The following is a 56512-nucleotide window of genomic DNA, read 5'->3' as shown; positions in this document are numbered from 1 at the left end:
CGGTCCGGACGGCCAGGTGTTCTTCACCAAGAACGTTCCGCCGGGCACTCCCGACTGGGTCACCACGGCCGAGGTCCCCCGCGTCGAGGGGCCGGCCCGCATGGTGTTCGTGCAGGACCTCGCCAGTCTGATGTGGGCGGCCAACCTCGTCACCGAGTTCCATACGCCCCAGTGGGTGATCGACGCTCCCGGCGAGGCCGACCGGCTGGTCTTCGACCTCGACCCCGGTTCGCCCGCCGGGGTGGTGGAGTGCTGCGAGGTGGCCCTCTGGCTGCGGGAACGGCTGGCGGCGGACGGTATCGAGGCGTACCCCAAGACGTCCGGCTCGAAGGGGCTGCATCTCGCCGCGGCCATCCGTCCCGCCTCGTCCGAGCGGGCCACCGAGTACGCCAAGGAGCTTGCCGTGGAGGCCGAGAAGGCCATGCCCCGGCTGGCGGTCCACCGGATGACGAAGAGTCTGCGGGCCGGCAAGGTGTTCGTGGACTGGAGCCAGAACGCCGCCCGCAAGACGACGGCGACGCCGTACACGCTGCGCGCTCGGCGTGAGCCTGCCGTGTCCGCGCCGGTGACGTGGGACGAGGTGGAGGGCTGCCGCTCGCCGGACGCGTTGACCGTGCTGGCACCGGATCTGGCTGTGCGGCTGGAGGGGTACGGCGACCTGTTCGCTCCGCTGCTCGACGGGGACGCGGCGGGTTTGCTGCCGTGATGTTCCTCGCCCCCGCCGCCCCTACCCTTCCCGACCGGAGGGGCTGAATTTCCAGGCCCAGGCATTCCAGCCCGTCTGGGGGCACCCCCTCTGGGGGAGTTTGAGGACGAGGCCGTTCAGGCCGACAGCGAGGGTCTGGGGGCGGCAGCCCCCAGCAAGGCCCGCAGCAGCCGACACCACAACTCAGCCGGCCGCACGCCACACCCCCCGGTCCCGAGCCATCGCGTGCAGCGCCTCCACGTCCGCCGGTTTCAGAACCCCGCCCTCCCGGGCCAGCCCCGTCACTTCCGTGTCCTTGACGACGCGGACCTCCCGGAGCGGCCCGGTGACGGTCACGTCGGACGGGGCGACCAGGGCGAGGACGGGCCGGACCTCGGCGGTGAGGGCGTAGGAGGCGCGGTCGGCGTCGGCGCGGACGCGGCGGAGCAGGGGGTGGGAGTCCCGGCGGCCGAGGGTGACCATCGGGTCGGCGACGGTCACCTTCTGCTTACGGGCGTACAGGCTGTGCAGCGCGAACAGCCCGCCGGGGCCGATCACGAGGTGATGGATGCGGTCGCCGCCGGGCAGCGGCACGGAGTGCAGTGTGTGCCAGCCCGCGCCGTCGAGCCGGTCCAGCTCCGCTCCGACCGTCTGCTGCGCCGTCAGCGCCCGCTGCCGCGGGTCGGGACGGCGGAGTCGGCCGACGGGTCCCGGGTCGCGGTCGAGGGAGACCAGGAGCGCCTCGCCAGGACGGTTGGGGGCCAGGTCGTCGTCGGGATGCAGGGTCAGCCGGGCCAGCTCGGCGGGCGTGGGGACGGGGGGCGGCCCCACCGTCACCGGGCCGGTGACGAAGGGCCCGAGCGCCTCCAGCACATCCTCTCTGCGGTCGTCGCTGAGCAGGTTGATCCGGGCCGCCTCACGGTCGTACCAGGCGATGTTCCGCCCGTCCGTGAGGCAGACGTAGAGCCGCTCCTGGCCGTGCCGCCAGGTCGGTATGACGCGCAGTTGGCTCATGCACCATCACCCCACTGACCATGGGAACAGGCGGGGTGCTGCGCGGGCAAGAACCCGGTTACCTTTGAGAGGAGTTGGGCAGACCACCCCCAGGGCCTGTGCTGGGGTGGGGGAGGCGCCGTTGCGTACCCGCAGGAAGCAACCCGACGTACCGGCTCCGGACAGCCCGTGGAGCGAGATCGTGCCCGGCCTGTGGATGGGCGGTCACGAGTTCCGGGGGCAGTCGGGCAAAGTGGAGTTCGCCGTCGTACGGGACGAGTTCGATCTCGTACAGACTCTGCTGCGCCTGCCCGGCCACGGGCCCGATCCCGGCGTGGCGCACCATGTGTGGCCGATCCCCGACGGACCGCTGGACGGCACCCAGCTCGCGGGGGTGATACGGCTGGCCGAGGCCGCCTGCGAGGCGCTGGACGGGGGCCGCAGGGTCCTCGTGCGCTGCCACCACGGCTACAACCGCTCGGGGCTCGTCATCGCCCACGCCCTGGTCCGCCGGAACCACTCCGCCGAGCAGGCGATCCGGCTGATACGCTCCCGCCGCTCTCCGTGGGCCCTGCACAACGAGCTGTTCGTCGACTACCTCCGCGCCGGACTGTCGACCGCCCGGCTCCTTGAGGAGCTCGCCGAGTAATCGTTTCGCCCGTCCGCCCACCGGGTGCGCAAAAAGGACTTCCGTCCGAATAGTGTGTACGGGCCGACACCACCCGATCCCCAGGAGAACCGTGCCCCGCAGCCGCCCCGCGCGCCTCGTCGTGCTCGTCGCCCTGCTGCTGGCGGCCACGACCGCCTGTGGTGACGCCGGGGAGCTCCAGGGCGCGGGCCCGACCGAGGTCGCGGTGAGCCCGGACAAGCTGTGGCCGAAACTGACGCCGGCGTCCAGCCCCGCCTATGTCGTGGGCGAGGTGAACAGGGAGGTCGTGAAGGGCGTCGACCTGCCCAAGGGCGACATCCGCGATGTGCAGCCGGTGTCGGTCGTACGCAAGGAGATCGCCGGCCACCGGGACGAGTACAGCGGCAAGGACGCGATGTACCGCGAGACCGGCAGTCTGATGGCCGATTGCGACGAGGGCGCCGGGCGCGGCAAGTGCCCGGTGCTGCGGCCGTACTACCGGGATCTGACCGGCGACGGACGGCCCGAGCTGACGCTCGGCTTCCGGCTGATGCCGGGCAAGACCACCGCGGTGCGCGTCTACACCGTCGAGAAGCACCGGCTCGTGCAGGTGATGGCCTGGGACGACGCCGTCAGCGGCGTCGAGCTGGCCGGACGGTCGGTGATCATACGCTCGCCGTCCGAGGTCGCCGGGTACGAGTACCGGCTGCAGTGGACCTGGGACGCGGACCAGAAGGCGATGCTGCTCACGCACGACGAGATGCTGCGCACCGGGCCGCACAAGAAGACGCCCCGCCCCTCGCCCTCACGCTCCGCGTCGCCCTCCCTCTCCCCGTCCGCCACCCCGTCGGCGAGCACCCCATGAGACTCGGGCTCCCCCGGTGGGCCGGCCCGCTCGCCGTGAAGGCCGCCCTCTTCATCACGGTGATGTGCTGCGCGCTCGCCGCGCTGCTCGGCATCCTCGTGCACGTCTCGGTGACGAACCAGACCGTCGGCCAGGCCCGCGAGCTCGCGCTGTCCCGGCTGGAGGACGCGACGACCGCGTTCGAGGCCGGGGACACCCTCCCGTCCGGCGTCGGCCTGGATCCGCCGGAGCTGCCCGAGTCGCTGCGGGAGCTGGCGGTGGCCGGGGAGCGCGGCACGATGGTCGCCGACCACCGGGGGCGCCCCACGATGTGGGCGGCCGGCCCCGCCGACGGCGAGCGGGCCCTCGCGGTCGAGGTCGACTACTCGCAGCAGGCGCGCACCATCGAAGGGCTGGACCGCGCGATCGTCTGGTCGTCGGCGCTGGCGATCGGCGCGACGGTGCTGGTGGGCGCGTTCGCGGTGACACGCGTGACGCGCCGGCTGCACGCCACGGCCCGGGTGGCCCGGCGGATCAGCGGGGGCGATCTGGACGCGCGGGTCGACGATCCCCGTACGAAGGATCCGACCCGGCCGCAGGACGAGGTGGCCTCCGTTGCTGCCGCCCTCGACTCCATGGCGTCCTCGCTGCAGAGCAAGCTGCTCGCCGAGCAGCGGTTCACGGCGGACGTGGCGCACGAGCTGCGGACGCCGTTGACCGGGCTGCACGCGGCGGCCGAGCTGCTCCCGACGGGGCGGCCGACCGAGTTGGTGCAGGACCGGGTGGCGGCGCTGCGCACCCTGACCGAGGATCTGCTGGAGATCTCACGTCTGGACAGCGGACGTGAGCGGTCGGAGCTGGACACCGAGCCGCTCGGGGCGTTGGCCGAGCGGGTGGTGCGGGCGTCCGGGACGGAAACCGAGGTCGTCGTCGCGCGGGACGCCGTGGTGGAGACCGACCGGCGGCGGCTGGAGCGGGTGTTGGGGAACCTGGTGGCGAACGCGCACAAACACGGGCGTCGGCCGGTCGTTCTGACGGTGGACGGGCCCGTGGTGACCGTGCGGGATCACGGCGTGGGCTATCCGGAGTACCTCGTCGCGCACGGGCCGCAGCGGTTCCGTACGGAGGGTGGGTCCAAGGGGCACGGGCTGGGGCTGACCATCGCGTTGGGGCAGGCGGAGGTGCTCGGGGCGCGGCTGACGTTCACCAATTCGGCGGACGGCGGAGCCGTTGCGACGCTGACGCTCCGCTAGACGCGATCGCCGTCAGGGCGCCCCTCCTCGCTCCATCGGCCCCAAGCCACGCTGGCGCTGAGCCGTAAGGCACACAAGACGGACTAATTGGGTAAGTTCCGGACATGACCAAGGCCGGATCCACCCTGGTGGCAGCGGACGCGCCCGCTCCCGCCGCACGTCTCCCCCGGCGCCGTGGCATCGAACTGGCCCTCATCGTCGTGGCCGTCCTGCTCTCCGTGTACGGCTACTGCGCGGTCGGCCTCGCCAAGAACAACGCCGTCCCACCCGGCGCCGCCGGCTACGGCGCCGGGCTCGGCGTACTCGCGCTGGTCGCGCATCTGGCGGTGCGCCTGCGCGCCCCCTGCGCCGACCCGCTGCTGCTGCCGATCGGCGTGCTGCTCAACGGCCTCGGCCTGGTCCTGATCTACCGGCTCGACCTGGAGACACCGGACGACCGGGCGGCGCCCGCCCAACTCGTGTGGTCCACGCTGGGGGTGGCCCTGTTCATCGTGGTCGTCCTCCTGCTGCGCGACCACCGCGTGCTGCAGCGCTACTCCTACGTGTGTGTCGTGGCCGCGCTCGTTCTCCTCACCCTGCCGATCTTCTTCCCGGCCGTGAACGGCGCCCGCATCTGGATCCGGATCGCAGGATTCTCCATCCAGCCCGGTGAGTTCGCGAAGGTGCTGCTCGCGGTGTTCTTCGCGGCGTACCTGGCCGCCAACCGCAGCGCGCTGGCGTACACCGGCCACCGCGTCTTCGGCGTCAACCGGCTGCAACTGCCCACCGGGCGCGTCCTCGGCCCGATCGTCGCCATCTGGCTGCTGAGCGTGGGCGTACTGATCCTCGAACGCGACCTGGGCACCTCGCTGTTGTTCTTCGGCCTGTTCGTGGTCCTTCTCTACGTCGCCACCGGCCGCACCGGATGGATCGCGCTCGGCCTGCTGCTCGCGGCGCTCGGCGCGGTGGCCGTGGGGCAGTTGGAGCCGCATGTGCACGGCAGGGTCGAGGACTGGCAGCATCCGTTCGCGTCGATCGAGGCGGGCGAGGGCCCGAACCAGCTGTCCCAGTCGCTGTTCGCCTTCGCGGCGGGCGGCATGCTCGGCACCGGACTGGGCCTCGGCCACTCGATCCTGATCGGCTTCGCCGCCAAGTCCGACTTCATCCTGGCGACGGCCGGGGAGGAGCTGGGCCTGGCGGGCCTGTCCGCAATCTTCCTGCTCTACGGCCTGCTGGTGGAGCGCGGCTACCGGGCGGGCCTCGCCCTGCGCGACCCCTTCGGCCGCCTCCTCGCGGTGGGGCTCGCCTCGATCGTGGCGCTGCAGGTGTTCGTGATCGCCGGCGGGGTGACGGGCCTCATCCCGCTGACCGGCATGGCGATGCCGTTCCTGGCACAGGGCGGCTCCTCGGTGGTCACCAACTGGGCGATCGTGGCGCTGCTGATCCGGGTGAGCGACCGGGCGCGCAGTCGCCTCGGCGTCCCCAAGAGCGAGGAGGCCGCCGTGCCGACGGAACCCGACGCCACCGCGGAGGCCGCCCGATGACCCGGCACATCCGGCACGCCGCCTTCTTCTGCGCGCTGCTGCTGAGCGCGCTGCTCGTGAACGCCGCCCGCATCCAGGTCTTCGAGGCGCCGTCCTACGACGACAACATCGCCAACCGCCGCACCACGATCGCCCGTTACGGGCAGCCGCGCGGCGACATCCTGGTCGACGGCACACCGGTCACCGGCTCCCGGGACACCGGTGAGCACCTCCGCTACGAACGGACGTACACGAACGGCCCGATGTACGCCCCCGTCACCGGCTTCGCCTCGCAGGTGTACGGCACGACCCTGCTGGAGCACACCGAGGACGGCGTCCTGTCGGGCACGAACCCGCTGCTGACGCCGTTCCCGCTGTGGAACGGCGTCGCCGTCCGCGACCGCAACCCCGGGGGCAACGTGGTGACCACGCTTCGCAAGGCTGCGCAGGAGGCGGCGTACGAGGGCCTCGCCGGCCGCAAGGGCGCGGTGGCGGCCATCGAGCCGTCGACGGGCCGGATCCTGGCCCTGGTGTCCGCCCCGTCGTACGACCCGTCCGTCCTGTCCGGGAACCGCTCGGCGGTGGCCAGGTCCTGGTCGACCCTGAACCGCGACGCCGACAAGCCGATGCTCAACCGGGCGGTGCGCAAGACGTATCCGCCGGGTTCGACCTTCAAGGTGATGACGGCGGCGGCGGCCCTGGACTCGGGCGTCGTCGAGGACCTGGACGACCGCACCGACTCCCCGGAGCCGTACACCCTCCCGGGCACCAGGACCTCGCTCACGAACGAGTCCAAGGGCTGCCGGAACGCACCGCTGCGCAAGGCCTTCGAGTGGTCGTGCAACACGGTGTTCGCCAAGCTGGGCGTCAAGGTCGGGGTGGACCGGATGGCGGCGACCGCGGCCGCCTTCGGCTTCAACGACCCGAACCTCAAGATCCCCTACTCGGTCGCCGAGAGCACCTTCGACACCGAGGTGGACAAGGCCCAGCTCGCCCTGTCGTCGATCGGCCAGTACAACACCCGCGCCACCCCCCTGCAGATGGCGATGGTCGCGGCGGCCGTGGCGAACGGCGGCCAGGTACGGTCGCCGTACCTGGTGGAGCGCACGACCAGGGCGGGCGGCTCCACGGTCTCGACGGCCGGATCCCGCCCGATGCGGCAGGCCATGCGCCCGTCGACCGCCGTCCTCCTCAAGGAACTCATGGTGGACGTGGTCCGCGAGGGCACCGGCACGAACGCCTGGATCCCCGGCACGACGGTGGGCGGCAAGACCGGCACGGCCCAGCACGGGCTCGGCAACTCCGGTACGCCCTACGCCTGGTTCGTCTCCTGGGCGCAGGGCGACACCGACCTGGAGCCCAAGGTCGCCGTCGCCGTGGTGGTGGAGGACGCGGACGCCGACCGGGGCGAGATCAGCGGCGGCGGGGACGCGGCGCCGATCGCGCGGGCGGTGATGGAGGCGGTACTGAAGTCCCCCTCACCCGAGGACGGTTGACGCAGGCGACCATGCCCACGTACTGAGACACCCCCTGCAACCCCGCAGCCGCCCGACCTATCGTTCGGTCCATGACGACATCAGCCACGCAGGAAGCCGCCTACGAACTCGCCCAGGTCAACATCGCCCGCCTCAAGGCCCCGCTGGACTCCCCGCAGTTGAAGGACTTCGTCGACAGCCTCGACCCGGTGAACGCCGATGCCGACGCCGCCGACGGCTTCGTGTGGCGGCTGGAGGGCGAGACGGGCGACGCGACGGACGTGAGTGTCTTCGGCGACGACTGGCTGATCATCAACATGTCGGTGTGGCGGGACACGAACGCCCTGACCGCGTACATGTACCAGGGCCGCCACCGCGAGATGCTGGCCCGCCGCCGCGAGTGGTTCGACAAGGTGCAGGAGGCGATGGTGGCCCTGTGGTGGGTCCCCGCGGGCCACCGCCCGACGGTCGCGGAGGCCGAGTCCCGGCTCCTGCACCTGCGCACGAACGGCCCGACCCCCTACGCCTTCACGCTGCGCACGCCGTTCCCGCCACAGGGGGCGAAGCCGCTGCTCGGCGAGGTGCCGGAGGGCCTGGGCTGCTCGGTCTAGGACGGATCGGCCTAGGCCGGCTCGGCCTCGGCCCCCGCCTCGATCGCGCCCTCGACCTCCGCGACCCGCTCCCGCTCCTCCGCCGCGAAGCGCTCGGCGTCGAGCTTCTCGGCGATCTCCTCGTCCTGAGCCATCAGCAGGTCCAGATTCGAGTCCCCCATCTCGAACACCCCCATGTCCACATAGGCCTGCTGGAGGCGCTCGCCCCACAGCCCGATGTCCTTGACGCAGGGGACGATGCGCGAGAAGAGCAGCCGCCGGAACAACTGCAGAAACTCGGACCGCTCACTGATCTGCTCGGCCTCGCCCTTCGGAATGCCGAAGTTCTCGAGGACCTCGACACCCCGCAGCCGGTCCCGCATCAGATAGCAGCCCTCGATGACGAACTCCTCACGCTCCCGGAGCTCGGCCTCGCTCAACTGCTTGTAGTAGTCGCGAAGCGCCATGCGTCCGAAGGCCACGTACCGCGCCTCGTCCTGCATCACATAGGCCAGGATCTGCTTGGGCAGGGGCTTGTCGGTGGTGTCCCGGATCATCCCGAAGGCGGCCAGCGCGAGCCCCTCGATCAGCACCTGCATGCCGAGATAGGGCATGTCCCAGCGACTGTCCCGCAGCGTGTCACCCAACAGCGACTGCAGATTGTCGTTGATCGGATAGAGCATGCCGATCTTCTCGTGCAGAAAGCGCCCGTAGATCTCGGCGTGCCGCGCCTCGTCCATGGTCTGCGTGGCCGAGTAGAACTTCGCGTCCATGTCCGGCACCGACTCCACGATCCGCGCGGCGCAGATCATCGCGCCCTGCTCACCGTGGAGAAACTGGCTGAACTGCCAGGAGGCGTAGTGCTTGCGCAGCTCGCCCTTCTCCCGCTCGCTCATCCTGGCCCAGTACGGCGTCCCGTACAGCGCCATCGACTCGTCCGGCGTGCCGAGCGCGTCGTACGGATCGACCTCCAACTCCCAGTCGATCCGCAGCTGCCCGTCCCACTGCTTGTCCTTGCCCTTCTGGTACAGGGCCAGAAGCCGGTCACGCCCGCCGTCGTACTCCCAGCTGAAACGGGCCGCGCCGGACGCCGGCACCTGCCAGATCGATTGCCCCGGATCCTTGGCGTACAGGTCGTATGTCGGCATGCCTCGCAGGCTCACACGCGATAGACGAGCGGTCAACAAGTCCTGCGCAAGGGATTGACGAGCTTGCTGACAAGCAGTCTCATAACAGTCGGACGACGTACCCCCGGGTAACAGAGGTGAGAGACCGATGACGACCCTGACGGAAGCCGACGCGATCGACGGGCTGCGCGACGCACTCGGCCTGCTCAAGGACCGCGAGCAGGTGGCCGAGCGGCTGCTCGCCTCTTCCGCCAAGCACTCCTTCGACCCCGACAAGGAACTCGACTGGGACGCGCCCTACGAGGAGGGCAAGTGGTTCTGGCCCCCCGAGCTGGTCTCGCTCTACGACACCCCGCTGTGGAAGCGCATGAGCGAGGAACAGCGCGTCCTCCTCTCCCAGCACGAGGCCGCGGCCCTCGCCTCCCTGGGCATCTGGTTCGAGATCATCCTCATGCAGCTCCTGGTCCGCCACATCTACGACAAGGCGGCGACGAGCGCACACGTCCGCTACGCACTCACCGAGATCGAGGACGAGTGCCGCCACTCCAAGATGTTCGCCCGCCTGATCTCCCACGGCGACACACCCTGGTACCCCGTCAGCCGCGCACACCAGAACCTGGGCCGCCTCTTCAAGACGATCTCCACCACCCCCGGCTCCTTCACGGCCACCCTCCTCGGCGAGGAGGTCCTCGACTGGATGCAGCGCCTGACCTTCCCGGACGAGCGCGTCCAGCCCCTGGTCCGGGGCGTCACCCGCATCCACGTGGTCGAGGAGGCCCGCCACGTCCGCTACGCCCGTGAGGAACTGCGCCGCCAGATGGTGACGGCCCCGAGGTGGTCCCAGGAGTTCACCCGCATCACCTCCGGCGAGTTCGCCCGCGTCTTCTCCGTGGCCTTCGTCAACCCCGAGGTCTACACGAACGTAGGCCTGGACAGGCGCGAGGCCATGGCCCAGGTCAAGGCCAGCGCCCACCGCCGCGAGGTCATGCAGACAGGCGCGAAACGCCTGACGGACTTCCTGGACGACATCGGCGTACTGCGCGGAGCGGGCCGCCGCCTGTGGAAGTCATCGGGCCTACTGGCCTAGTAGCACCCACGCGGCGCAGCACCCGCGTAGGGACGCAAGGGGACGTGCCGGGGGGTGTCCGCCCGCAGTGGCCGGCGTCAAGAAACGGGGACCACCCTGCCCGACCCCAACCGCCGGTCCGAGGACGGACACCCCCCGGCACGGCCCCGACCCACCACCCACCGTCAGGCGCTACGCGAACCCCCACCGAACCGCCACAGGCCGCCGCAGGCATCAAAACGGGCACCCACACCCACCAGCCACAGGCCCCCGCAAGCACCCCCGCCCAACCGCCGGAGGCCGCCGCAGGCACCCCCGCCCAACCCCGGCGACTACCCTGCTGGTCATGACGCCCTCGGCCCCCACCCCCGCCTACCGTCGCCTGAGCGTCGAGGAACGCCGCACCCAACTCCTCAACGCCGCCCTCACGCTCTTCGCACACCGAGCCCCCGAGGACGTCTCCCTGGACGACGTGGCAGAGGCAGCCGGTGTCTCCCGCCCCCTGGTGTACCGCTACTTCCCCGGCGGGAAGCAACAGCTCTACGAGGCCGCCCTGCGCTCGGCCGCCGAGGAACTCCAGCACTGCTTCGACGAACCCCTCGCGGGCCCCCTCGTCCCCCGGCTGTCCCGCGCCCTCGACCGCTACCTGACCTTCGTCGACCAGCACGACGCCGGGTTCAGCGCCCTACTCCAGGGCGGCAGCGTCGTGGAGACGTCCCGCACGACGGCCATCGTCGACGGCGTACGCCGCGCCGCGGCGGAGCACATCCTCCGGCACCTGGACGTCACCGGCCCCGGCCGCCTGCTGCGCATGACCGTACGGATGTGGATCACCGCGGTCGAGGCGGCCTCCCTGATCTGGCTGGACGAGGGCAAGCAGCCTCCCGTGGAGGAACTGCGGGACTGGCTGGTGGAGCAGTTCGTGGCCGCACTCTCCGTCACCGCGGGCCGGGACCCCCAGACCGCCGCCCTGACCGAGAAGCTGGCGGAGCAGCCGGCCGAGCAGCCGACCGCGGATGGCTGAGACTGGTGCCGTGAAGAGCGAAGACACCCCCTTCGAGGGCGGCCCCATGGACGGCCGGGTCCTGCCCGTACTGCTGGGCATGACGGGCCACCCGCCCAAGACGTACCGCATCCCCGTCCCCGACCCGCACGGCGGCGAGCCCACGGTCCTCGTCTACCGCCGCGTAGCCCGCACACCGGGCGCCCGCATGAGCCTCTCCCAGCGCTGGAAGTACGAGTACGACCCCGAGGGCAAGCATGGCCGCCGCCTGAACTGGCCCTGGTCCAAGCCAGACACCACGCCGCAGAGCAAGCCACACGACTCGAACGAGTGAAGTCACTGAGCCGAGCCGCGCACACCTACCGCGCGAACCGGTCTCCCCCGCCTGATCCTCACGGTACGGAGCAGAAAGCCTCTCCGCACCGGAGGTGATGACGTGTCAGGAAGGCGAAGGCTGCTGCGTCGGGCCCGCACAACGGCGGTGTCGGCGGCGACGGCCACGGCGACCGCGACGATCCTCGCGTCGGCAGCCGCATCCTCACCCGCGACCGCGGCGCCCGAGCCCGCCCCCGACCCGCAGGAGCACTCCACCGCACGGCTCCTGACAGGCCTTCAGCGTCTCTACCGCGAGACCGAGAAGGCGACGGAGACCTACAACGCCACCGAGGAAGAGCTCAAGAAGCAGCGCGCCGAGGTCACCCGCCTGGACACCGCCCTGTCCCGCGCCCGCCTCTCCCTGCACGACAGCCGGGACGCGGCCGGCCGCCTGGCCCGCCAGCAGTACCAGAACAGCACCGACATCTCCCCGTACGTGCGCCTGCTCCTGGCCCGCGACCCCCAGCACGCGCTGGACCAGGGCCACGTGATCGGCCTGCTGGCACGCGAGCGTGCAGAAACGGTAGGCCGCCTGACCGGCACGGAACGCAAGGCCGACGAACTGGCCCACCGGGCCCGCAAGGCCTTGGACGACCAACTCGTCCTGGCCGAACGCCAGAAGAAGAACAGGGACGCCGTGCACAAGCGTCTCAAGAAGGTCGAGGAGCTCCTGGCGTCCCTGACCGCCGGCCAGCTCACCGCCCTGGCGGCGTTCGAGAAGAAGAGCATCACCAAAGCCCAGCAGGACCTCATGGCATCCGGCGAGCTGGCCAAGGAGGACCACAAGCCGTCCTCCGAGGCCAACCGTGCGATCCGCTACGCCAGGAAGCAGCTCGGAAAGCCCTACAAGTGGGGCGCGGAGGGCCCGAAGTCATACGACTGCTCGGGCCTGACGTCGGAGGCCTGGGCGCACGCCGGCACCCGCATCCCCCGCACGAGCCAGGAGCAGTGGGCACGGCTCGACCGCATCCCCCTGACCGAACTGCGACCGGGCGACCTGGTGATCTACTTCCCGGACGCCACGCACGTGGCCATGTACGTCGGCAAGGGCAAGGTGATCCAGGCCCCCCGCCCCGGCGAGAAGATCAAGGTCTCCCCGATCGCGTCGAACCCGCTCCTGGGGGCGGTACGTCCCGAGGTCAGGCCCCCGAAACCTCCGCGAGATAAGCCCCGGTCTTCTCCGGCTCGTAAAAGAAGTTCTCAAAGTCGGCCGGATCATTGAACCCGTTGGCGAACCGGTCGGCGACCGGCGGCAACTGCTCGGCCGCGCCGATGAGGTTGAGGATGTGCTCGGGCGGCGGCGCCAGCATCGCGTTCGTCCACTTGGTGACGTGCTGCGCGGTGTCCCAGTAGCGGTCGAAGGTGGCGCGCATCCACGCCTCGTCGAACTCCTTGTCGCCGTGCTCGAGGATCGAGGCGAGGTACGCGGCCGCGCACTTGGACGCGGAGTTGGAGCCCTGCCCGGTGATCGGGTCGTTGGCGACCACGACATCGGCCACGCCCAGCACGAGCCCGCCGCCGGGAAGCTGCCCGACGGGGGTGCGCACGGTCGGCGCGTACCGCCCGCTCAGCGTGCCGCCCGCGTCCGTGAGCTCGACCTTGGTCGCCCGCGCGTACTCCCAGGGCACGTACTTCTCCATGAGTTCCAGGGTCAGGGAGAGGTGCTCCGCCGGGTCCTTCACGCCGTCGAAGGCATCGAGCGGCCCGCCGGGTATGCCCTCCCAGAACAGGATGTCCGCGCGCCCGGAGGTCGTCAGGGTGGGCATGACGAAGAGCTCGCCGACGCCGGGTACGAGGTTGCAGCGGACGCCTTCGGTGTCCGGGTGCTCCGGACGCGGGCCCAGGCCGTGGACGTACGCCACGGCAAGCGCGCGCTGCGGCTCGCTGTACGGGGACCGCTCGGCGTCCCGCCCGAACATCTGGACGAGCTCGCCCTTGCCGGCCGACACCAGCACCAGGTCGTACGTACGGGAGAAGTAGTCGAGGTCGCCGACCGCGGCGCCGTGGATGACCAGCTGGCCGCCGCGCTGCGCGAACGTCTCCATCCAGCCGGCCATCTTCACCCGCTGGTCGACCGACTGCGCGAAGCCGTCGAGGCGCCCCAGCCAGTCGATCGCGCGCGCGGCGGGGCCCTCGCCCCAGGAGCCGGGAGCCGCCACCGAGACGCCGAGCCCCTCGATCTTCGGGGCCTGGGACTCCCAGAAGTTCAGCTGGAGATCGCGCTCGTGCTGGAGTGCCGTGTGGAACATGCACTGCGTGGACATGACCCGGCCGGAGCGGATCTCGTCCGCCGTCCGGTTGGACATCAGGGTGACCTCGTACCCGTTCGACTGGAGTCCGAGGGCTATCTGGAGTCCGGACTGGCCGGCTCCGACGACGAGTATCTTCCGCATCCGGGGTTGTTCTCCTACTCGGGGGTGACGTCCAGCGCGTGGCCGACGAGGGACAGGAGGGTCTCGATGACCGAGATCCGCCGCCGCGCATCCATGATCATTACAGGTATGTGCGCGGGGATCGTCAATGCCTCCCGCACGTCCTCCGGCTCGAACAGATCGCTGCCGTCGAAGTGGTTGACCGCGACGACGTACGGCAGTCCGCAGCTCTCGAAGTAGTCCAGGGCCGGGAAGCAGTCCTTCAGCCGCCGGGTGTCGGCCAGCACGACCGCACCGATCGCGCCGCGCACCAGGTCGTCCCACATGAACCAGAACCGCTGCTGGCCCGGCGTGCCGAACAGGTAGAGCACCAGGTCGTCGTCGAGCGTGATGCGGCCGAAGTCCATGGCCACGGTGGTGGTCAGCTTGCCGGGCGTCGAGGTGAGGTCGTCGGTCTCCTCACTCGCCTCGGTCATCAGCGCCTCGGTCTGCAGGGGCGTGATCTCCGAGACGGCGGTGACCAGCGTGGTCTTGCCGACACCGAAGCCACCGGCCACGACTATCTTCGTGGCTATGGGGGCCCGGGTGCGATCCGTCTGCCAGGGCTGTTCGGGCCCCTCTTGGCCGAGGAGCGGGGAGACACCGCGAGCGGCGTCAGAGACGACGGAGTCCACTCAGCACCCTTTCCAGCAGAGCACGGTCCGGCCGGCCCGTGCCGTGGCCGGTTCCCGTGCCGTACACCCGGATCTTTCCCTGGTCCGCGAGATCGCTGAGGAGCACCCGGACCACGCCGAGCGGCATCTTCAGCAGCGCGGCGATCTCGGCCACCGTGCGCATCCGGCGGCACAGTTCGACGATGGCCCGCAACTCCGGCATCACCCGGGTGTTGAGGGAACCGTTCGTCAGTTCCTTGCGCTCCTGCGGGGCCTCCAGCGCCGCCACGAACGTCTCCACGAGGAGGACGTGGCCGAAGCGGGTACGGCCGCCGGTGAGCGAGTAGGGGCGTACGCGGGCGGCTTTGCGGTCGCCGCCGCGTACGGGGAGTTGCTGCCTGTTCTTCGGGGCGTTGCTCATCGGGTACTCCCTGCCGACGCGGCATCTAGGGATTTCCGTAGCTCGCTGCGGAGTTCGGGGGTGAGGACATGGCCGGCCCGGCCGACGAAGAGCGCCATGTGGTAGGCCACCACGCTCATGTCGCAGTCCGCGGAGCCGTGCACACCGAGCAGCGAGCCGTCGCTGATGGACATCACGAACAGGCTGCCCTCGTCCATCGCGACCATCGTGTGCTTCACGCCGCCGAACTGCATCAGCTTGGCGGCACCGATGGTGAGGCTGCCGATGCCGGAGACGATGGTGGCGAGGTCGGCGGAGGAGCCCCGGGGGCCGGCGGGGCGGTCGGTCCTGGCCTCCCGGGCAGCCTCGTTGCGGGCGTGGTCCGAGGAGAGCAGGAGCAACCCGTCGGAGGAGACCACCGCGACTGACTGGATGCCCGGCACCTCCTCGACCAGATTCGTCAACAACCAATGCAGGTTGCGGGCTTCACTGCTCAGTCCGAAGGTACTGGGCGCGGTCAACTGCTTGCCTCCTCGGCTGTGCCCCCCGTGGCTGCTTCGGTTTCCGTGCTCGGTGCCGGGTTCTGGCCCGTGTGTTCGGCGATCTCCGCCTGTACGTCGCGGTAGCCGGCCGCCGCTCCCTGGCGGAAGCCCCCCAGCCTCCTGCGGAGGGCGTCGGCGTCGACCGTGCCGGTCCGCGGGCGCGGGGCCTGGGCGGGGGCGGTGATCTTCGGAGTGCGCTTGGGGAGGCCCTTGTCGGTGACGGGTTCATCCGCCTCGTCGGGGACGCGTTCGTGCACCGCCTCGGCTTCGCCTTCGGTGGCGTCGTCGGGTGCGGGTGGCCCCTGCGGGGCGTCCTCGCTGTCGGCGGCCGCGGGTTCGACGGCTACCGGTTCGGCCGCTGCCGGCGGTTCCTCCCCCGTCGCCTGCGCCGGGATCAGCAGCTCCATCGTCGTCTCGGCGGGATGCTCGCGCTCCCGCTCGGCCTCGGGTGCCACCGCCCGGCGTACGGGCTCCTCGGCGTCCCCGGTCTCCCGTACGGCCGTGCCGGCGTCGCCGGCTCCCCGTACCGCCCTCTCCGCCAGCGCCACCAGCGGGTCCCCGCCCTTGCCGCGGCCGGGCAGGACGTTGGAGTTGGCCTCCGCGTCGGCGCCCGGGAGGGAGAAGGTGTGGGCACCGGTGTGGTGCGGCGTGTCCGAGGGGACCGCGGCCGGCGGGGCGGCCGCCAGCAGGCCTCCCGGCAGGACCGCGACCGCCGCGACGCCGCCCTGTTTCTGTTCGCGCAGCTGGACGCGGACACCGTGGCGGTGGGCGAGGCGGGCGACGACGTACAGGCCGAGGCCCAGGCCTTCGTCGCCCTCCTGGTCGTAGGAGTTCTCGGGGTCGAAGTCGGCGAGACGGGAGTTCAGGCGGGACATGCGCTCGCCCGTCATGCCGATGCCCTCGTCCTGGACGGAGAGCATCACCTCGCCGCTCTCCAGCAGCCAGCCGGAGATCTCGACGGGCAGGTCGGGCGGGGAGAACGACGTGGCGTTCTCCATCAGCTCGGCCAGCAGGTGGGAGAGGTCGTCGGCCGCGAAGCCCGCCACATGCGCGTGCGGCGGCAACGCGGCGATCCGGACCCGCTCGTACCGCTCGATCTCGCTGACCGCCGCGCGCACGACGTCGACCAGCGGCACCGGTCCGGCGTGCTGCTGGACGTGCTCGGTGCCGGCCAGGACGAGGAGGTTCTCGCTGTGCCGGCGCATGACCGTGGCGAAGTGGTCCAGCTTGAACAGGGTGGCGAGGCGCTCGGGGTCCTGCTCGCGCTCCTCCAGGCCCTCGATGACGGCGAGCTGGCGCTCGACGAGGCCCAGGGTGCGCAGGGCCAGGTTGACGAAGGTGCTGCCGATGCTGTCGCGCAGTCGGTCCAGCTGGGCGGCGGACTCGGCGAGTTCGGTACGCAGCTCCTCGCGGGCGTCGGCCATCTTCTGGCGCTGCCCGACGAGGTGCTTGCGGTCGGATTCCAGGGTGCCGATGCGCTCGTGGAGGGCGAGGGCGTGCGCGTGCAGGGCGTTGACGGAGTCGACGACCTGGGCGAACTCGTCCCTGCGCCCGGTGAACTTGACCGGCTCCTGAGCCGCCGGGTCCTCGGCGTGCGCGAGCCGGGCGGAGCCCAGGCGCAGCACGGCGAGGGGCCGGGTGAGGCTGCGGGCCATGCCCGTGGCGACGCCCACGGCGAGCAGCATCAGGGCGCCGAGGATCGCGATCCGGATCTCCAGCGCGGTGACGTCGTCGTCGCGCAGCTGCTCCAGGGCCTTGGTGCGGCGGTCGTAGAGGGCCGACTCGACGCCGCGCATCATGTCGACGCGGGCGGAGAGGGCGGCCTCGACGCGTCCGGCGTCGGTGGCCAGGTCGCGGTCGGACAGCGTGGCCTGGTCGGTGAGGGCGGCGAGGTACCGCTCGGCGGTGCCGATCTCGGGGCCGGTGACCGTGGAGTCGTACGAGGAGCGTGCGGTCTTCGGGGCGGAGTCGCGGAAGTCGGCGACGGCGGCGTCGGAGCGCAGGCGGGCCTGCTGGGCGGCGGCGCTGAGCGCGGCGCGCTGTTTGGCGTCGGCGTCCGAGGAGGTCTCGCGGGTGGTCGGGACGCCGGTGACCGGGTCGATGACGGTCTCGGTGGTGGTCGGCACGCTCAGCGCGGCGAGCAGCAGCCCCCGGGTGGCGGCGGCCTGCTGCACGGCGGAGTCCAGCTCGGCCAGCGCGTAGGCACCGGAGCCCGCGCGGGGCGGCATCTGTTCGGCCAGCCGCTCGGCGAGCCGGTGCAGTTCGGTGATGGTGGCCGAGTAGGCGTTGTGCGCTTCCAGCGCGGTGCTCTTGCCGGTGAGCGCGCCCCTGCGCAGGGCCCCGATGCCGTCGAGGTCGTCGTGCAGGGAGGCGGGCGCGTCGGGGTCGGCGCGCAGTTCCTCGACCTGCCGGTCGACGCGGGCGCTGCGCTGCTCGCTGGGCGCCTTGGACTTGGGACGGCCGGCGGCGACGTACGTCGTGACCTCGTCGCGCTCGTCCGCCAGGGAGTGCGCGAGAGTGAGCGCGTCCTCGGTCTGCGCGGCGAGGGTCACCAGCTCCTGGGAGTCGTGCAGTTGCCCGGAGGCGGCGACGACCGAGGGGACGCCGGCCCCGGCGATGGCGGCGGCCACGACGGCGACGGCGACGATCAGCCGGTTCCGTACGTGGGTCGAGCGCCCCTTGCCGGCGGGTGTGGCGTCGGTGGTGGTGCCGGGAGTGGGCTGTGCGCCCCCCGCGGAGGCCGTCTTCTTGCCTGAGCGACGTGGCCGCATCTTCTGCACCGGTGCTCGCATTCCTGACTCGTGATACCCATGGGTCCGGATGACGCTCCGTCAACTACCGCCGACCTCGCGTGCACCCCTTCCCCAAGCTCTCGACATTGCTCGAGCTGGGGGTGTCCTCACCGGTCCCCGACCCTCCCAGTGCCGGTGGGCAACGGCCGCGCATCACCTGACCCGCCACCCGAAGGAGTGAACCCCGGAGGAGAGTTGGCGGGCAAGTTCCTCTGGCGCTTGCACCCGCCTTGTACGGCGGGCCGGTTGGACGTCTGGGGCAGGCGGTGGCAGTATTCGCCGCCACGTCTTGCCGGAGCGCTCCATTCCCTCCCAAATCAGACGCCTGACCTGCGCGGCTGCGCCCATTCAGCATCTCCTGCGACCCCTTGGTGACCCTTGTGAAGGGCTCGTGCAGACTGGCCGGATGCGAACTGAGCTTGTTTCGGAGCCCGGCGATCCGGCCCGCCCCAACGAGGACTTCGCGAGTGTCGGCCTTCCCGCCTCGGGACAGGGCGGCGTCCTGGTGGTCCTGGACGGAGTGACCCCACCGAGGGGCGAGACGGGCTGTCTGCATTCCGTCCCCTGGTTCACCGCACGGCTCGGCGGAGCCCTGACCGAACTGACCGTTTCACTCCCTGATGTTCCGCTCGCCGATGTCCTGGCCCGTGCAATCGCGCGTACCGCCGAGGTTCACGCGCAAACCTGTGACCTTTCTCACCCGCGCACCCCACAGGCCACGGTGGTCCTGGCCCGCTGGTCGGCGGACGCGCTGGAGTACCTGATCCTGTCCGACTCGGCCCTCCTGGTGGAGTCGGCCGACGGCGCGATCACCCCGTACCTGGACGACCGCCTGACCCGCCTCCCCCGCGCCTCCCTGGCCACGGACGCCCTGATCGACGCCCATGTCCGCAACAAGGAGGGCGGCTTCTTCACGGTCGCCGCCGATCCGTCGGTGGCGGCGCGGGCGGTGACGGGGGTCCTGCCACGCGGCGAGGTGCGGGCGCTGGCCGCGCTGACGGACGGGGCGACTCGCTGGGTGGAGAAGTTCCGGCAGGGCGACTGGGCAGACTGCTTCACCTACGTACGCAAGGAGGGGGCACAGGGGCTGGTGGACCGGGTACGGGCACTGGAGCGGGCCGACGCGGAGGAGCGAGCGTTCCTCGGGCGCAGCAAGACGCACGACGACGCGACGGTCGTGTACGTGCAGTGGTGAGCGACGGACGCGTTGAGCCGTGAGCGGCGGGCTCCGGGGGCGTGAGTGTCGGAGACGCGGGGTGAGGGCGGCGGGCTCCGGGGGGCGTGAGCGCGGAGACGCGGGGGTGAGGGGGCCGGGCTCGGGGGGCGTAAGCGGCGGAGACGCGGGGGTGAGGGCGCCGGGCCCGGGGCCGGGAGCGACGGGCTCGCGCAGCCATGAACGACAGCCACGCAGAAGCGAGAGCGGCGGACTCGGGACGCCATGAACGACAGCCACGCAGAGGCCAGAGCGACGGGCTCGCGCAGCCATGAACGACAGCCACGCAGAGGCCAGAGCGACGGGCTCGCGCAGCCATGAACGACAGCCACCCGACGGCGGGAGCGTCAGACTCAGGGCGCCGGTGAGAGTCCGCCCCAGGGGGCGAGCGCAACGGACACGCCGAGCCATGAGCGGCAGCCACGCGGGGGCGAGAGCAACGGCCACGCGGGGGCGAGAGCAACGGCCACGCGGGGGCGAGAGCAACGGCCACGCGGGGGCGAGAGCGTTGGAAACGACGGGCATGAGCGACGGACACTCCGAGCCGCGAGCAGCCGGACGCGTGAAGGCGTGAGCGACAGGCACGCCGAGCCGCCAGCGGCAGACGCGTGGGGCGTGGGCGACGGGCTCGCGGGGGGGGCGAGAACGGCGGAGCCCGACGCTCCGCGGGGTCTACTTCTCCATCCCCCGGTTCAGCTGGTTCAGCAACCGCGCCAGCTCCGCGACCTCACGCCGGTCCCAGTGGGAGAGCTGCGCGACATAACGCTCCCGCCGTGCCTCGCGCACCTTGGCGACCCGGCCACGCCCCTCCTCCGTGAGGTGCACCAGCCATGCCCGCCCGTCGGCGGGGTCCGGCTCGCGGGCGACCAGGCCGAGGTCCTCCAGGGCGCGCAGCTGGCGGGACATGGTGGCCTTGCCGACACCGATGTACGCGGCGAGTTCGGTGGCCCGCAGCCGCCCGGACTCATCCAGACGGACCAACAGGCCGTACGCCGCCGACTCCAGGTCCGGATGGACCTCGCGGGCCATCTCGCCCTGCTTGGCCCGGGCGCGCCGGAACAGCACCGTCAACTCGCGTTCCAGATCGAGGAACTCGGGCCGGCCCGGACCGCCACCGGCCACTCCTCCGGCGGAGGCGCCCCCGGGTTCCACTCGCGGCCCGTCGCCGTTTCCGTCTTCGTGCACGTCAGCCCCTGCCTCGAGTTTCCCGGTCCTGAAAGTTTCCGCCGACCGCCGTGATTGCCGCAGCTCCGCCAGTATTTCGCAGGCGTGGACCAACGGCAGCCTCCGGACCCCCTTCCACCTGCTCTTCTGCGCGCCGAGCGGCTGTGCCGGGGCCGCGAACCGGACCACTATTGGCATGCGCACGCCACATACACGCGCGTTTCCCCACCGAGCGTCACCGAGCCTTCGGAGGCACGCTAATGCCCGTGCACAGACCCGAACCGCTCCGCCGCCGGCGCCCGCACCTCGCCGGGCTCCTGCTCGCCGCCGTCCTCTCCCTACTCCTCGCCGCTCACCCCTCTGCCGGCACCGCCTACGACACCCCGCCCCCCGCCACCACTGACGACACCCCGCCCCGCGGCTCTGCCCACATGGGCATGGGTGTCCTGGCCCACGACGGCGAGGAGAGCCTCCCCGCCGATGTCCTGGCCACCCAGACCGAAGGCGTCGACGTCTCCAGTCACCAGGGCGACGTCGCCTGGCCGACGCTGTGGAACAGCGGGGTCAAGTGGGCCTACGTGAAGGCCACCGAGGGGACCTACTACACCAACCCCTACTTCGCCCAGCAGTACAACGGCTCCTACAACGTCGGCATGATCCGCGGCGCGTACCACTTCGCCACCCCGGACACCACCGATGGAGCAACCCAGGCCAACTACTTCGTCGACCACGGCGGCGGCTGGTCCCGCGACGGCAGGACCCTGCCGGGCGCCCTCGACATCGAGTGGAACCCGTACGGCGACGCCTGCTACGGCAAGACCCCGGCCGCGATGGTCACCTGGATCCGCGACTTCGTGACCCGGTACAAGGCCCGCACCGGCCGCGACCCCGTCATCTACACGGCCACCAGTTGGTGGAAGCAGTGCACCGGCAACCACAGCGGCTTCGCCTCCGCCAATCCGCTGTGGATCGCGCGGTACGCCGCCGCCGTGGGTGAACTCCCGGCCGGCTGGAGCTACTACACGATGTGGCAGTACACGTCCTCCGGGCCGACCGTCGGCGACCACAACAGGTTCAACGGAGCGCTGGACAGGCTCCAGGCCCTGGCGAACGGCTGACTCACACCCACATCCGCAACCGCCTGCGGCGAAGGCCCGGGACTCCCGCACGGGAACCCGGGCCTTGCCCATCCGGTCGCGTCCGTCACGCCGCGATCGGAACCTCCGGCGCCGCGCCGTTGGTGGCCGGCGACAGCGCCAGTTCCAGGACCTGGCGGACGTCGGTCACGGCGTGGACGTCGAGCTTGTCCAGCACCTCGGCCGGGACGTCGTCCAGGTCGGCCTCGTTGCGCTTGGGGATGATCACCGTGCTGACCCCGGCGCGGTGTGCCGCCAGCAGCTTCTGCTTCACGCCGCCGATCGGCAGCACCCGGCCCGTCAGCGAGACCTCGCCGGTCATCGCCACGTCCGTGCGGACCAGCCGGCCGGACAGGAGCGATGCCAGCGCCGTCGTCATCGTGATGCCGGCGCTCGGGCCGTCCTTGGGGACCGCGCCCGCCGGGAAGTGGATGTGCACGCCCCGGTCCTTGAGGTCGGCGACCGGTAGCTCCAGTTCCGCGCCGCGCGAGCGGAGGAAGGACAGGGCGATCTGTGCACTCTCCTTCATCACGTCACCCAGCTGGCCGGTCAGCGTCAGACCCGCCGCGCCCGTCTCCGGGTCGGCCAGCGACGCCTCGACGAACAGGACGTCACCGCCCGCGCCCGTCACCGCCAGCCCGGTCGCCACGCCCGGCACGGCCGTACGGCGCTCCGCCGGGTCCTGGGCGGACTCGGGTACGTGATGCGGCCGGCCGATCAGGCCGCGCAGGTCGCCGTCCTCGACGGTGAACGGCAACTCCCGCTCGCCCAGTTCATGCTGTGCCGCCACCTTGCGCAGCAGCCTCGCGATGGACCGCTCCAGGGTGCGGACGCCCGCCTCGCGCGTGTACTCGCCGGCGAGCTTGCGCAGGGCGCCCTCGTCGATGGCGACCTCGTCCTTGTTCAGGCCCGCCCGCTCCAGCTGGCGCGGGAGCAGGTGGTCACGCGCGATGACGATCTTCTCGTCCTCGGTGTAGCCGTCGAGGCGGACCAGCTCCATACGGTCGAGCAGGGCCTCCGGGATGGCCTCCAGGACGTTGGCGGTGGCGAGGAAGACCACGTCCGACAGGTCCAGTTCCACTTCCAGGTAGTGGTCGCGGAAGGTGTGGTTCTGGGCCGGGTCCAGGACCTCCAGCAGGGCGGCCGCCGGGTCGCCCCGGAAGTCGGACCCCACCTTGTCGATCTCGTCCAGCAGCACCACCGGGTTCATCGACCCGGCCTCCTTGATGGCCCGCACGATCCGGCCGGGCAGCGCGCCGACGTACGTACGCCGGTGACCGCGGATCTCCGCCTCGTCCCGTACGCCGCCGAGGGCGACGCGGACGAACTTGCGGCCCATGGCGTGCGCGACGGATTCGCCGAGTGAGGTCTTTCCGACGCCGGGCGGGCCGACCAGCGCCAGCACGGCACCGCCACGCCGGCCGCCGACGACACCCAGGCCGCGGTCGGTACGGCGCTTGCGCACCGCGAGGTACTCGGTGATGCGCTCCTTCACGTCCTCCAGACCGGCGTGCTCGGCGTCCAGGATCGCCTGGGCCCCCTGGATGTCGTACGCGTCCTCGGTCCGCTCGTTCCACGGCAGTTCGAGCACGGTGTCGAGCCAGGTCCGGATCCACGACCCCTCGGGCGACTGGTCGGAGGAGCGCTCCAGCTTGTCGACCTCCTTGAGCGCGGCCTCGCGGACGTTCTCGGGGAGGTCGGCGGCCTCTACGCGGGCGCGGTAGTCGTCGGACTCCTCGCCGTCCTGCTCGCCGTTGATCTCACGCAGTTCCTTGCGTACGGCCTCCAGCTGACGCCGGAGCAGGAACTCGCGCTGCTGCTTGTCGACGCCCTCCTGGACGTCCTTGGCGATGGTCTCGGCGACGTCCTGCTCGGCGAGGTGGTCGCGCAGTTGCTGAGTGGCGAGCTTGAGGCGGGCGACCGGGTCGGCGGTCTCCAGGAGCTCCACCTTCTGCTCGGTGCTCAGGAAGGGCGAGTAACCGGAGTTGTCGGCGAGGGCGGAGACGTCGTCGATGGCCTGGACGCGGTCGACGACCTGCCAGGCGCCGCGCTTGCGCAGCCAGGCGGTGGCGAGGGCCTTGTACTCCTTCACCAGGTCGGTGACCTGTCCGGGCAGCGGCTCGGGCACGGTCTCGTCGAGGCGGGTCCCCTCGACCCACAGTGCCGCACCCGGTCCGGTCGTCCCGGCGCCGATCTTCACACGGCCGCGACCGCGGATCAGGGCGCCCGGGTCGCCGTCGGCCAGCCGGCCGACCTGCTCGACGGTGCCGAGCACACCGGTGCTCGCGTACGTCCCGTCGATGCGTGGCACCAGGAGCACCCGTGGCTTCCCTGGCTGTGACCTCGCGGCGGCCTGAGCGGCCTCCACCGCGGCGCGCACGTCGGCGTCGTTCAGGTCCAGCGGGACCACCATTCCGGGCAGCACCACCTCGTCGTCGAGCGGCAGCACGGGCAGGGTGAGCGATGTGGACGTCGAAGCCATGATCTCCCCTTCGGCAGTCAAGTTGAGTTATGCCGACTCAATGCACGGGACGCTTCGAATGTTCCCCGGCCTCCGTTCGCTGTGAGCGATCAGTTACGCCACTGGCCGTGACCTCGACTTCTGTAGGTGAACGGTGACCGGGGCCTGATCCTTCCCGCACCGTCTCCGGCCTCGTCAGCGGCCTGTGTGCGCTCGGCATGCGCGGCGCCGAGCCGGACCGGCTCATGACGCCGGGGCTGGGCGAACCCGGCCGGGCGGCGGGGCCGGGGTGTCCACCGCGCGCCGGTGGCGAACCGCGCGTGAGGCCGCCCGAGGCCGGCCGGCTCCGCCGGGTACCACCCGCGCACGACCGGCCACATCGCGATCCCGATGGCCAGGGCGATCAGATGGCCCCAATTGGTCAGCGGGTCCGTGAGATCGACGAGGTCCTGGATCAGCATCCCGCCGAACAGCGCCGGCACCGGCCACCGCAGCCACGGCTGCAGCAGCCCGCTCAGCGCGCCGACGCCCGTGGCGACGCCGAAGCTGACGCCGTAGTCGAGACGGTGCAGCGAGCTGTCGGGAAGGTGGCCGACCAGTACGGCGAGCCCCACCGGGACCTCGGTGGCGAGGGTGGCCAGGACGTGCCCGGTCAGGAAGACGACGGCCGTGCGCATGCCGCCGATCCGTCGCTCCAGCGCGGTGAGCACCAACAGGAAGGCAAGCGTGTACGGCGCCACGAACCCGCCCGCGATCCACAGCGCGCTGGCGAGCAGCACCGTCACGGGCGTGCCCACGAGGTGCGCCACGTCGGTGCTGGAGCCCTGGTGCAGGGCGTGGACGAGGGCGGGGTCGGCATACGTGGTGACGAGCGAGGTGCCGGCCAGTACGGCGGCGTAGGCGAAGGTGAACGGTGTGCCGGTGGGTGTGGGGAGCAGACGCCAGGGGCGGGCATGGCGGGGCAGGGACGCGGAGGCTTCAGAGGGGCTCGGCGCGGTCGTCGCCGTCGCGCCCAGTGGTCCGCGCTGCCGCGGCATCCCGTCCAGCAGCTCGCCAACCTCGGGCAGGCCCGCCGCACCGGGCACGGGAGCCGAGCCCGGCACGCCCCCGGCCGCAGTCCGTTCCAAGGTGAGGCGCCCCTTCCGTTTCCCCCACCCTTCGCCCGCACCCCACCCCCGTCTGTGACCGGCGCCACAACGAGGCCGATTCTCAGCAACCTCTCAACAAGGCCCCGGAAAGCGTTCAGCCCACCCGCGGGCCTGCCAGGATGGCCCGATGCCCACTTCGTACGACATCCCCGAAGTCCTGGACCGTCGCGAGGGCCCGCACGGGGAGGTCGTGCTGCGGCGGCACGGTGAGCTGCTCCAGATCATCGCGAACGGCTGCTTCCTGATGGACACCTCCGACGGCCGCTCGGAACGGCTGCTCGTCGACGCGGCACTCGGCGCGCTGGACGGCCGGCCGGAGCCCCATCTGCTGATCGGCGGGCTCGGAGTGGGGTTCTCGCTCGCACATGCCGCCGCCGATCCCCGCCCGGGACGGATCACCGTCGTGGAGCGCGAGAGCGCGATTATCGGCTGGCATCTTGACGGACCCTTGTCGCACTTCTCGGCCCGCGCCCTGGACGATCCGCGCACCGGGATTCTGGAAACGGATCTCGTGGCGCACGTACATGAGACTTCCGCCACGTATGACGCCCTGTGCCTCGACATCGACAACGGGCCCGGTTGGACTGTCACCGAGGGCAACGACAGCCTCTACTCACCGGCCGGACTGGCAGGCTGCGCAGGGGCGTTGAGGCCCGGCGGGGTGCTTGCCGTATGGTCCGCCCGGCCATCTCCGGAATTCGAAGAAACCTTGCGTAATGCCGGATTCCAACAGGTGCGTACCGAAGAGATCCCCGTTGCCCGGGGCGTTCCGGACGTCGTACACCTCGCCGTACGACCTGGATAGCCGTGGCGCGGTGACTCCCCGTACTCTGCTCACCTGACGCGGATCATTCAAGCGTCAATCGCAAGCATGAGCAGGCATAGCCAGTCAGCGGGATCACCCCACGGATTCCGGAAAGCAACTTTGGGGCGGGCGATGGAGCAGACACACACCTCCCACAACGGCACGGCGGCGACCCCGGGCGCGCAGCGCCGGGTCCTCGTGGTCGAGGACGATCCGACCATCGTGGACGCCATCGCGGCCCGCCTGCGTGCCGAGGGATTCCTCGTACAGACGGCCGGCGACGGTCCGGCGGCGGTCGACACGGCCGAGGCGTGGCAGCCCGACCTGCTGATCCTCGACATCATGCTGCCGGGCTTCGACGGTCTGGAAGTCTGCCGCCGGGTGCAGGCCCAGCGGCCGGTGCCGGTGATGATGCTGACCGCCCGGGACGACGAGACCGACATGCTGGTCGGGCTCGGCGTGGGCGCCGACGACTACATGACCAAGCCGTTCTCCATGCGGGAGCTGGCGGCACGCGTGCATGTGCTGCTGCGCCGCGTCGAGCGGGCCGCGCTGGCCGCCACGACCCCGCGGTCGGGCATCCTGCGGCTCGGTGAGCTGGAGATCGACCACGCGCAGCGGCGGGTGCGGGTGCGCAGTGAGGATGTTCACCTCACGCCCACCGAGTTCGACCTCCTGGTGTGCCTGGCGAACACCCCGCGCGCGGTGCTCTCTCGCGAGCAGCTGCTCGCCGAGGTGTGGGACTGGGCGGACGCCTCCGGCACCCGCACGGTCGACAGCCACATCAAGGCGCTGCGCCGGAAGATCGGCGCCGAGCGGATCCGTACGGTGCACGGCGTGGGCTACGCCCTGGAGACGCCGACGCCATGAGCGACGGACCGGCCGCGCGGAGAGGCCCCGGGGAGCCCTGGGGCGGCGTACGTCCGTTCTCGATCAAGACCAAGCTGGGCGCGCTGGTCATCATCGCGGTGCTGATCACCACCGGCCTGTCGATGATCGCGGTGCGCACGCAGACGGAGCTGCGCTTCATCACGGTCTTCTCGATGATCGCCACACTGCTCATTACGCAGTTCGTGGCCCATTCGCTCACCGCGCCGCTGGACGAGATGAACACGGTGGCCCGGTCCATCTCGCACGGCGACTACACCCGCCGGGTGCGTGAGAACCGCCGCGACGAGCTGGGCGACCTGGCCGGGACGATCAACCTCATGGCCGACGAGCTGGAGGCTCAGGACCAGCAGCGCAAGGAGCTGGTGGCGAACGTCTCGCACGAGCTGCGCACCCCGATCGCGGGCCTGCGGGCCGTCCTGGAGAACGTGGTCGACGGCATCGCCGAGGCCGACCCCGAGACCATGCGCACCGCGCTGAAGCAGACCGAGCGGCTCGGCCGGCTCGTGGAGACGCTTCTGGACCTGTCCCGCCTGGACAACGGCGTCGTACCGCTGCACATGCGGCGCTTCGAGGTGTGGCCGTACCTGTCCGGCGTGCTGAAGGAGGCCAACATGGTGTCCTCCGCGCGCGGGGGCATGGCGTCCGGCTCCGGCAGCCACACCCGTACGGACGTCCATCTGCACCTCGACGTCTCCCCGCCGGAGCTGACGGCGCACGCCGACCCCGAGCGCATCCACCAGGTCGTCGCCAACCTCATCGACAACGCGATCAAGCACAGCCCGCCGCACGGCCGCGTGACGGTCAAGGCGCGGCGCGGGGTGCAGCCGGAGTCGCTGGTGCTGGAGGTCCTGGACGAGGGGCCGGGGATTCCGAAAGCGGACTGGCACAAGGTCTTCGAGCGCTTCAACCGCGGCGCCGTCCGCCGGCCGCACGGGCCGGGCAGCGACGGCGGTACGGGTCTGGGTCTGGCGATCGCACGCTGGGCCGTCGATCTGCACGGCGGCCGGATCGGGGTGGCCGAATCCGAGCGGGGTTGCCGGATTCTTGTCACACTTCCCGGGCAGCCTTCCGTACCAAGTTGACGTAAAGTTCGAAGCGGAGCAACAAGATCCACGTGCGTCCTGCCTGACGGACACGTGTGATCAGGTACGGACCTGCGCTTTCGGCGCGCCAGGTCGGGATCTCGTCGTCCCCTGTGCGGTCACCCGAAGCGGAACCTCGCTTGTTTCCCGCCATTTCCAGGCCCGAAACACGCTTTCCGATGTGACTTACACGACGATGACCTTGCTCAGCCTGACCTTCTCGGCCATGGAGGCGTAGCCTTTATTCCCGCTGTCCATCACCTTGTGAAGCGGAAGAGGGCGGTTGCCGCCGTGTCGCCACAGTCCCCCAGTAACTCGAGCATCTCGACCGACACCGACCAAGCGGGCAAGAACCCCGCGGCCGCGTTCGGGCCGAACGAGTGGCTCGTCGACGAGATCTATCAGCAGTACCTCCAGGACCCGAATTCGGTAGACCGTGCCTGGTGGGACTTCTTCGCCGACTACAAGCCGGGAGCGCCTGCCGCCTCGGCTCCGGCGGGTACCGCGGCCGCGGGGGCCGCGGGAACCACCAGCACGGCTCCGGCGGCCCCCGCCGCCCCGGCTCCGGCCGCCCCGTCGGTCCCCGCGCCGGCCCCCGCGGCCCCGAAGCCCGCTGCCGCCGCGCCCGCCGCTGCGGCCCCGGCTCCGGCTGCGTCGAAGCCTGCCGCGCCCGCCCCGGCCGCGAAGCCCGCTCAGCCGAAGAAGGCCGAGCCCGCCGCCACTGCGCCCGACGGTCCCGAATACGTGACGCTGCGCGGCCCGTCCGCCGCGGTCGCGAAGAACATGAACGCCTCGCTGGAGCTGCCGACCGCCACCTCGGTCCGCGCGGTCCCGGTGAAGCTGCTCTTCGACAACCGCATCGTCATCAACAACCACCTGAAGCGCGCCCGGGGCGGGAAGATCTCCTTCACGCACCTGATCGGCTACGCGATGGTGCAGGCCATCAAGGCCATGCCGTCGATGAACTACGCGTTCGGCGAGAAGGACGGCAAGCCGACGCTGATCAAGCCGGCGCACGTCAACCTCGGCCTCGCCATCGACCTGGTCAAGCCGAACGGCGACCGCCAGCTGGTCGTCGCGGCGATCAAGAAGGCCGAGACGCTGAACTTCTTCGAGTTCTGGCAGGCCTACGAGGACATCGTCCGCCGCGCCCGCGACGGCAAGCTGACGATGGACGACTTCTCCGGCGTCACGGTCTCCCTGACCAACCCGGGCGGCCTCGGCACGGTCCACTCCGTGCCGCGTCTGATGCCCGGCCAGTCGGTGATCATGGGCGTCGGCTCCATGGACTACCCGGCGGAGTTCCAGGGCACCTCCCAGGACACCCTGAACAAGCTCGGCATCTCGAAGGTCATGACGCTCACGTCGACCTACGACCACCGGGTCATCCAGGGCGCCGCCTCCGGCGAGTTCCTCCGCCAGGTCGCGAACCTGCTGCTCGGCGAGAACAGCTTCTACGACGAGATCTTCGAGTCGCTGCGCATCCCCTACGAGCCGGTCCGCTGGCTCAAGGACATCGACGCCAGCCACGACGACGACGTCACGAAGGCCGCCCGCGTCTTCGAGCTGATTCACTCCTACCGGGTCCGCGGCCACGTCATGGCCGACACCGACCCGCTGGAGTACCAGCAGCGCAAGCACCCCGACCTGGACATCACCGAGCACGGCCTCACGCTCTGGGACCTGGAGCGCGAGTTCGCGGTCGGCGGCTTCTCCGGCAAGTCCCTGATGAAGCTGCGCGACATCCTCGGCGTGCTGCGCGACTCGTACTGCCGCACCACCGGCATCGAGTTCATGCACATCCAGGACCCCAAGCAGCGCAAGTGGATCCAGGACCGCATCGAGCGCCCGCACACCAAGCCGGAGCGCGAGGAGCAGCTGCGCATCCTGCGCCGGCTGAACGCGGCGGAGGCCTTCGAGACCTTCCTGCAGACGAAGTACGTCGGCCAGAAGCGCTTCAGCCTGGAGGGCGGCGAGTCCGTCATCCCGCTGCTGGACGCGGTCCTCGACTCGGCCGCCGAGTCGCGGCTGGACGAGGTCGTCATCGGCATGGCCCACCGCGGCCGGCTGAACGTGCTCGCGAACATCGTCGGCAAGTCGTACGCGCAGATCTTCCGCGAGTTCGAGGGCAACCTCGACCCGAAGTCGATGCACGGCTCCGGCGACGTGAAGTACCACCTGGGCGCCGAGGGCACCTTCACGGGCCTGGACGGCGAGCAGATCAAGGTCTCGCTCACCGCCAACCCCTCCCACCTCGAGGCGGTCGACCCGGTCCTGGAAGGCGTCGCGCGCGCCAAGCAGGACATCATCAACAAGGGCGGCACGGACTTCACCGTCCTGCCCGTCGCCCTGCACGGTGACGCGGCCTTCGCGGGCCAGGGCGTCGTGGCCGAGACGCTCAACATGTCGCAGCTGCGCGGCTACCGCACCGGCGGCACGGTCCACATCGTCATCAACAACCAGGTCGGCTTCACGGCGGCGCCCGAGTCCTCGCGCTCCTCCATGTACTCGACCGACGTGGCCCGGATGATCGAGGCCCCGATCTTCCACGTCAACGGCGACGACCCCGAGGCGGTCGTCCGCGTTGCCCGCCTGGCCTTCGAGTTCCGCCAGGCGTTCAACAAGGACGTCGTGATCGACCTCATCTGCTACCGCCGCCGCGGTCACAACGAGTCGGACAACCCGGCCTTCACCCAGCCGCTGATGTACGACCTGATCGACAAGAAGCGCTCGGTGCGCAAGCTCTACACCGAGTCCCTCATCGGTCGCGGCGACATCACCCTGGAAGAGGCCGAGCAGGCCCTGCAGGACTACCAGGGCCAGCTGGAGAAGGTCTTCACGGAGGTCCGCGAGGCCACCTCGCAGCCGGCCGTCGCTGAGCCCTCCGACCCGCAGGCCGAGTTCCCGGTGGCCGTCAACACGGCGATCACCACGGAGACCGTCAAGCGGATCGCCGAGTCCCAGGTCAACATCCCCGACCACATCACCGTCCACCCGCGTCTGCTGCCGCAGCTGCAGCGCCGGGCGTCGATGGTCGAGGACGGCACCATCGACTGGGGCATGGGCGAGACCCTCGCGGTCGGCTCCCTCCTGCTGGACGGCGTCCCGGTCCGGCTGGCCGGCCAGGACTCGCAGCGCGGTACCTTCGGCCAGCGTCACGCGGTGATCATCGACCGCGAGACGGGCGAGGAGTACACACCGCTGCAGTACCTCTCCGAGGACCAGGCGCGGCTGAACGTCTACAACTCCCTGCTGTCCGAGTACGCGGCCATGGGCTTCGAGTACGGCTACTCGCTGGCCCGCCCGGACGCGCTCGTCATGTGGGAGGCCCAGTTCGGCGACTTCGTCAACGGCGCCCAGACGGTCGTGGACGAGTTCATCTCGTCGGCGGAGCAGAAGTGGGCGCAGACGTCCGGCGTGGTTCTGCTCCTCCCCCACGGCTACGAGGGCCAGGGCCCGGACCACTCGTCCGCCCGCCCGGAGCGCTTCCTCCAGCTGTGCGCGCAGAACAACATGACGGTCGCGATGCCGACGTCCCCGTCGAACTACTTCCACCTCCTGCGGTGGCAGTCGCACAACCCGCACCACAAGCCGCTGGTCGTCTTCACCCCGAAGTCGATGCTGCGTCTGAAGGCCGCCGCCTCCAAGGCGGAGGAGTTCACGACCGGGCAGTTCAAGCCGGTCATCGGCGACGCGTCGGTCGACCCGGCCGCGGTCAAGAAGGTCGTCTTCTGCGCCGGCAAGGTCTACTACGACATCGAGGCCGAGCGGAAGAAGCGCGGCGTCACGGACACGGCGATCATCCGCATCGAGCGCCTGTACCCGCTGCCGGGTACCGAGCTCCAGGCCGAGATCGCCAAGTACCCGAACGCCGAGAAGTACCTGTGGGCCCAGGAGGAGCCGGCGAACCAGGGTGCGTGGCCGTTCATCGCGCTCAACCTGATCGACCACCTGGACCTCGCGGTCGGCGCCGACGTCCCGCACGGCGAGCGCCTGCGCCGCATCTCGCGTCCGCACGGCTCGTCCCCGGCCGTCGGTTCCGCCAAGCGGCACCAGGCCGAGCAGGAGCAGCTGGTGCGTGAGGTGTTCGAGGCCTGAGCCCCGGAGGCCCGGCCCTCTGCACGGGTCCGATCGGAAGGCCCGGCTCCGAGTCCATGTGACTCGGGGCCGGGCCTTCCGGCGTTTACGGTCAACTCGCCTGCCGTGCGACTAGATTGAGGGGCGGACACGCTGAACCGACCCGTCAGCAAGGCGGGTTGTGACCCACGGGGGAACGAATGGCCGAGCTGCTGCGGATCGCCATGGACGACGAGGACGGTTCCGCGCGACTGGTCGTGGAGGTCGAGGACGACGAGCCCGGCATGGTCCGCGCCTCCCGCGTCGGCGACCGTATGCGCGAGGCCTCCGTGTCCCTGGAGGAGGCCCTGGCCCCCATCAGACAGGCCGCCGAAGCCACCCTGCGCACCTTCCAGGCGGCCCAGCCCACCACGGTGGAGCTGGAGTTCGGCGTGAAGCTGAACGCGAGCGCGGGCGCGGTGCTGACCAAGGCGGGGGTCGAGGGGCATATCGTCGTCAAGCTGGGCTGGGAGAAGAGGGACCCGTCGGCGTGAGCTTCAAGAGGTGGTCGGTCCGCATCTCCGCCACCGACGGCACGATCTGCGGTGCGGGCGTCCATCTCGGGCAGAACCTGGTCCTCACCTGCGCCCACGTGGTCACCGAAGCTCTGCGCCTGGGCCCTCTCGACGCGCCGGACGGACAGGTACTGGTCGAGTTCCTCGGCACGGCGTCCCCGGCCCCGTTATCGGCCACCGTCGCCGAGGGCGGCTGGTGGCCCGTCGGTGAGCGCCAGGAGGGCGACGCGGCGGTACTGCGCCTGACCGCCGCCGCGCCGACCGACGCGGCACCGGCTCCGCTGAACACGGACTGGCGACGCGGTGACACGGTCTGGGCCTACGGCTACCCCAGACACCGTGACCTCGCCGCCGGCGTGCACGCCTCCGCCACTGTGATCGGCGAGACGATGACCACGGGCTGGGTCCAGCTCAACGACCGCCACGGCAGCGGTGTCGAGATCCAGCAGGGCTTCAGCGGCGGCGGGGTCTGCGACGCGGATGGCAGCAAGGTGTACGGCATCGTCGTCCTGGCGTTACCGGCCGAGCGGATGTCCTGGGTGCTGCCGGTCGGACTCGTCGCGGAGCGGCTGCCGCTGGTGCGGGAGGCACTGACGGCCGCCGCGATTCCCCAGCAGCGGAGTGCCGAGTCGGAGTGGGACGGTCTCGGCACCTCCTACGAGTTGCCCGCCGACATCCGGGACTTCACCGGCCGCGCCCGCGAGATCGCCGAACTGATCGAGCAGATCAGAGAGAACACGGTGGGCCCGGCGATCCACTCCATCGCCGGCATGGGCGGACTCGGCAAGACGAAGCTGGCCGTCCACCTCGCCCACAAGCTCGCGCCGGACTACCCGGACGGGCAGCTGTTGCTGGACCTGGAGGCCCACAAGGCGGGCGCCGAGCACCGCCCGCTGTCGACCGAACACGCCCTCCTGGCGGTACTGCAGGCCACCTTGGGCAAGCCGCAGAACCTCAACGACACCGCACGCCTTGGCCGGATGTGGCGCGACGTCATGCGCCGCCGTCGCCTGATCGTCGTCCTGGACAACGCCGACTCGTACCGGCAGATCACCGAACTCCTCCCCGAACACCCCGGCTCCCTGGTCCTGGTCACCAGTCGTCGCAGACTGGACGAGCTGGGTGTGGAGGGGGCGGTGCCGTTGGCGCTGGAGGAGTTCGACGAGGAGACGTCCGTACGGCTGTTCACGGCCATTGTCGGCGAGCCGCGGGCCGCCACGGATCCGGAGGCGGTGCGGGACATCGTCCGGCTGTGCGGCTTTCTGCCGCTGGCGATCCGGGTCAAGGCGTCACTGGCGGCCGGGCGGCAGCGACGTTACCCGCTCGCCCGGATCCGGGACGAGATGGCCAAGGAGACGGACCGGCTGAAGGGCCTGCGCGCCGGGCATCTGTCCATCCACGCCGCGTTCAGCACGTCGTACGGTTATCTGGGTGACCGTGAGCGGGAGTTGTTCCGTCGGCTGGGGCTCCATCCGCCGGGGAGTGTGAGCATGCGGGCCGCGGCGGCGCTGGTGGACGACCCGGTGGCGGCCGAGGACGCGATCGACGTCCTGGTCACGGAGAGCCTGGTCGGCGACGAGGGCGGGCGGCTGCACATGCACGACCTGCTGCGGGAGTTCGCACGGGAGCGGCTGGCCGCCGACGAGCGGGGGTGGGAACGGCATCGGGAGGTGGCGGGGCGGCTGCTGGACTTCTACCTGGCAGTGGCGCTGGCGGCGCAGCGCACGCTGATTCCGGCCCGGCCGGTCGCCGACAGTCCCGACCGCGAGCATGCCCACCTCCCCGACGTCTCCGACCGGAAGGCAGCGCTGGCCTGGTTCCGGGCCGAGCGGGAGAACCTGCTGCGCTGTGCCGACCTCGCCGAGGAATTCGGGCAGACCTCGTATCAATGGCGCATTCCCCGGGCCATCGGCCACTTCCTGTCCCTGGCATCCGAGACGGACGTGGCCATCAAGGCGTACGAGACGGGGCTGACGGCCGCGCGTGGGCGGGACCCGAGAGCCGTGGCGGATCTGAACGCACTGCTGGGTGAGGCCTACCGGGTGGCGGGACAGCAGGATGCGGCGCGCGAGGCGCTGCGGGCGGCCCACGACCACTACGCGGGAGCGGGTGACAGGACCGCGGCGGCGGACATGCTCACCCGGAGCGGCTACGTCCGGGAGAACCTCGGTGACCGAGCCGGTGCCGTGGCCGACTGCGAGCGGGCGTTGTCCGAATTCACCTCGCTGGAGGACGAGTTCGGGATGGCCGAGGCCAATTACACGCTGGGGATGATCTGGCGGTTGCGCGGCGAGTACGCTCGCGCCCTGCCGAATCTGATCACTGCCGGGTCGCTGTTCCAAGAACTGGACTACTCCCTGGGAGAGGCGCGTTGCCTCAACCTGACCGGGGTCGTCCTTCGCCTCCAGGACAGCTCGTACGAAGACGCCCTTCCCTTGCTGAGCCTCGCCGAGGAGCTCTTCGAGGCGGCCGGCGACATCCGCGGTCTCGCCCACGCGATCAACAACCGCGCGTCGGTACTGGGACTCCTGGGCCACGTCGACGACGCCGTGGCCATCCACAGACGTGCACTCGAACTCCTGCACCGCACTCGCAGCTTCGCCTACCCGGATGCGCTGCTCGTCGGCGCCGACCTACGGAGCAGACAGGGCGACCACGAGTCGGCGGAGCAGCAGCTGCGGGAGGCACTCGCGTACTACGAGCCCGCGCAGGCCCGGTTCGGCCAGGCCCGGGCGCACCTGCTGCTGTCGGGGGCCCTGCTGGGTCGGGGTCGTGCTGAGGAGGCCCTCGTCCAGGCCCGCGAGGCACTGAGGCTCTACGGCGAGCTGGCGAGCGAGAAGGGCGCGAAGCAGGCCAGGGCGGCCGAGGCCGAGTGCCTCGCCGTCCTGACGGCGGACGCCATCTAGCGGAGGGTGTCCAAGCTCAGGGTGTCTGGCGCAGGGCATCCACAAGCCTGGCCAGCGACCGCACGGTCGACCGCACCTCGAGCAGATACTTGGTGGCGCTGAACTGCTGCGCGGCCATCCCCGCCAGCACTCCCGGCTCGTTCCCGACGGTGTCCACCTCCACCCCGTACGGCAGCTTGAGCATCCGCACGGCGGCGGCGTGCTGTGCCGGCACATAGATGGCCGTGGTCACCAGCAGCAGCCGCTCCCCGGGCTGCAGCGCGGCGATCTGCTTGGCGAAGAAGGCGTAGCTGTCCGGTGTGTCCGCACGCCGCCGCTCCGGCTCGCTGGACGGCGCGGCCACGACCTGGACAGGCATCCCGTCGGGCGTCCGGTACCGGCGCACGCCCCAGGTTCCGCCGGGCAGGTCGGACTCCTCACCCTCCACGGACTCCGGCGCACCGAGCCCGAAGGCACGACGCGTCCCGAAGTCCATCGCCTCGTACTCCTCTTCGAGTTCGGGTGCCCCCGCCTGGGCGGCAAGCTCGAACTCGTCGCCCACGAAGGGACGGTGGCCACCGAGGGCGGTGACCGAGCCGGCACTCACCCGTCCGGTCTGCAGCAGATGAGCGGCGTACGCGGTGCGCACCAGGCAGGCGCGGATGAGGCCGCCGAGCATGAGGACGTGGTCGTAGCGGTCGTAGCGGAGCCGGGTGCCGCCGTGCATGCCGAGCGCCTCAGCCGCCGCCAGCACCAGTTCCTCCTGGTCCAAGCTCATCGGCAGCTCGTCGGCCAGGTTGCGCTCCCGGCCACGGCGGGTGTCCCACCGGTCGGTGAACGCGTCGAGCCGCGCCAGGCGCTCGGCGACATCGCCCTTCTCGGCGGCCAGATCGCGGGCCAGTTCATGATCCTGCTCGGTGCTGGAGAATGCCTCGACCAGGGCGTGCACCGGCGCGGAGGCCAGCCAGCCGTCGATGTCCCCGGCCGGATCAAGCCCCGTTCCGACAAGGGGTACTTGGTCGAAGTGCGCGCCCATGAAGATCCGTCTCCGTATGGATAGACAACCTCTCGCCGCCCAGTGTTCCACGGGCCGGAGGGCGGCCCGGCACTGGCGGCACCGGCCCGGCACGCACGCGTGTCGGGCACGACATATCCTCACTGCATGTACTTCACCGACCGAGGCATCGAAGAACTGGAGAAGCGGCGCGGCGAGGAGGAGATCACCTTCGAGTGGCTGGCCGAGCAGCTGCGCACCTTCGTCGACCTGAACCCCGACTTCGAGGTACCGGTGGAGCGCCTGGCGACGTGGCTGGCCCGGCTGGACGACGAGGACGACGACGTCTAGGCGACGCGCAGGGGGTCGGGCGGCCCTCTGGGCGTGAGGGGTCCGTTCTCGCAGGACATCCCCGGCGGATGCCTTCGCCTCGACGCGGGGCGCCCTTCGTACGGCCTCCCGAGCGGGCACCTGTGGCGGAGCCGGGGCATGCGGCAGTACCGCCGGCGGACAGCGACGCCGCCGGCATCGGAGAGCCCTCAGCCCAGTGGCCGCACCACCGCCGGGGCCCTCCTCCAGCAGCGCTCCCGCCGAACCATCACCGTGCGGACCTCGCCCGACGACCGTGGACGCGCCTCCTCCCTGCGGCCGGACCGGCGTCACCCTCCTCGATCGAGCCGCCGACGAGGCGCCCCGCGCGGACCCCGCACGACTGCCGCAAACCCCAACCCGGCCCCCACCCGGCCAGCGTCACCCTCCCCGATCCATCCGCCGACAAGCCACCCCGCGCGAGCCCCGCACCACCGCCGCAAACCCCAACCCGGCCCGGCGACCCAGACCACCGCCACCCACCTCGATTCAGCCACCGCCGAGACCAAGCCAACCCACCCCATCCCGAACCTCCCACCACCACCGCAGCCCCCTCCAGCCCCCACCCGGCCAGCGTCACCCTCCCCGATCCACCGGCCGACAAGGCACCCCCGCACGGACCCCGCACCACCGCCGCAACCCCACGGCAGGCACCGCACCACCGCCTCGCCCCCAGCCCAGCCGCCGCCCCCTCGCTCACCCCTAGCCCCTCAGCCCAGCCACCCCCAACCTCCCCAGCCCCGTCAGTCCAGCGGCCGCACCGCCTCGTACGCCAGCCCAAGCACGCCGTGGGCCAACAGCACCGTGCCCGCCGCGAGCCAGCCGCCGCTGTGCCGGCGCAGGCCCCAGGCCGCGAGGGGCAGGCCGGTCGCGATCTGGGTCAGGGCGAGGGCGCGGGCCTTGGGGCCGCCGGCCCAGGGGAGCCACGGGCCGAGGCGGCCGCCCTCGACGGCGTCGAGTTCCGCGCGGAAGGCTTCTCGCCAGCCCCACCACTCGATGAGGCGGATGTGCGGCTGGGCGCGGGCGGCCGCGTCGAGGCTGTCGGCGCTTTCGCCGGGCGCGAGGCCGTCGGGCAGGGACAGTCCCGCGCGCGTGAGGACGGCGACCAGGCCACGCATGCGTGCCCGCGCGTCGATCTCGGGGTCGGGGCGCGTCAGCGCGTCGAGGGACTGCACGTCCAGGACCGGATCGAGACCGAGCCGGCCCGCGAAGGTGCGCATGGCCTCGTCCTCGCCGACCGGGGTGCCGTTGGCGAGCCAGACGTAACCGACGGGGCGGCGGAAGCCCGAGGCGAGGGTGTATCCCGCGCGGTCGGTGTCCCACCACAGGGCGAGGACGGGCCAGGGCGCGCCGACGGCGAGGGCGGTGGCCCAGCCGGTCAGGACGCGGTCGATCGGCTCGCCGCCCTCCAGCCAGGGCCGCCCCTCGGGCACGAGCACGCTCCACTCCCCGCCGGCCGGCGCGAGCAGCATGTCCTCGCGCAGCAGCCGGGCGACGGGGCCGACGGACTCGGGGTCCGCACGGCAGAGCAGCAGGGCGCCCGGGGCGGGACGGGCCTGGCGGGCGGCGCTGGACTCTTCCGTCGGCATGCCAACACGCTAGGCCGATTCATCCACTTCGCGTGACTTGTGATCACCAGAACGAGTGCCTTGACTTTCCCCGTCCGCGATATATCGTGTTTAGCAGGAGACGCGATATGGCGTGTCATCGCTCATTGTTCAGGTCCGCCCCGGCCCACGCGGCCGTGTCCGGTCGCCCAGGAGGTCCGCACCATGTCCGAGTGGTCCGTAGCAGAGCCCAGGAAGCTCACCTTCGACGAGCCGGTGAGCGAGCTCCATGTGCGCATCGTCAACGGAACGGTGAACGTCGTGGGCACGGACGAAGGTTCCGCCCGCCTGCAGGTCTCCGAGATCGAGGGACCTCCCCTGGTGGTCACCCAGGAGGGCGGCACCCTGTCGGTGGCGTACGAGGACCTGCCCTGGAAGGGCTTCCTCAAGTGGCTCGACCGCAAGGGCTGGCGCCGCAGCGCGGTGGTCTCCCTCGCGGTGCCGGCGGACACGCGCGTCGAGGTGGGGGTGGTCGGCGCCGGGGCAGTGGTCTCCGGGATCCAGGGTCCGTCGGTGGTCAAGGGCGTCACCGGGGACACCACACTCGTCGCCCTGTCCGGCCCGGTCCGCGCCGACACGGTCTCCGGAAACCTGGAGGCCCAGGCCGTCACCGGCGACCTCCGCTTCAACTCCGTCTCCGGCGACCTCACGGTCGTGGAGGGCTCGGGTTCCTCCGTGAAGGCCGACTCGGTCAGCGGCTCCATGATCGTCGACCTCGACCCGGACGGCCCGACCGACGTCCGGCTGACCAGCGTCTCCGGCGAGATCGCCATCCGCCTGCCGGCCCCGGCGGACGCGGACGTGGAGGCCAACACCGCGAGCGGCACGATCTCCAACGCCTTCGAGGGCCTCCGGGTCCACGGCCAGTGGGGCGCCCACAAGATCACCGGCCGCCTGGGCGCCGGGACCGGCAAGCTCCGGGCGACGACGGTCTCCGGCTCGATCGCGCTGCTGCGCCGTCCACCGCGGGAGGAGGAGCCGTGGGAGGCGGAGGCCTGGGAGGACCCCGAGCCCACGACGGACACGGTCCCGATGGCGGACCGGGCTCCCACGACGGACAAGGCTCCGCCGGCAGACACGGCCCCGACGGCGGCCCCGCTGAGCGACACACACCACGACCCGGGGGACAATTCCGTCTCCGGCCAGGGCGAGGAACCGACCGACGTCCCACCCCACGCCCCGGCCGACGGCACGACCGACAAGAAGGTGCTCTGACATGCCCCCCGTCTTCGCCCACGGCCGCCTCCGCCTGTACCTGCTGAAGCTGCTGGACGAGGCCCCGCGCCACGGCTACGAGGTGATCCGCCTCCTCGAAGAGCGCTTCCAGGGGCTGTACGCACCGTCGGCCGGCACCGTCTACCCCCGCCTCGCCAAGCTGGAGGCCGAGGGCCTGGTCACCCACACCACCGAGGGCGGCCGCAAGGTGTACGCCATCACCGACGCCGGCCGCGCCGAACTGGCCGACCGCAGCGGCGAGCTGGCCGACCTGGAGCTGGAGATCAGGGAGTCGGTCGCCGAACTCGCCGCCGAGATCCGGGCCGATGTGCGCGGCGCGGCGGGCGACCTGCGCCGCGAGATGCGGGCAGCCGCGACCGAGGCCCGCACGGGCACCTCCGCGAAGACGGACAGCCCCTTCGGCGACTTCTCCGACTACACCGACAAGGAGGCGTGGCGCGCCGCCAAGGACGAGATGCGCCGCGCCAAGCAGGAGTGGAAGGAACAGGCCCGACGCGCCAAGGACGAGAGCCGCCGCGCCCGCGAGGAGGCCCAGCGTGCCCGACGTCAGGCCAAGGAGGCCCAGGACCACGCCCGCGCCCAGGCCCAGGAGGAGGTCCAGCGCATCGCCCGCCGGGTCCAGGAACACGTACAGGACCACTTCGCGCGCGGCGACTGGCCAACGGGCGTACGGGAGGGCCTGACCGAACTGGCCAAGGAGTTCGGCGACTTCGGTAAGGACTACAGCAAGGAATTCGGCCGGGACTTCGGCTTCGGCCGCCCCGGCGCTTCCAAGTCGGCACAGCAGCCCGCCGACTACTCCGACACCCCCGAGGACTTCCCCGCCGAGTACGAACCCACCTGGGCCCACGAGTCACCCACCGACGACCCGGCACGCGACCTCGACCGCCTGCTCGACCGCTTCCGTGACGACATCCGAGACGCGGCAAGGGACCACGGCGTGACACCGGACCAACTCCGCGACGCCCGCCGCCACTTGTCGACAGCGGCAGCACACATCGGAGCACTACTGCGCACACCGAAGCCCTGACGCCACACCCCTGGGCAGCACGGCGTCCACTTCAGCGGCACCGCACTGCCCAGGCAGGCCGGCCCGGGAGCCCTCGCAGCCACGCCCAGCGGCACAACAGGCGGGCCTCCCCGACCCCTTCCTCCTCCCTCTCCTCACCCAGCCTTGGCCTCCCCCTCTCCCTCTCCCCCCAGCACCCGGATCGCAGCCTCATACGTCACGCCGTGATCGGCGAGGACCTCGGCGGGCACGCCGGGGCGGCTGGTCAGGGCCAGGAGGATGTGCTCGTCTCCGATGTGCCGGTCCCGGCGCGCGACGGCGATACGCAGCGACCGCTCCAGCACGTCCTTGGCCTCCCGGCTGAAGGAGCGGCGCCCCGACCACCACCCCGTGTCCTTCCGGTCCCCGGACATCGCCCCGACACCATGGACCTCCTCGACCCGGGCGACGATCTCCCCCACGTCGATCCCCAACCCGGCCAGCGCCTCTGCTTCAGCCTGCGAAAGCCCACCCCGCCGCCGAGCCTCCCCCAATGCCAGCCGCGCGGACTCCAACCACTCCCCACCGCCGAGCGCCGCAAGCGCGAACGAGGCCCGGCTTCCCTCCCGATCGAACAGGGCGAGCAGCATGTGCTCGGCGCCGACGGTCTGCGCCCCTCCCCTCTCGGCGTGCTCAACGGCCCCCGTGACCACGGCACGGGCATCCTTCGTGAACCGCTCGAACATCAACGCCTCCCGTACTTCTTGTGCACGGCCTGCCTGCTGACCCCGAGTTCCGCGGCGATCTCCTGCCACGACCACCCCTGATTGCGCGCACTGCGCACCTGCACGGCCTCGAGCTGCTCCAGCAGCCGGCGCAGCGCGGCGACGGCCCGTAGCCCGACCCGAGGATCACGATCGCCCGCGCGCGCGGCAAGATCTGTTGCTTCGGTCATGGCGTCAACGTAAGTTGACACACCTCGACTCGTCAACCCCAGTTGACAGACTGGCCGATAAAAACGGCGGGCCCGAGGCAACGCCCCGAACCCGCCGCAAGCCGCAGGTGCCGTCGTCGTACTCCGAACTTCGGACTATTCGTTGGTGAGCACGATCTTTCCGAACTGCTCCCCCGACTCCATCCGCTCGAAGCCCTCACGGGCCCGGTCCATGGGAAGCACCTCATCGATCACTGGACGCACACCGGTGGCGGCACAGAAGGAGAGCAGATCCTCCAGCTCGTCCTTGGACCCCATCGTGGACCCGACGATCTTCAACTCCAGGAAGAAGATCCGGGTGAGCTCGGCATGCGAGGGCCGGTCACCACTGGTCGCACCCGTAATGACAAGCGTGCCCCCGGGCTTCAGCGACTTGACCGAGTGCGACCACGTGGCGGCGCCCACGGTCTCGATCACGGCATCGACCCGCTGCGGCAGCCGAGCCCCCGATTCCACGGCCTCCACGGCCCCCAGCTCCAGGGCCCGCTTGCGCTTGGCCTCATCGCGGCTGGTGGCGAAGACACGTAGCCCCGCGGCCTTCCCGAGCACGATGGCAGCGGTGGCGACGCCACCCCCGGCCCCCTGCACGAGCACGGAGTCTCCCGGCCGTACCCCCGCGTTGGTGAACAGCATCCGATACGCGGTCAGCCAGGCGGTCGGCAGACAGGCGGCCTCGACGAACGAGAGCTCCTTGGGCTTCGGCAGGACGTTCCAGGTCGGCACGGCGACCTGTTCCGCGAACGTCCCCTGATACCGCTCGGTGAGAATGGAACGAGGCTCCTTGGGGCCCACCCCGTGCCCGCTCTGTCCGATCACGGAGTGCAGGACGACCTCGTTGCCGTCCTCATCGATCCCGGCGGCATCACAGCCGAGGATCATCGGCAGCCGGTCCTCGGGCAGGCCCACCCCCCGCAGTGACCAGAGGTCGTGATGGTTGAGGGAAGCGGCCTTGACGTTGACGGCACTCCAGCCGGGACGGACCTCGGGGGCCGGCTGCTCCCCCAACTCCAATCCGGAGAGCGGCTGGTCGCGGTCGATTCGGGCGGCGTAGACAGCGAACATGACCTTGACGATAGGCTCCGCCGCCGACCGACGGAACCGCGACTCCCTGTGAGACACACCCTCTTGCCAAGGCACACGGGCCGGCGCAGGCCTGGTCGCGAACCCCTGCCCACCCGAACGGCCCCGGCCCCGGGGCAGACGAATGGCCCCGCCCGGACGGGCGGGGCCATTCACGCAACGGCACATCAGCGCCGCGCAACACCTTCCGCCCGCGCCGCAGCGGCGACGGCCGCCGTAACGGCCGGAGCGACCCGCTCGTCGAACGGCGACGGGATGACGTAGTCCGCGGCCAGGTCGTCCCCGACGACCGACGCCAGCGCCTCGGCCGCCGCGATCTTCATGCCCTCGGTGATCCGGGAGGCCCGAACCTGAAGCGCTCCGGCGAAGATCCCCGGGAACGCGAGCACATTGTTGATCTGGTTCGGGAAGTCCGACCGCCCGGTGGCGACGACCGCCGCGTACTTGTGCGCGACATCGGGGTGCACCTCGGGATTCGGGTTGGCCATGGCGAAGACGAACGCGCCCTCGGCCATGGAGGCGACGGCCTCCTCCGGCACCGTGCCACCGGAAACCCCGATGAACACGTCCGCACCCTCCAGCGCCGCCTCCAGCGACCCGGTGATCCCGGCCTTGTTCGTGAACCCGGCCAGCTCCCGCTTGACCGACGTCAGGTCATCCCGGTCGGCGGAGACCACACCCTTGCGGTCCGCCACGGCGACGTCCCCGATCCCGGCCTCGACCAGCATCTTCGCGATGGCGACACCGGCCGCGCCGGCCCCCGAGATGACGGCCCGCAGATCCCCGAGCCCCTTCCCGGTCAGCCGCGCAGCGTTCCGCAGCGCAGCCAGCGTCACGACAGCCGTACCGTGCTGGTCGTCATGGAAGATCGGGATGTCCAGCCGCTCCTGCAGCTTCCGCTCGATCTCGAAGCACCGAGGCGCCGAGATGTCCTCCAGGTTCACACCACCGAAGGACGGCGCGAGGCGGACCACGGTCTCGACGATCTCGTCGACGCCCGTGCAGTCGAGCGCGATCGGCACCGCGTCGACACCACCGAACTGCTTGAAAAGAATCGCCTTCCCCTCCATCACCGGAAGGGAGGCCTCAGGCCCGATGTCCCCGAGCCCCAGCACAGCCGTGCCGTCGGTCACGACGGCCACGACGGACGACTTCCACGTGTAGTCGTGCACGAGCTCCGGCTGCTCGGCAATCGCGCTGCACACCTTCGCGACGCCGGGCGTGTACGCCAGGGACAGGTCGTCCTTGTCACGGACCGGCACGGTGGCCTGCACAGCCATCTTGCCGCCACGATGCAGCGCGAAGGCCGGATCGAAGGAATCGAGGGGTTCGACCCCACCGTCCTGATCGGTATTGCCTCCGCCGCGAGGATTGACGATCTCCGCTGCCACTTTGTCTGACCCCTTAAGTGTTCATGGTTTGAGGGTGGAACCACTCCTGGTGAGAAGTGGGCGGGACCGCGTATGGCCCTGCTCGTTGATACGTACGACGTACGACGTACGGACCCATACGCGACGGCGCGCCGCACACGCGCCACGAGCCCCGGATGAGGGGTGTAAAGAACCTTCTTACCGGACGGACCGCGCCCCGACGAGTCCAATACGTGCAAGATCACATGACGGGAAGGAAAACACCCACAAGGACAACACGAATCGGACACGACCCGACGACGGAACCACTGCGATTCATGGCCAAATAAGCGGACAATAAGTAGACAATCCACACTGGAAACCACGAAAGGCGGCCAACAGCCCGCACACCAGGCCAACGGCCGGCCCGCATCCTGAGATAGGCCGAAGATCTTCCGGCCGGAAGGACAGATTCCCGCAGAAGGTGCGGTCAGGATGTACCGACCTGAGGCGGTTCGGGGGTAACCCGTTATCCGATTTTGACATCGCGAGCGCCCTGAATGCCTCAGTCCGAATGGCAAGATGCCGTAATCACACGAGGTCGCGACACTCGAAGGCGTGTGCTCTCGTCGGCCTATGAAACCAAGGCACCTGCCGAGTCCCGGCGGGGGCCCGCCCCATCGGCAACTCCACCCATCCGCCGGAGGAACCCACCATGACCGCAAGCACCACCCGTCGTACGACCGCCAAGCGCTCCCGGCTGGCAGCGGTCGCCTCGATCGCGGTCGCAGGCGCCCTGATTCTCACCGGTTGCGGTGACCAGACGAATGACGGCGGCAGCGAGGACACCAACGACACCGGCAACGCCAACAGCGCACCGCTCTTCTCCAAGCTGCCCAAGAAGATCCAGGACGCCGGCGTCATCAAGGCGGGCACGAACGCCGAGTACGCCCCGATGGAGTTCCAGGAGGGCGGCAAGATCGTCGGCGTCGACCCCGACATCGCCGCGGCCCTGGGCGAGAAGCTGGGTGTGAAGGTCCAGTTCACCTCCGGCTCCTTCGACGGCCTGATCACGGCCCTGAACTCCGGCCGCTACGACATCGCCATGTCCTCCATCACGGACACCCCGCAGCGCCAGGAGGGCCTGGACGACAAGGGCAAGAAGCTCGGCCCGGGTGTCGACTTCGTCGACTACTTCACGGCCGGCACCGCCGTGTACGTCCAGAAGGGCAACCCGAAGAAGATCAACTCGATCGAGGACCTCTGCGGGCAGACGGCGGCCGTGCAGCGCGGTACGACGTACGAGAAGGCGCTGCAGACCCAGTCCAAGGCCTGCACGGACGACGGCAAGAAGAAGATCAACATCGAGTCGTTCGAGAACGACACCGAGGCCCAGACCCGCGTGAAGTCGGGCGGCGCCGTCGCCGGCGTCAACGACTACCCGGTGGCGGTGGACCTGGCCCGCAAGTCCGGTGGCGGCAACGACTTCGAGGTCGTCGGCGAGCAGGTCGACGCCGGTCCGTTCGGCATCGCGGTGAACAAGGACAACAAGGAGCTCACCGCTGCCCTCGAAGAGGCCGTCAACGCGATCATCGAGGACGGCACGTACGAGGAGATCCTCAAGAAGTGGGGCGCCGAGTCCGGCGCGATCGACAAGGCCGCGATCAACGGCGGCAAGTGACCGTCCCGGGCAAGACTGAAGGGCAGTCACAGTGACTGACAAGTTCGACAAGGAGCCGGCCGACGCCAAGCCGTCGGCCGCCGTCTCCAAGGAGGGCGGGGCCCTCCCGCCCGAGGCGATCAAGGCCATCCCGGTCAGGCACTACGGCCGCTGGGTCAGCGCCGTCGTCGTGCTGGCCCTGGTGGGCCTGCTCGTCAACGCGTTCGCCAGCGCCGAGAAGATCCAGTGGAGCGCCGTCGGCGACTACATCTTCGACCCCACGGTTCTCGCCGGTGCCGGCCGCACGCTGCTGATCAGCGTCCTCGCGATGGTCATGGGCGTGGTCCTCGGCGTGATCCTGGCCGTGATGCGCCTGTCCAAGAACCCGGTGACGAGCTGGGTCGCCTGGGTCTACATCTGGTTCTTCCGCGGTACGCCGGTCTATGTCCAGCTGCTGCTGTGGTTCAACCTGGCGCTGATCTTCCCCATGCTGGATCTCGGTCCGATCTACAAGGACGAGATGGTCGACGTCATGACCCCGTTCATGGCCGCCCTGCTGGGTCTGGGCCTGAACGAGGCGGCGTACATGGCGGAGATCTGCCGCGCCGGTCTGATGGCCGTCGACGAGGGCCAGACCGAGGCTTCGCACGCGCTCGGCATGAGCCACGCGAAGACGCTGCGCCGCATCGTGATCCCGCAGGCGATGCGGGTGATCGTGCCGCCGACCGGCAACGAGTTCATCAACATGTTGAAGACGTCGTCGCTGGTGTACGCGGTGACGTACAACGAACTGCTGCGCGCCACCTCCACGATCGGCTCCACCTCGTACGCCGTGATGGAGATGCTGTTCGTGGCCTGCATCTGGTACCTGGTCATGACCAGCGTGTTCAGCGTCTTCCAGTACTACCTGGAGCGCCACTACGCCCGTGGCTCGCTGCGGAGCCTGCCGCCGACCCCATGGCAGCGGATCAAGGTCAACCTGATGGCCTTCAGCAGCGAAAGGGGCGTGTGAGATGACCGCCATGGTGAAGGCCGAGGGCGTCCACAAGTCCTTCGGTCCGGTACAGGTCCTCAAGGGCATCGACCTGGAGGTGAAGACCGGCGAGGTGTTCTGCCTCATCGGCCCGTCCGGCTCCGGCAAGTCGACGTTCCTGCGGTGCATCAACCACCTTGAGAAGATCAACGCCGGTCGGCTGTACGTCGAGGGTGAGCTGGTCGGCTACCGCCAGAAGGGCGACAAGCTGTACGAGCTCAAGGACAGCGAGGTCGCGCGGCAGCGGCGGGACATCGGCATGGTGTTCCAGCGGTTCAACCTGTTCCCGCACATGACGGCGCAGGAGAACGTCATGGAGGCGCCCATTCAGGTCAAGGGCGTCGGCAGGAACGCGGCCAAGGAGCGCGCCCGGGAACTGCTCGACCGCGTCGGCCTGGCCGACAAGGCCGGGAACTACCCCTCGCAGCTGTCCGGCGGCCAGCAGCAGCGCGTCGCCATCGCCCGGGCGCTCGCGATGGACCCGAAGCTGATGCTGTTCGACGAGCCGACCTCGGCCCTCGACCCGGAGCTGGTCGGTGACGTCCTCGACGTCATGCGCGACCTCGCCGAGTCCGGCATGACGATGGTCGTCGTCACCCACGAGATGGGCTTCGCCCGCGAGGTCGGCGACAGCCTGGTCTTCATGGACGGCGGCGTGGTCGTCGAGTCCGGCGACCCGCGCGAGGTGCTGACCAACCCGCAGCACGAGCGGACGCAGGCATTCCTGTCCAAGGTGCTCTGACGGTCGACTCGCAGGTGAGGGGCGGTACGGGATTCCCGTACCGCCCCTCCCTCATGCCGTGGGTCCGGCGCTACTTGAGAGCCAGCAGCAGCGTGTCCGAGGGCGAGCACCACACCGGCCGGGCCTCCCCGAAACCCCTCTCGCGCAGAACGCGCGCGTGCCACTCGACGGGCGGCATGTCGCCCTCGGCGTGCTCGCCGTAGATCTCGAAGCGGCGGGCCGTGGGTTCGGCGAGGACCGGGTCCTTCGCCGCCAGCTGCCACCACTCGGCCCAGTCCAGGGCGCCGTTCGCCTTGGCCTGATCCATACGGGCGTGGCGCTGCGCGCGCTCCGCGGCGTTGATGCGGGGCGTCGAGTCGTCGATCATGTGGTCCGCGTTCATGAAGACACCGCCGTCGCGGACCAGCTCCGCGACCTGACCGTAGAGGGCCGCGAGGGGTTCACGGTGCAGCCAGTGCAGGGCCGTAGCGGTCAGGACGGCGTCGTACGAGTCGTACGGCAGGCTCGCCGCCCAGTCCGGGTCCTTGAGGTCGGCAGTGACCAGGGAGACCCGCTCGTCGGCCGCGAAGGTGCCCTCGGCGATGGCGAGGAGCGCCGGGTCGAGGTCGACGCCGGTGCTGGTGGCCTCCGGGAACCGCGCGAGGAGCCGGGCCGTGATGGTTCCCGTGCCGCACGCGAGATCGAGCACGCGCGGGGCAGGGCCGACGAGGGCCTCGACCATGTCGAGCATGAGCCGGAAACGCTCCTCGCGGTCGGGCATGTACCACTCCTGTTGCCGGTCCCAGCTCTCCTGCCAGGCGGCCCAGTCGGCGCCGGTCGTGGTGATGTCCGTGTCCGTCATCGAACCCTCCATCGCGCATGTCACGTAATACCCTGGAAGCACGATCAGTTGTTACCCGACCGCACCACGACGATAGAACGCCTCCGTAAGGACTACAAGTGGAACTGGCCTATTACTCGGACTATGCCGTACGACTCGTCAACAGCGAGGACCCGGCCCGGGGCAAGGACTCACTGACCTCGGTCGAGGCCGTCCGCGACCTGTTCGGCGGCAACCAGTCGGCGGCCCGCCGCGCCACCGACGCCGACGTCACGCGGTTCCGCGCGGTCCGGGCACGGCTGCGCTCGGTGTTCGCGGCGGCGGACGCCGGCGACGAGACCCTGGCCGTGGACCTGCTGAACTCCCTGCTTCTGGAGTTCCCGGTGAGTCCGCAGATCTCCGGCCACGACTTCCGCGACGACGACGGCCGCCCTCTGTGGCACATGCATCTCGCGGACCACCCGTCGAACGCGACCTCGGGCTTCGCGGCCATCGCGTCGATGGGCCTGGCGTTCCACCTGACGGAGTACGGCGTGGACCGGCTGGGCCTGTGCGAGGCGGCCCCGTGCCGCAACGCCTATCTGGACACCTCCACCAACCGCTCCCGGCGCTACTGCTCGGACCGCTGCGCGACCCGCGCCAACGTGGCCGCCTACCGCGCCCGCAAGCGCCTGGAGGCCGACCGGTCGGCGAGCACGGGCCGTACGGCCGACAGTGCCCAGCGCGCCAGCGCGAACGGGGACCGCTGATCCGCCTTGCGCGGCCGGTACCGCAGACGCACCTTGCCCAGAATCAGCTCGTCCGGCACGACTCCGTAGTCGGTGCTGTCGCCACCGGCGTACGCGTTGTCCCCGAGCACCCACCAGCCGCCCTCGCGGCGCTCCGCGGCCCGCTTGACGACCAGCAGGTCCTGCTGGAAGGGATGACGCAGGACGACGACGTCACCGGGCCTGATCCGGCCCCGGTGCGAAACGACGAGCAGGTCGCCGTTGTACAGCGTGGGCACCATCGACGGCCCGGTCACCTCGGCCCACCCGAAGGGCTGTGCCGCCCGTCCACGCTCGGTCTCCTGCGACAACTCCGGCATCCCCGGCACCTCCCCGGTACGGTCCTCCACCAGTCTCAGTCTGACCCTGGACTTTTGTCCTAAGCCCATGGGGGCACTCGCGAAATCCCGTCTTGCAGGGAGTAATGTCCCACCTGAGAAGACGATCACGAGGAAGGAATGCTCCATGCTTTCCCGCCTGTTTGCCCCCAAGGTCAAGGTCAGCGCGCACTGTGACCTGCCCTGCGGCGTGTACGACCCGGCCCAGGCCCGCATCGAGGCGGAGTCGGTGAAGGCCGTCCAGGAGAAGATGGCCGCCAACGACGACCCGCACTTCCAGGCGCGTGCCACGGTCATCAAGGAGCAGCGCGCCGAGCTCGCCAAGCACCACGTCTCGGTGCTCTGGAGCGACTACTTCAAGCCCCCGCACTTCGAGAAGTACCCGGAGCTGCACCAGCTGGTCAACGACGCCCTGAAGGCCCTCTCGGCCGCCAAGGGCTCGACCGACCCGGCGACGGGTCAGAAGGCTCTGGACTACATCGCCCAGATCGACAAGATCTTCTGGGAGACGAAGAAGGCCTGACTCAAGGTTCTTTCGTCACTCTCCCGACCTGAAGGGGCCCGACCGGTTCGCCGGGCGGGCCCCTTCGGCGTGGGCGGATCCGTCGCCGGACCCCTCGTAGCCCCCCGCTACGAGCTCACTGCGCAGTGCACGAGGCCGAGAGCTGGTCGAGACCGGCCGTGGCCCGGCCGGCGAGGTCCCTGAGGGGCTCACCGCTCAGTCGGCAGATCCGCCACTCGTCCAGGAACTCCACGCCGAGGGACTTGTAGAAGTCGATCGTCGGCTCGTTCCAGGCAAGGACCCACCATTCGAAGCGCTCGTAGCCTCTCTCTTCACAGATCGCGGCGAGAGAGGCGAGCAGAGCCCTGCCGTGTCCACCGCCACGGGCGGACTCACGCACGTAGAGATCCTCCAGGTGCATGCCGCGCGTGCCGGTCCACGTCGAGAAACGCGGGAACCACAGGGCGAAGCCGACGGCCTCACCCGTCTCGTCGTCCTCGGCGATCAGCGTGAAGGCGGCGGGATGCTCTCCGAACAGCGCCTCGCGAAGCTGCTCCTCGGTCGCCCGAACCTGCTCAACAGCCCGTTCGTACGCGGCGAGTTCATGGATCATCGCGCGGATCGTCGCGACGTCGTTCACGGTGGCGGCACGGATCATGCCGGAGATCATCGGTCACCGTACCGACCGCGTCCATCCAATTCCGCGCCCTCTGGGCGGGCTTGAGTCTCCCGCAGGGGGAGAGTGGAGGCTGGGTGCATGGACAGCGGCACCGTCTACTCGATCGGTGACTGGCCCGGCGTACCGGGCCGCCGGTCAAGACCATCAGGTTCCACTCCGACCGCGGCATCGTCGTACCGGCCGAGCGCACCCTCGCCGGCCATCGCCGCTATGGCCCGGACGCCGTTGCCCGGCCGGCCCTGGTGCGGACCCTGCGCGAACTGGGACTCGGCCTCGACGCGATCCGGAAGGTCGTGGACCGGGAACCGACGCTCGGCGAAGTCACCGAGCAGCACGCCGGCGCGCTGGAGGCACAGATCCGCATCCTGCGCCTTCCTCGACGCCGTATTCACGCACCTCGACGGTGGCAGGTGGCGCCCCGGGGCCCAGCGCTCCATGACGCCCCGGCTGCCCGATGACCCGGCTGAAGAACAGCTGGAGGCATGGGTGGAGTTGGCGGAGCGGCGTCACAACGCTCGCCACGGACTGCGCGCACACGCTCGGCCGGCCCGACGACAGCGAACTGCGTCGACGGATGCTGCAGCGTCTGACGGCCGCGAACGATCCGCGCCGGGACCGGTACTTCCACCTGCTCGCCCTGATCAACGGCCGGCCGGCTCCGGAACCCTCTGGCACCGGCGCTCGGCCGGTCCGTCGCGGCCCGTCGCCTGCGAAACGGCTCGCTGACGAGGTCATCCGAGTTCCCGTGGCCCGTACAGCGCCCTCTCGGTTTCGGTGGCAAGGGCCCAGTAGCGGTCGCCGTAGGACCAGTGCCACCACTCGGTGGGGTAGTTCACCAGGCCCGCAGCGCTCAGCGCGGCACCGAGCACCCGCCGGTTGGCCCGCGCTTCGGGGCCGATGGTGTCGGCGTCGGTGTAACAGGCGCCGTCGCTGTCCTCGGGGCTGGCGTTCACGCGTGTCCCCATGTCGACTTCCCGGCCGTCGGCGGAGATCAGAGTGAGGTCGACGGCGGCGCCGGCGCTGTGCGGCGCGATCTCCGGTGGTGACACGTACCGGCTCGCGGCATCGCGGATCCGGCTCGGCGACCAGTCCGGGTGGGCGGCCACCAGTCCGTCGGCGTACTGCTCAAAGTAGCGGCGCTGCAGCGAGGGCGGCCGGTAGCCCTCGACGAACAGCAGACGTATGCCGTCCGGGAGGAGCTTCTGGGCCATGAGAAGACGGGCCAGAACCCCTTCTCGCAGATACGCGAACGCCCCTGCTCGGTCCGCCTTGCGAGGGTCGACGGCAAGGGGTTCGTGGAGCCGGACGTCCACGAGGGGTTCACCGCAGTCGATCACCGGGATTGCCGCGATCCTGGGATCCGACATCAGCACGATCTCATCCATGCCCCGATCATGGCCGACCACCCTGGCCGACGGTTGCCCAAGGTTCCGTGAATTCGCGGTGATTGTGTTCACGCGGTAAACGGTGGCCGGACATCGTTCACGTCCCGTAGGTTCTGGAACGTCCACCCGGAGGTCGAACACCCTGGCGGGTGGGCCCACGGGGAAGGTCAGCAGCACTCGGCTCCCGTCCCGGCCCCTGCGGCCGAGGCGTTGTCCGGGGTGCGCTGCGACAGCGGGCGAGTGGAGATCACATCATCCGGCGGTCTGTCTCCCGCCGGACGGAATGTCGATCCCCTGGGAGATACCCCTGTACCGCCCGCGCCTCTGGCCGATCCCCCTGCTGTGGACCCTCGCCCTGGGGCTGTGGGGGCTGTCCCGGCAGGACAGTGTGTGGCGGGACGAGGCCGCGACCTGGCAGGTGGCCAGCCGGCCCGTCGGCGACATCTGGCACATGCTGGGCAACGTCGACTCCGTGCACGGTCTCTACTACCTGCTGATGCATGGGCTCTTCGAATGGTTCGGGGCGGGCACCACGACCCTGCGGCTCCCCTCCGTGCTGGCCACGGCGGTGGCGGCGGCCTGTGTGACGGCCATCGGCCACCGGCTGGCCGGGGCCTGGGCGGGCCTGGCGGCAGGGCTGGCGTTCGGGCTTCTTCCGGCCGTGCAGTTCTATCTCCAGGAGGGCCGCCCCTACGCGCTGATCGCGGCCGGCGCCGGGATCTCGACCCTGCTGCTGGTGGCCGTCCTCGAAGGGCGCGGCCGAGCGGTGCACTGGATCGCGTACGGCGGCACGCTCGCGGTGTGCGGGCTGCTGAACTGGCTGTCGTTGCTGATCCTGCCCGCACACCTGGCGACCCTGCTGTGGACACGGGCCCGGCGCGGGACCTGGCTGCGCTGGGCGACGGCCGCGACGGTCGCCGTTGCCGCGGTGCTGCCGCTGATTTTGTTCAGCCGACGCCAGTCCGCCCAGGTCTCCTGGATACCGCCGCTGACCTGGCACATGCTGATCGGGCCCGCCGTCCTGCTCGCGATCGGCGGGCTCGGGGCCCTGCTGGACCGGCCGCGCGCGGGGCGGCTCTCGGTGGCGCCCGTCGCGCTGCCCCTGCTGGCCGTCCCGCAACTCGCCCTCATCGGGCTCTCCCTGGTCAAGCCGCTCTTCCTGGACCGCTACGTGCTGTTCAGCATGCTGGGACTGGCCCTGCTGATCGGCTCGGCACTCGGCACGGCCGTACGGGCGGCCCGGCCGCGGTTCCCGAGAGCGGCGCCGTGGCTCGTCCCGGTCGTGCTCACCGTGGCGGTCGTCGCGCTGTTGCCGCAGTCGCTGGCCAAGCGGTCCCCGGAGAGCCGCGTGGACGACGTCCTGGCGGTGGCCGCGGACGTACGGCGGCTGAAGCAGAGCGGGGACGCCGTGGTCTACATACCGGCGGCCCGGCGCGACTCCGCGCTCGTCTCCCCCGCCGATTTCGCCGGACTGCGGGACCTCGCGCTCGCGGAAGACCCCGTGGCGTCGGGGACGTTGAAGGGCGAGGAGGCCGGTCCGGAGCGGATACGGGCCGCGATGCTGGCGCAGCGGCGGATACTGCTGGTCACCGACGCATCCGAGGTGGCGCGGCCCCTGGCGGGGAAGCGGGACCGCGCCAAGACCGCGGTGCTGAAGAAGCACTTCAAAGTGGTGGCGGACGTGCAGGTCCGCGGGCGGCGGGTGACGGTGTACGAGCGACGCTGAGGGGCCTGGCCGGCGCGACGCCGGGCCGGACCCCTTCAACCGTCCGTTCCCGCCGCGGTCAGTGGAGCTGCGGCACGATCAGGTAGATCCCGTACACCACCACCGCCGCGCAGGCGACGAAGCACAGTCCGGCCTGCGCGAGGCTCGGCGCGGACGTGCCGCCGCCCTCCTCGCGTGCCCCCTCGTGGCGGGCCAGGCCCAGCACGCCGAGGGCGAAGACGCCGACCACGGCCACGGTGACGGCGAGGCTCACCGCGGCGACCTGGCCGAGCGCGGTCCAGTCGAGGCTCATGATGTGAACTCCCTTGTCTCGGACGATCGCTGTCTCAGGCGATCGGTGTCTCAGGCGGCCGCGCCGACCTTGGGCGCCTCCGGGTTGCGGACGGTGACCTCGTGGGTGTCGTTGACGTTGTGTGCGGACACCGGGTTGCGGCGGGAGATCAACACGATCCCGGCGGCCACGGCCGCACCCACCAGCGCGACCACGGCCGTACCGATGTTGCCGCCGTGCTTGACCACGCCCGCCGAGACGCCGCCGACCAGTGCGGCGGCGGGCAGGGTGACCAGCCAGGCCACGACCATGCGCCCGGCGACGCCCCAGCGGACCTCCGCCAGCCGCCGGCCCAGACCCGCGCCGAGAATGCTGCCCGAGGCGACCTGCGTGGTGGACAGGGCGAAGCCCAGGTGGGCCGAGGTGAGGATCACCGTCGTGGAGGCCGTCTCGGCGGCGAAGCCCTGCGGGGACTGAATCTCCGTCAGGCCCTTGCCCATCGTGCGGATGATCCGCCAGCCACCGAGGTAGGTGCCGAGGCCGATGGCCAGACCGGCCGACGCGATCACCCAGAGCGGCGGGCCCGCGTCATGGCCCAGGGCGCCCGCAGAGATCAGGGTCAGCGTGATCACGCCCATCGTCTTCTGCGCGTCATTGGTGCCGTGGGCCAGGGAGACGAGCGAGGCCGAGGCGATCTGGCCGACGCGGAAGCCCTTGGTGACGGACTGCTTACGGGCGCGAGCAGTGAGCTTGTACGCCAGGTACGTGGCCAGCAGCGCCGCGATCCCCGCCACGAGCGGCGAGGCGACGGCGGGGATCAGTACCTTCTCGACAACCTTGTCGAAGTGCACGCCGTGCGACCCCGCACCCACCCAGACGGCCCCGATCAGTCCGCCGAACAGCGCGTGCGACGAACTGGACGGCAGTCCGACCAGCCAGGTGAGGAGATTCCACAGAATCGCCCCGACCAGGCCGGCGAAGATCATGCCCGGGCTGACGAGGGTGTCGTCCACAATGCCGCCGGAGATCGTCTTGGCGACCTCGGTGGACAGGAAGGCACCTACGACGTTCAGGACACCGCTGATGAGCACGGCCGTCCTTGGTTTGAGCGCCCCCGTGGCGATGGACGTGGCCATCGCGTTCGCCGTGTCGTGGAATCCGTTGGTGAAGTCGAAGGCGAGGGCCGTCACGATGACGACCGCTACCAGGAACGTGATGTGGTCCATTCCCCCATGCAAACAAGCGCGGGCCAATTCACGGAGAACCGATGGCAAAGCGTGTCCCAGGAGCCGGCGCGCGGTTGGTAAGGGTCCCGCAAAGCCCGCGCGGTGAAGCCTGAGTGCGCTCGAGTGCGCCGTACGGCCGCCGCGGGCCGTGGCCGCGCCGGCGGATCTACGATCGCCCCATGAGCATCCGCTGGACCTACGCCTTCGTCGACCGCCCCGTCGCGTCCTTCACCCGGGCGCACACCTTCTGGACCGCGGTGACGGACACCCGGCTGTCCGAATTCCGGGGCGAGCAGGGGGAGTTCGTGACCTTGCTGCCGGGCGGCGGGGCGGACCCCTGCGTGAAGGCCCAGGGGGTCGGGTCGGGCGCCGGTGGCGCGCATCTCGACTTTGCCGTGGACGACGTACCGGGATTCGTGAAGTCGGCGCTCGCGCGGGGAGCGGGTGTCGCCGCCGAGCACGAGGGGTGGGCCGTACTGCGCTCGCCCGCCGGGCAGTTGTTCTGTGCCGTGCCGTGGCACGGGGAGTCGGTGCGGCCGCCGGTGGTGCACGGCAGCCGGCTCGACCAGGTCTGCGCGGACGTACCGCCGTCACTGTACGAGTCCGAAGTCGCCTTCTGGAGCGCCCTGTTGGAGGGCTGGCAGTCGGTGCCCGGATCCCGCCCCGAGTTCCATGTGCTCAAGCCACCGTCCGGGCTGCCCATCCGCATCCTGCTCCAGCGGCTCGGCGAGGAGCGGCTCGGTACGGAGCCCCGGGCCTCCGCCCACCTTGACCTCGCCTGCGCGGACATCGCGGCGACCCGCGCCCGGCACGAGGAACTGGGCGCGCGCTTCGTCGCCGAGGGGGCGCACTGGACGGTGATGCGCGATCCGGCGGGCGGCACGTACTGCCTGACGGGGCGGGACCCGGAGACGGGTGGACTGACCGGCTCTAGCTGTATTGATCACGAGCGTTGTTAACGCGGCGCGGTCTTGATCGTGGCGAAGGCCCCCGTGTGTGGTGGAGGTGTCGAATCTTCACCGGACGGAGG

General features: G+C 70.6%; 51 protein-coding genes and 1 pseudogene (1 of these 52 cut by a window edge). 30 read left to right on the top strand and 22 right to left on the bottom strand.

Translation table 11 applies throughout. The annotated features are described in order from the left end of the window. Positions 1 to 706, top strand: the 3' portion of a protein-coding gene (gene ligD, locus ACWGDB_RS25900; protein WP_453824599.1) for a non-homologous end-joining DNA ligase. The gene continues 176 nt to the left of window position 1, outside the view; 706 of the gene's 882 nt are visible here — the last part of the coding sequence; its start codon lies beyond the left edge, outside the window; its stop codon occupies positions 704 to 706. Positions 707 to 889: 183 nt separating this feature from the next. On the opposite strand, the gene ACWGDB_RS25895 is transcribed toward ligD, so the two are convergent. Then, complete coding sequence (locus ACWGDB_RS25895) at positions 890 to 1699, bottom strand: nuclease-related domain-containing protein (protein WP_453824598.1); 810 nt, start codon at positions 1697 to 1699, stop codon at positions 890 to 892. A gap of 121 nt (positions 1700 to 1820) precedes the next feature. Here ACWGDB_RS25895 and ACWGDB_RS25890 point away from each other — a divergent pair, with 121 nt between their 5' ends. The 6 genes from ACWGDB_RS25890 (at position 1821) to ACWGDB_RS25865 (ending at position 7991) form a co-directional block, all read left to right on the top strand. Further along, positions 1821 to 2327: a protein-tyrosine phosphatase family protein gene (locus tag ACWGDB_RS25890; protein WP_453824597.1), complete on the top strand. Its 507-nt coding sequence runs from the start codon at positions 1821 to 1823 to the stop codon at positions 2325 to 2327. A 91-nt stretch (positions 2328 to 2418) separates the two neighbouring features. Then, complete coding sequence (locus ACWGDB_RS25885) at positions 2419 to 3171, top strand: hypothetical protein (RefSeq protein WP_453824596.1); 753 nt, start codon at positions 2419 to 2421, stop codon at positions 3169 to 3171. After that, on the top strand, positions 3168 to 4403 hold the full coding sequence (locus ACWGDB_RS25880) for an ATP-binding protein (protein ID WP_453824595.1): 1236 nt from the start codon (positions 3168 to 3170) through the stop codon (positions 4401 to 4403). Before ACWGDB_RS25885 ends, ACWGDB_RS25880 begins: the two co-directional genes overlap by 4 nt. Positions 4404 to 4507: 104 nt before the next feature. After that, on the top strand, positions 4508 to 5926 hold the full coding sequence (locus ACWGDB_RS25875) for an FtsW/RodA/SpoVE family cell cycle protein (protein ID WP_453824594.1): 1419 nt from the start codon (positions 4508 to 4510) through the stop codon (positions 5924 to 5926). After that, a complete protein-coding gene (locus ACWGDB_RS25870; protein WP_453824593.1) occupies positions 5923 to 7401 on the top strand; it encodes a penicillin-binding transpeptidase domain-containing protein in 1479 nt (492 codons plus the stop codon). Before ACWGDB_RS25875 ends, ACWGDB_RS25870 begins: the two co-directional genes overlap by 4 nt. Positions 7402 to 7472: 71 nt before the next feature. Then, positions 7473 to 7991, top strand: coding sequence for a DUF3291 domain-containing protein (locus tag ACWGDB_RS25865; RefSeq protein WP_453824592.1), 519 nt, complete (start codon positions 7473 to 7475; stop codon positions 7989 to 7991). A gap of 11 nt (positions 7992 to 8002) precedes the next feature. On the opposite strand, the gene ACWGDB_RS25860 is transcribed toward ACWGDB_RS25865, so the two are convergent. Next, on the bottom strand, positions 8003 to 9118 hold the full coding sequence (locus tag ACWGDB_RS25860; RefSeq protein ID WP_453824591.1) for a ferritin-like domain-containing protein: 1116 nt from the start codon (positions 9116 to 9118) through the stop codon (positions 8003 to 8005). A gap of 127 nt (positions 9119 to 9245) precedes the next feature. On the opposite strand from ACWGDB_RS25860, the gene ACWGDB_RS25855 reads away from it, so the two are divergent. From ACWGDB_RS25855 to ACWGDB_RS25840, 4 genes are all read left to right on the top strand, one after another. Continuing rightward, positions 9246 to 10184, top strand: a complete 939-nt coding sequence (locus ACWGDB_RS25855; protein WP_383602753.1) for an AurF N-oxygenase family protein — start codon at positions 9246 to 9248, stop codon at positions 10182 to 10184. A gap of 325 nt (positions 10185 to 10509) precedes the next feature. Continuing rightward, positions 10510 to 11187 carry a TetR/AcrR family transcriptional regulator gene (locus tag ACWGDB_RS25850; protein WP_453824590.1) on the top strand — a complete coding sequence of 226 codons (678 nt, stop codon included), beginning with the start codon at positions 10510 to 10512 and terminating at the stop codon, positions 11185 to 11187. A 10-nt stretch (positions 11188 to 11197) separates the two neighbouring features. Next, positions 11198 to 11500, top strand: a complete 303-nt coding sequence (locus ACWGDB_RS25845) for a hypothetical protein (protein ID WP_453824589.1) — start codon at positions 11198 to 11200, stop codon at positions 11498 to 11500. A 102-nt stretch (positions 11501 to 11602) separates the two neighbouring features. After that, positions 11603 to 12763 carry a C40 family peptidase gene (locus ACWGDB_RS25840; RefSeq protein WP_453824588.1) on the top strand — a complete coding sequence of 387 codons (1161 nt, stop codon included), beginning with the start codon at positions 11603 to 11605 and terminating at the stop codon, positions 12761 to 12763. Here the strand turns inward: ACWGDB_RS25840 and ACWGDB_RS25835 are convergent. Genes ACWGDB_RS25835 through ACWGDB_RS25815 form a run of 5 tightly spaced genes read right to left on the bottom strand, consistent with a single transcriptional unit; the run spans position 12681 to position 18300 of the window. Beyond that, on the bottom strand, positions 12681 to 13934 hold the full coding sequence (locus tag ACWGDB_RS25835; protein WP_453824587.1) for a styrene monooxygenase/indole monooxygenase family protein: 1254 nt from the start codon (positions 13932 to 13934) through the stop codon (positions 12681 to 12683). The two genes, ACWGDB_RS25840 and ACWGDB_RS25835, sit on opposite strands and share 83 nt — an antisense overlap. Before the next feature lie 14 nt (positions 13935 to 13948). Further along, positions 13949 to 14587 (bottom strand): GTP-binding protein, encoded by a 639-nt coding sequence (locus tag ACWGDB_RS25830; RefSeq protein WP_369273376.1) that lies wholly within the window; start codon positions 14585 to 14587, stop codon positions 13949 to 13951. Next, the gene (locus ACWGDB_RS25825) at positions 14568 to 14987 is read right to left on the bottom strand and encodes a DUF742 domain-containing protein (RefSeq protein ID WP_363035412.1); all 420 of its coding nucleotides are present in this window, start codon (positions 14985 to 14987) and stop codon (positions 14568 to 14570) included. The genes ACWGDB_RS25830 and ACWGDB_RS25825 overlap by 20 nt, the downstream gene beginning before the upstream one ends. After that, positions 14984 to 15487 (bottom strand): roadblock/LC7 domain-containing protein, encoded by a 504-nt coding sequence (locus ACWGDB_RS25820; RefSeq protein ID WP_453824586.1) that lies wholly within the window; start codon positions 15485 to 15487, stop codon positions 14984 to 14986. Before ACWGDB_RS25820 ends, ACWGDB_RS25825 begins: the two co-directional genes overlap by 4 nt. Then, entirely contained in the window at positions 15484 to 18300 is a 2817-nt protein-coding gene (locus ACWGDB_RS25815; RefSeq protein WP_453824585.1) for a sensor histidine kinase, read from the bottom strand. Before ACWGDB_RS25815 ends, ACWGDB_RS25820 begins: the two co-directional genes overlap by 4 nt. A gap of 406 nt (positions 18301 to 18706) precedes the next feature. Here ACWGDB_RS25815 and ACWGDB_RS25810 point away from each other — a divergent pair, with 406 nt between their 5' ends. Then, on the top strand, positions 18707 to 19495 hold the full coding sequence (locus tag ACWGDB_RS25810) for a protein phosphatase 2C domain-containing protein (RefSeq protein WP_453824584.1): 789 nt from the start codon (positions 18707 to 18709) through the stop codon (positions 19493 to 19495). A gap of 690 nt (positions 19496 to 20185) precedes the next feature. Here ACWGDB_RS25810 and ACWGDB_RS25805 read toward each other — a convergent pair. After that, complete coding sequence (locus tag ACWGDB_RS25805) at positions 20186 to 20698, bottom strand: MarR family winged helix-turn-helix transcriptional regulator (protein ID WP_427839960.1); 513 nt, start codon at positions 20696 to 20698, stop codon at positions 20186 to 20188. A gap of 239 nt (positions 20699 to 20937) precedes the next feature. Between ACWGDB_RS25805 and ACWGDB_RS25800 the strand changes: the two genes are divergently transcribed. Beyond that, positions 20938 to 21795, top strand: coding sequence for a lysozyme (locus tag ACWGDB_RS25800; RefSeq protein WP_453824583.1), 858 nt, complete (start codon positions 20938 to 20940; stop codon positions 21793 to 21795). 85 nt (positions 21796 to 21880) lie between these two features. Here the strand turns inward: ACWGDB_RS25800 and lon are convergent, their stop codons facing one another. Both lon and ACWGDB_RS25790 read right to left on the bottom strand, forming a co-directional pair. Further along, positions 21881 to 24295, bottom strand: coding sequence for an endopeptidase La (gene lon, locus ACWGDB_RS25795; RefSeq protein WP_453824582.1), 2415 nt, complete (start codon positions 24293 to 24295; stop codon positions 21881 to 21883). Between the two features lie 308 nt (positions 24296 to 24603). Then, a pseudogene (locus ACWGDB_RS25790) lies at positions 24604 to 25401 on the bottom strand (rhomboid-like protein); the annotation flags it as partial. Positions 25402 to 25549: 148 nt separating this feature from the next. Here ACWGDB_RS25790 and ACWGDB_RS25785 point away from each other — a divergent pair. The 6 genes from ACWGDB_RS25785 to ACWGDB_RS25760 all read left to right on the top strand — a co-directional run bounded on the left by ACWGDB_RS25785 (position 25550) and on the right by ACWGDB_RS25760 (position 35737). Beyond that, entirely contained in the window at positions 25550 to 26227 is a 678-nt protein-coding gene (locus tag ACWGDB_RS25785) for a spermidine synthase (RefSeq protein ID WP_453824581.1), read from the top strand. A gap of 132 nt (positions 26228 to 26359) precedes the next feature. Continuing rightward, entirely contained in the window at positions 26360 to 27097 is a 738-nt protein-coding gene (locus ACWGDB_RS25780; RefSeq protein WP_030956984.1) for a response regulator transcription factor, read from the top strand. Next, positions 27094 to 28200, top strand: a complete 1107-nt coding sequence (locus ACWGDB_RS25775; protein WP_383602795.1) for a sensor histidine kinase — start codon at positions 27094 to 27096, stop codon at positions 28198 to 28200. Before ACWGDB_RS25780 ends, ACWGDB_RS25775 begins: the two co-directional genes overlap by 4 nt. 291 nt (positions 28201 to 28491) lie before the next feature. Continuing rightward, entirely contained in the window at positions 28492 to 32298 is a 3807-nt protein-coding gene (locus tag ACWGDB_RS25770) for a multifunctional oxoglutarate decarboxylase/oxoglutarate dehydrogenase thiamine pyrophosphate-binding subunit/dihydrolipoyllysine-residue succinyltransferase subunit (RefSeq protein ID WP_453824580.1), read from the top strand. Between the two features lie 179 nt (positions 32299 to 32477). After that, positions 32478 to 32810 carry a CU044_2847 family protein gene (locus ACWGDB_RS25765; RefSeq protein ID WP_383602801.1) on the top strand — a complete coding sequence of 111 codons (333 nt, stop codon included), beginning with the start codon at positions 32478 to 32480 and terminating at the stop codon, positions 32808 to 32810. Then, positions 32807 to 35737 carry an NB-ARC domain-containing protein gene (locus ACWGDB_RS25760; RefSeq protein ID WP_453824579.1) on the top strand — a complete coding sequence of 977 codons (2931 nt, stop codon included), beginning with the start codon at positions 32807 to 32809 and terminating at the stop codon, positions 35735 to 35737. The genes ACWGDB_RS25765 and ACWGDB_RS25760 overlap by 4 nt, the downstream gene beginning before the upstream one ends. A gap of 16 nt (positions 35738 to 35753) precedes the next feature. Here ACWGDB_RS25760 and ACWGDB_RS25755 read toward each other — a convergent pair whose 3' ends face one another. Continuing rightward, positions 35754 to 36752, bottom strand: coding sequence for a hypothetical protein (locus ACWGDB_RS25755; RefSeq protein ID WP_453824578.1), 999 nt, complete (start codon positions 36750 to 36752; stop codon positions 35754 to 35756). A gap of 126 nt (positions 36753 to 36878) precedes the next feature. On the opposite strand from ACWGDB_RS25755, the gene ACWGDB_RS25750 reads away from it, so the two are divergent. Next, a complete protein-coding gene (locus ACWGDB_RS25750) occupies positions 36879 to 37061 on the top strand; it encodes a DUF6104 family protein (RefSeq protein WP_003997970.1) in 183 nt (60 codons plus the stop codon). Positions 37062 to 37822: 761 nt separating this feature from the next. Here ACWGDB_RS25750 and ACWGDB_RS25745 read toward each other — a convergent pair. Next, entirely contained in the window at positions 37823 to 38668 is an 846-nt protein-coding gene (locus ACWGDB_RS25745; RefSeq protein ID WP_453824577.1) for a hypothetical protein, read from the bottom strand. Between the two features lie 183 nt (positions 38669 to 38851). Between ACWGDB_RS25745 and ACWGDB_RS25740 the strand changes: the two genes are divergently transcribed. Continuing rightward, positions 38852 to 39901 carry a DUF4097 family beta strand repeat-containing protein gene (locus ACWGDB_RS25740; RefSeq protein WP_453824576.1) on the top strand — a complete coding sequence of 350 codons (1050 nt, stop codon included), beginning with the start codon at positions 38852 to 38854 and terminating at the stop codon, positions 39899 to 39901. A gap of 1 nt (position 39902) precedes the next feature. Further along, the gene (locus tag ACWGDB_RS25735) at positions 39903 to 40952 is read left to right on the top strand and encodes a helix-turn-helix transcriptional regulator (protein ID WP_453824575.1); all 1050 of its coding nucleotides are present in this window, start codon (positions 39903 to 39905) and stop codon (positions 40950 to 40952) included. Between the two features lie 134 nt (positions 40953 to 41086). Here ACWGDB_RS25735 and ACWGDB_RS25730 read toward each other — a convergent pair whose 3' ends face one another. The 4 genes from ACWGDB_RS25730 to ACWGDB_RS25715 form a co-directional block, all read right to left on the bottom strand. Next, a complete protein-coding gene (locus ACWGDB_RS25730; protein ID WP_453824574.1) occupies positions 41087 to 41656 on the bottom strand; it encodes a Clp protease N-terminal domain-containing protein in 570 nt (189 codons plus the stop codon). Then, a complete protein-coding gene (locus ACWGDB_RS25725) occupies positions 41656 to 41865 on the bottom strand; it encodes a helix-turn-helix domain-containing protein (protein WP_039651429.1) in 210 nt (69 codons plus the stop codon). Before ACWGDB_RS25725 ends, ACWGDB_RS25730 begins: the two co-directional genes overlap by 1 nt. 135 nt (positions 41866 to 42000) lie before the next feature. Then, positions 42001 to 42966: a zinc-binding dehydrogenase gene (locus ACWGDB_RS25720; protein ID WP_453824573.1), complete on the bottom strand. Its 966-nt coding sequence runs from the start codon at positions 42964 to 42966 to the stop codon at positions 42001 to 42003. A 185-nt stretch (positions 42967 to 43151) separates the two neighbouring features. After that, positions 43152 to 44375: an NAD(P)-dependent malic enzyme gene (locus ACWGDB_RS25715; RefSeq protein ID WP_328423525.1), complete on the bottom strand. Its 1224-nt coding sequence runs from the start codon at positions 44373 to 44375 to the stop codon at positions 43152 to 43154. Between the two features lie 673 nt (positions 44376 to 45048). Here ACWGDB_RS25715 and ACWGDB_RS25710 point away from each other — a divergent pair. Genes ACWGDB_RS25710 through ACWGDB_RS25700 form a run of 3 tightly spaced genes read left to right on the top strand, consistent with a single transcriptional unit; the run spans position 45049 to position 47768 of the window. Next, complete coding sequence (locus ACWGDB_RS25710) at positions 45049 to 46014, top strand: ABC transporter substrate-binding protein (protein WP_453824572.1); 966 nt, start codon at positions 45049 to 45051, stop codon at positions 46012 to 46014. 31 nt (positions 46015 to 46045) lie between these two features. Further along, positions 46046 to 47005, top strand: a complete 960-nt coding sequence (locus ACWGDB_RS25705) for an amino acid ABC transporter permease (RefSeq protein ID WP_453824571.1) — start codon at positions 46046 to 46048, stop codon at positions 47003 to 47005. A 1-nt stretch (position 47006) separates the two neighbouring features. Next, on the top strand, positions 47007 to 47768 hold the full coding sequence (locus tag ACWGDB_RS25700; protein ID WP_453824570.1) for an amino acid ABC transporter ATP-binding protein: 762 nt from the start codon (positions 47007 to 47009) through the stop codon (positions 47766 to 47768). A 70-nt stretch (positions 47769 to 47838) separates the two neighbouring features. Here the strand turns inward: ACWGDB_RS25700 and ACWGDB_RS25695 are convergent, their stop codons facing one another. After that, positions 47839 to 48609, bottom strand: coding sequence for a class I SAM-dependent methyltransferase (locus tag ACWGDB_RS25695; RefSeq protein ID WP_453824569.1), 771 nt, complete (start codon positions 48607 to 48609; stop codon positions 47839 to 47841). A gap of 98 nt (positions 48610 to 48707) precedes the next feature. On the opposite strand from ACWGDB_RS25695, the gene ACWGDB_RS25690 reads away from it, so the two are divergent. After that, positions 48708 to 49337 (top strand): CGNR zinc finger domain-containing protein, encoded by a 630-nt coding sequence (locus ACWGDB_RS25690; protein ID WP_453824568.1) that lies wholly within the window; start codon positions 48708 to 48710, stop codon positions 49335 to 49337. Here the strand turns inward: ACWGDB_RS25690 and sodX are convergent. Beyond that, a complete protein-coding gene (gene sodX, locus ACWGDB_RS25685; protein WP_453824661.1) occupies positions 49241 to 49675 on the bottom strand; it encodes a nickel-type superoxide dismutase maturation protease in 435 nt (144 codons plus the stop codon). The two genes, ACWGDB_RS25690 and sodX, sit on opposite strands and share 97 nt — an antisense overlap. Positions 49676 to 49820: 145 nt before the next feature. On the opposite strand from sodX, the gene sodN reads away from it, so the two are divergent. Continuing rightward, the gene (gene sodN / locus ACWGDB_RS25680) at positions 49821 to 50216 is read left to right on the top strand and encodes a superoxide dismutase, Ni (RefSeq protein ID WP_007491258.1); all 396 of its coding nucleotides are present in this window, start codon (positions 49821 to 49823) and stop codon (positions 50214 to 50216) included. 115 nt (positions 50217 to 50331) lie between these two features. Here sodN and ACWGDB_RS25675 read toward each other — a convergent pair whose 3' ends face one another. Further along, positions 50332 to 50853: an N-acetyltransferase family protein gene (locus ACWGDB_RS25675; protein WP_453824567.1), complete on the bottom strand. Its 522-nt coding sequence runs from the start codon at positions 50851 to 50853 to the stop codon at positions 50332 to 50334. 131 nt (positions 50854 to 50984) lie between these two features. Between ACWGDB_RS25675 and ACWGDB_RS25670 the strand changes: the two genes are divergently transcribed. Further along, on the top strand, positions 50985 to 51332 hold the full coding sequence (locus ACWGDB_RS25670; RefSeq protein WP_453824660.1) for a MerR family transcriptional regulator: 348 nt from the start codon (positions 50985 to 50987) through the stop codon (positions 51330 to 51332). 273 nt (positions 51333 to 51605) lie between these two features. Here the strand turns inward: ACWGDB_RS25670 and ACWGDB_RS25665 are convergent, their stop codons facing one another. Then, positions 51606 to 52259 (bottom strand): M15 family metallopeptidase, encoded by a 654-nt coding sequence (locus tag ACWGDB_RS25665; protein ID WP_453824566.1) that lies wholly within the window; start codon positions 52257 to 52259, stop codon positions 51606 to 51608. Between the two features lie 283 nt (positions 52260 to 52542). Between ACWGDB_RS25665 and ACWGDB_RS25660 the strand changes: the two genes are divergently transcribed. Then, the gene (locus ACWGDB_RS25660; protein WP_453824565.1) at positions 52543 to 53985 is read left to right on the top strand and encodes a glycosyltransferase family 39 protein; all 1443 of its coding nucleotides are present in this window, start codon (positions 52543 to 52545) and stop codon (positions 53983 to 53985) included. 58 nt (positions 53986 to 54043) lie between these two features. On the opposite strand, the gene ACWGDB_RS25655 is transcribed toward ACWGDB_RS25660, so the two are convergent. Together ACWGDB_RS25655 and ACWGDB_RS25650 are read right to left on the bottom strand one after the other, a co-directional pair. Then, on the bottom strand, positions 54044 to 54277 hold the full coding sequence (locus ACWGDB_RS25655) for a hypothetical protein (RefSeq protein WP_453824564.1): 234 nt from the start codon (positions 54275 to 54277) through the stop codon (positions 54044 to 54046). A gap of 50 nt (positions 54278 to 54327) precedes the next feature. Then, positions 54328 to 55482: an anion permease gene (locus ACWGDB_RS25650; protein ID WP_453824563.1), complete on the bottom strand. Its 1155-nt coding sequence runs from the start codon at positions 55480 to 55482 to the stop codon at positions 54328 to 54330. A 179-nt stretch (positions 55483 to 55661) separates the two neighbouring features. On the opposite strand from ACWGDB_RS25650, the gene ACWGDB_RS25645 reads away from it, so the two are divergent. Then, a complete protein-coding gene (locus ACWGDB_RS25645; protein ID WP_453824562.1) occupies positions 55662 to 56441 on the top strand; it encodes a VOC family protein in 780 nt (259 codons plus the stop codon). Positions 56442 to 56512: the final 71 nt, after the last annotated feature.

It is taken from the genome of Streptomyces sp. NPDC055013, from assembly GCF_053608645.1.
This window is presented reverse-complemented; position numbering and strand designations above follow the sequence as displayed.

Excerpts from the sequence above, each read along its gene's own strand:
- ACWGDB_RS25855 (WP_383602753.1), top strand. The coding sequence starts at position 9,246 with ATGACGACCCTGACGGAAGCCGACGCGATCGACGGGCTGCGCGACGCA.
- ACWGDB_RS25860 (WP_453824591.1), bottom strand. The coding sequence starts at position 9,118 with ATGCCGACATACGACCTGTACGCCAAGGATCCGGGGCAATCGATCTGG.
- ACWGDB_RS25735 (WP_453824575.1), top strand. The coding sequence starts at position 39,903 with ATGCCCCCCGTCTTCGCCCACGGCCGCCTCCGCCTGTACCTGCTGAAG.
- ACWGDB_RS25775 (WP_383602795.1), top strand. The coding sequence starts at position 27,094 with ATGAGCGACGGACCGGCCGCGCGGAGAGGCCCCGGGGAGCCCTGGGGC.
- ACWGDB_RS25835 (WP_453824587.1), bottom strand. The coding sequence starts at position 13,934 with ATGCGGAAGATACTCGTCGTCGGAGCCGGCCAGTCCGGACTCCAGATA.
- ACWGDB_RS25645 (WP_453824562.1), top strand. The coding sequence starts at position 55,662 with ATGAGCATCCGCTGGACCTACGCCTTCGTCGACCGCCCCGTCGCGTCC.
- ACWGDB_RS25865 (WP_453824592.1), top strand. The coding sequence starts at position 7,473 with ATGACGACATCAGCCACGCAGGAAGCCGCCTACGAACTCGCCCAGGTC.
- ACWGDB_RS25870 (WP_453824593.1), top strand. The coding sequence starts at position 5,923 with ATGACCCGGCACATCCGGCACGCCGCCTTCTTCTGCGCGCTGCTGCTG.
- ACWGDB_RS25745 (WP_453824577.1), bottom strand. The coding sequence starts at position 38,668 with ATGCCGACGGAAGAGTCCAGCGCCGCCCGCCAGGCCCGTCCCGCCCCG.
- ACWGDB_RS25650 (WP_453824563.1), bottom strand. The coding sequence starts at position 55,482 with ATGGACCACATCACGTTCCTGGTAGCGGTCGTCATCGTGACGGCCCTC.
- ACWGDB_RS25725 (WP_039651429.1), bottom strand. The coding sequence starts at position 41,865 with ATGACCGAAGCAACAGATCTTGCCGCGCGCGCGGGCGATCGTGATCCT.
- lon (WP_453824582.1), bottom strand. The coding sequence starts at position 24,295 with ATGGCTTCGACGTCCACATCGCTCACCCTGCCCGTGCTGCCGCTCGAC.
- ACWGDB_RS25695 (WP_453824569.1), bottom strand. The coding sequence starts at position 48,609 with ATGACGGACACGGACATCACCACGACCGGCGCCGACTGGGCCGCCTGG.
- ACWGDB_RS25675 (WP_453824567.1), bottom strand. The coding sequence starts at position 50,853 with ATGATCCGTGCCGCCACCGTGAACGACGTCGCGACGATCCGCGCGATG.
- ACWGDB_RS25815 (WP_453824585.1), bottom strand. The coding sequence starts at position 18,300 with ATGCGAGCACCGGTGCAGAAGATGCGGCCACGTCGCTCAGGCAAGAAG.
- ACWGDB_RS25810 (WP_453824584.1), top strand. The coding sequence starts at position 18,707 with ATGCGAACTGAGCTTGTTTCGGAGCCCGGCGATCCGGCCCGCCCCAAC.
- ACWGDB_RS25895 (WP_453824598.1), bottom strand. The coding sequence starts at position 1,699 with ATGAGCCAACTGCGCGTCATACCGACCTGGCGGCACGGCCAGGAGCGG.
- ACWGDB_RS25700 (WP_453824570.1), top strand. The coding sequence starts at position 47,007 with ATGACCGCCATGGTGAAGGCCGAGGGCGTCCACAAGTCCTTCGGTCCG.
- ACWGDB_RS25730 (WP_453824574.1), bottom strand. The coding sequence starts at position 41,656 with ATGTTCGAGCGGTTCACGAAGGATGCCCGTGCCGTGGTCACGGGGGCC.
- sodX (WP_453824661.1), bottom strand. The coding sequence starts at position 49,675 with ATGCCGGAGTTGTCGCAGGAGACCGAGCGTGGACGGGCGGCACAGCCC.
- ACWGDB_RS25655 (WP_453824564.1), bottom strand. The coding sequence starts at position 54,277 with ATGAGCCTCGACTGGACCGCGCTCGGCCAGGTCGCCGCGGTGAGCCTC.
- ACWGDB_RS25850 (WP_453824590.1), top strand. The coding sequence starts at position 10,510 with ATGACGCCCTCGGCCCCCACCCCCGCCTACCGTCGCCTGAGCGTCGAG.
- ACWGDB_RS25880 (WP_453824595.1), top strand. The coding sequence starts at position 3,168 with ATGAGACTCGGGCTCCCCCGGTGGGCCGGCCCGCTCGCCGTGAAGGCC.
- ACWGDB_RS25660 (WP_453824565.1), top strand. The coding sequence starts at position 52,543 with ATGTCGATCCCCTGGGAGATACCCCTGTACCGCCCGCGCCTCTGGCCG.
- ACWGDB_RS25665 (WP_453824566.1), bottom strand. The coding sequence starts at position 52,259 with ATGGATGAGATCGTGCTGATGTCGGATCCCAGGATCGCGGCAATCCCG.
- ACWGDB_RS25780 (WP_030956984.1), top strand. The coding sequence starts at position 26,360 with ATGGAGCAGACACACACCTCCCACAACGGCACGGCGGCGACCCCGGGC.
- ACWGDB_RS25750 (WP_003997970.1), top strand. The coding sequence starts at position 36,879 with ATGTACTTCACCGACCGAGGCATCGAAGAACTGGAGAAGCGGCGCGGC.
- ACWGDB_RS25710 (WP_453824572.1), top strand. The coding sequence starts at position 45,049 with ATGACCGCAAGCACCACCCGTCGTACGACCGCCAAGCGCTCCCGGCTG.
- ACWGDB_RS25720 (WP_453824573.1), bottom strand. The coding sequence starts at position 42,966 with ATGTTCGCTGTCTACGCCGCCCGAATCGACCGCGACCAGCCGCTCTCC.
- sodN (WP_007491258.1), top strand. The coding sequence starts at position 49,821 with ATGCTTTCCCGCCTGTTTGCCCCCAAGGTCAAGGTCAGCGCGCACTGT.
- ACWGDB_RS25825 (WP_363035412.1), bottom strand. The coding sequence starts at position 14,987 with ATGAGCAACGCCCCGAAGAACAGGCAGCAACTCCCCGTACGCGGCGGC.
- ACWGDB_RS25875 (WP_453824594.1), top strand. The coding sequence starts at position 4,508 with ATGACCAAGGCCGGATCCACCCTGGTGGCAGCGGACGCGCCCGCTCCC.
- ACWGDB_RS25800 (WP_453824583.1), top strand. The coding sequence starts at position 20,938 with ATGCCCGTGCACAGACCCGAACCGCTCCGCCGCCGGCGCCCGCACCTC.
- ACWGDB_RS25740 (WP_453824576.1), top strand. The coding sequence starts at position 38,852 with ATGTCCGAGTGGTCCGTAGCAGAGCCCAGGAAGCTCACCTTCGACGAG.
- ACWGDB_RS25765 (WP_383602801.1), top strand. The coding sequence starts at position 32,478 with ATGGCCGAGCTGCTGCGGATCGCCATGGACGACGAGGACGGTTCCGCG.
- ACWGDB_RS25785 (WP_453824581.1), top strand. The coding sequence starts at position 25,550 with ATGCCCACTTCGTACGACATCCCCGAAGTCCTGGACCGTCGCGAGGGC.
- ACWGDB_RS25755 (WP_453824578.1), bottom strand. The coding sequence starts at position 36,752 with ATGGGCGCGCACTTCGACCAAGTACCCCTTGTCGGAACGGGGCTTGAT.